Annotated in this window: 31 protein-coding genes (1 of these 31 cut by a window edge); 15 read left to right on the top strand and 16 right to left on the bottom strand. The window is 58.9% G+C overall.

Going from position 1 to position 41697, the window contains the following annotated elements:
- Nucleotides 1-272: 272 nt before the first annotated feature.
- Nucleotides 273-1664, bottom strand: a complete 1392-nt coding sequence (locus tag ACEN2J_RS03570; protein WP_442103331.1) for a Wzz/FepE/Etk N-terminal domain-containing protein — start codon at nt 1662-1664, stop codon at nt 273-275.
- 12 nt (nt 1665-1676) lie between these two features.
- Nucleotides 1677-2558 (bottom strand): CpsD/CapB family tyrosine-protein kinase, encoded by an 882-nt coding sequence (locus ACEN2J_RS03565; RefSeq protein ID WP_442103329.1) that lies wholly within the window; start codon nt 2556-2558, stop codon nt 1677-1679.
- A 337-nt stretch (nt 2559-2895) separates the two neighbouring features.
- On the opposite strand from ACEN2J_RS03565, the gene ACEN2J_RS03560 reads away from it, so the two are divergent.
- On the top strand, nt 2896-3879 hold the full coding sequence (locus ACEN2J_RS03560; RefSeq protein WP_442103328.1) for a glycosyltransferase: 984 nt from the start codon (nt 2896-2898) through the stop codon (nt 3877-3879).
- A gap of 34 nt (nt 3880-3913) precedes the next feature.
- Here ACEN2J_RS03560 and ACEN2J_RS03555 read toward each other — a convergent pair whose 3' ends face one another.
- A complete protein-coding gene (locus ACEN2J_RS03555; protein WP_442103327.1) occupies nt 3914-4660 on the bottom strand; it encodes a WecB/TagA/CpsF family glycosyltransferase in 747 nt (248 codons plus the stop codon).
- Nucleotides 4661-4998: 338 nt separating this feature from the next.
- Here ACEN2J_RS03555 and ACEN2J_RS03550 point away from each other — a divergent pair, with 338 nt between their 5' ends.
- The 14 genes from ACEN2J_RS03550 to rlmN all read left to right on the top strand — a co-directional run bounded on the left by ACEN2J_RS03550 (nt 4999) and on the right by rlmN (nt 29022).
- Nucleotides 4999-6411: a hypothetical protein gene (locus tag ACEN2J_RS03550; RefSeq protein ID WP_442103326.1), complete on the top strand. Its 1413-nt coding sequence runs from the start codon at nt 4999-5001 to the stop codon at nt 6409-6411.
- Nucleotides 6412-6741: 330 nt separating this feature from the next.
- On the top strand, nt 6742-13104 hold the full coding sequence (locus ACEN2J_RS03545) for a type I polyketide synthase (protein WP_442103325.1): 6363 nt from the start codon (nt 6742-6744) through the stop codon (nt 13102-13104).
- 3 nt (nt 13105-13107) lie between these two features.
- Nucleotides 13108-14130 carry a glycosyltransferase family 2 protein gene (locus ACEN2J_RS03540; protein WP_442103324.1) on the top strand — a complete coding sequence of 341 codons (1023 nt, stop codon included), beginning with the start codon at nt 13108-13110 and terminating at the stop codon, nt 14128-14130.
- A 28-nt stretch (nt 14131-14158) separates the two neighbouring features.
- Nucleotides 14159-18700, top strand: a complete 4542-nt coding sequence (locus ACEN2J_RS03535; protein ID WP_442103323.1) for a MupA/Atu3671 family FMN-dependent luciferase-like monooxygenase — start codon at nt 14159-14161, stop codon at nt 18698-18700.
- Nucleotides 18700-19359, top strand: coding sequence for a 4'-phosphopantetheinyl transferase family protein (locus ACEN2J_RS03530; protein ID WP_442103322.1), 660 nt, complete (start codon nt 18700-18702; stop codon nt 19357-19359). The genes ACEN2J_RS03535 and ACEN2J_RS03530 overlap by 1 nt, the downstream gene beginning before the upstream one ends.
- Nucleotides 19360-19528: 169 nt before the next feature.
- Nucleotides 19529-19789, top strand: a complete 261-nt coding sequence (locus ACEN2J_RS03525) for a hypothetical protein (protein WP_442103347.1) — start codon at nt 19529-19531, stop codon at nt 19787-19789.
- Between the two features lie 151 nt (nt 19790-19940).
- The gene (locus ACEN2J_RS03520; RefSeq protein ID WP_442103321.1) at nt 19941-21620 is read left to right on the top strand and encodes a peptidoglycan-binding domain-containing protein; all 1680 of its coding nucleotides are present in this window, start codon (nt 19941-19943) and stop codon (nt 21618-21620) included.
- A 130-nt stretch (nt 21621-21750) separates the two neighbouring features.
- Nucleotides 21751-22575: a S49 family peptidase gene (locus ACEN2J_RS03515; protein WP_442103319.1), complete on the top strand. Its 825-nt coding sequence runs from the start codon at nt 21751-21753 to the stop codon at nt 22573-22575.
- Nucleotides 22575-22769, top strand: a complete 195-nt coding sequence (locus ACEN2J_RS03510; RefSeq protein WP_442103317.1) for a hypothetical protein — start codon at nt 22575-22577, stop codon at nt 22767-22769. Before ACEN2J_RS03515 ends, ACEN2J_RS03510 begins: the two co-directional genes overlap by 1 nt.
- Before the next feature lie 11 nt (nt 22770-22780).
- Complete coding sequence (locus ACEN2J_RS03505; protein ID WP_442103345.1) at nt 22781-23719, top strand: calcium/sodium antiporter; 939 nt, start codon at nt 22781-22783, stop codon at nt 23717-23719.
- The gene (locus tag ACEN2J_RS03500; RefSeq protein WP_442103316.1) at nt 23720-24499 is read left to right on the top strand and encodes an SDR family oxidoreductase; all 780 of its coding nucleotides are present in this window, start codon (nt 23720-23722) and stop codon (nt 24497-24499) included. It begins immediately after the preceding gene.
- 310 nt (nt 24500-24809) lie between these two features.
- Nucleotides 24810-26675, top strand: coding sequence for an excinuclease ABC subunit UvrC (gene uvrC / locus ACEN2J_RS03495; protein ID WP_442103315.1), 1866 nt, complete (start codon nt 24810-24812; stop codon nt 26673-26675).
- Between the two features lie 532 nt (nt 26676-27207).
- Nucleotides 27208-27732 (top strand): invasion associated locus B family protein, encoded by a 525-nt coding sequence (locus ACEN2J_RS03490; RefSeq protein WP_442103313.1) that lies wholly within the window; start codon nt 27208-27210, stop codon nt 27730-27732.
- Between the two features lie 96 nt (nt 27733-27828).
- Nucleotides 27829-29022 (top strand): 23S rRNA (adenine(2503)-C(2))-methyltransferase RlmN, encoded by a 1194-nt coding sequence (gene rlmN / locus ACEN2J_RS03485; protein WP_442103311.1) that lies wholly within the window; start codon nt 27829-27831, stop codon nt 29020-29022.
- Between the two features lie 73 nt (nt 29023-29095).
- On the opposite strand, the gene ACEN2J_RS03480 is transcribed toward rlmN, so the two are convergent.
- The 13 genes from ACEN2J_RS03480 to leuC all read right to left on the bottom strand — a co-directional run.
- Complete coding sequence (locus tag ACEN2J_RS03480; RefSeq protein WP_442103310.1) at nt 29096-30010, bottom strand: ornithine cyclodeaminase family protein; 915 nt, start codon at nt 30008-30010, stop codon at nt 29096-29098.
- The gene (locus ACEN2J_RS03475) at nt 30007-30633 is read right to left on the bottom strand and encodes an HAD family hydrolase (protein ID WP_442103343.1); all 627 of its coding nucleotides are present in this window, start codon (nt 30631-30633) and stop codon (nt 30007-30009) included. Before ACEN2J_RS03475 ends, ACEN2J_RS03480 begins: the two co-directional genes overlap by 4 nt.
- Entirely contained in the window at nt 30620-31642 is a 1023-nt protein-coding gene (locus tag ACEN2J_RS03470; RefSeq protein WP_442103308.1) for a DMT family transporter, read from the bottom strand. Before ACEN2J_RS03470 ends, ACEN2J_RS03475 begins: the two co-directional genes overlap by 14 nt.
- 61 nt (nt 31643-31703) lie before the next feature.
- A complete protein-coding gene (locus ACEN2J_RS03465) occupies nt 31704-32156 on the bottom strand; it encodes a YaiI/YqxD family protein (protein ID WP_442103306.1) in 453 nt (150 codons plus the stop codon).
- Nucleotides 32157-32165: 9 nt separating this feature from the next.
- Entirely contained in the window at nt 32166-32996 is an 831-nt protein-coding gene (gene fghA, locus ACEN2J_RS03460) for an S-formylglutathione hydrolase (RefSeq protein ID WP_442103305.1), read from the bottom strand.
- Between the two features lie 11 nt (nt 32997-33007).
- Entirely contained in the window at nt 33008-33934 is a 927-nt protein-coding gene (locus ACEN2J_RS03455; protein WP_442103303.1) for an AEC family transporter, read from the bottom strand.
- A 152-nt stretch (nt 33935-34086) separates the two neighbouring features.
- Complete coding sequence (locus tag ACEN2J_RS03450; protein WP_442103301.1) at nt 34087-35289, bottom strand: winged helix-turn-helix domain-containing protein; 1203 nt, start codon at nt 35287-35289, stop codon at nt 34087-34089.
- 55 nt (nt 35290-35344) lie between these two features.
- Nucleotides 35345-36307, bottom strand: coding sequence for a DMT family transporter (locus tag ACEN2J_RS03445; RefSeq protein WP_442103300.1), 963 nt, complete (start codon nt 36305-36307; stop codon nt 35345-35347).
- Nucleotides 36308-36515: 208 nt separating this feature from the next.
- Nucleotides 36516-37625, bottom strand: coding sequence for a 3-isopropylmalate dehydrogenase (gene leuB, locus ACEN2J_RS03440; protein WP_442103298.1), 1110 nt, complete (start codon nt 37623-37625; stop codon nt 36516-36518).
- A gap of 75 nt (nt 37626-37700) precedes the next feature.
- A complete protein-coding gene (locus tag ACEN2J_RS03435; RefSeq protein ID WP_442103342.1) occupies nt 37701-38780 on the bottom strand; it encodes an endonuclease/exonuclease/phosphatase family protein in 1080 nt (359 codons plus the stop codon).
- The gene (locus ACEN2J_RS03430) at nt 38780-39589 is read right to left on the bottom strand and encodes a hypothetical protein (protein WP_442103296.1); all 810 of its coding nucleotides are present in this window, start codon (nt 39587-39589) and stop codon (nt 38780-38782) included. The genes ACEN2J_RS03435 and ACEN2J_RS03430 overlap by 1 nt, the downstream gene beginning before the upstream one ends.
- A 306-nt stretch (nt 39590-39895) precedes the next feature.
- Complete coding sequence (gene leuD, locus ACEN2J_RS03425) at nt 39896-40501, bottom strand: 3-isopropylmalate dehydratase small subunit (RefSeq protein WP_442103295.1); 606 nt, start codon at nt 40499-40501, stop codon at nt 39896-39898.
- Between the two features lie 11 nt (nt 40502-40512).
- Nucleotides 40513-41697 carry the 3' portion of a 3-isopropylmalate dehydratase large subunit gene (gene leuC, locus ACEN2J_RS03420; RefSeq protein ID WP_442103294.1) on the bottom strand. Its footprint extends 234 nt past the window's final position, so only the last 1185 of its 1419 coding nucleotides appear in the window; the start codon falls outside the window, past its right edge — the gene reads right to left on this strand; the stop codon is at nt 40513-40515.

The raw sequence follows: 41697 nt of genomic DNA, 5'->3' as shown, positions 1-41697 counted from the left end.
TCCAGCCATTGTTTAGTCCTCCTGAAAACGGGATAATCATATCCCAATTGGTGGACCACTTCAGTGGGGGCATTCCAACCGATCTTAAGGTTCTGTCACGGACCCTTGGCGTTGTTATGAAATGCACCGGCTATTAATCGATCTGTATTTGGCTTGGAGTATTTGATACGACCAAGCGTCTGACGTCAGACACGGTATAAAAAAGCCCACGCCATTTAATCTGGTGTGGGTTTTTTAATAGCGCAGGCTAGGCGGTGCAAAGCTGTCTGGTTTCAGGCCATCGTGGCGGCAATCGCCACGATTACAATGATCACAACACCGCCAATAATGGCGTGTGGGCGGCCCAGCGGGCCAATTCCTGTCCGCGCGCTAAGGGCTGGCAGGTTTTGGCCAAGCGTAAAGTTTGACAGCTTTGGCAAATCATCCTTAATCCATTCGCGCAGCGAGTGGTCAGAGCGTTTGACTTCGGGAATTGCCACGATGGGCCGCAGATCAAGCTCGCGCTCTAAATGGCTGCGGGTGCGCAAAACCGGGCGGATGTGATCCAGTATAAAGGCCGCGATTAATCCAACGACCAAGCTGGCAATGACTCCAGCCATTGCCAGCTTTCGCCGCCCGCCGCTGATGGGGTAATCAGGTTCCGCAGCGCGTTCCAGCATGGTAAAGGTTTCAGATTGCTGAAGATCTTGCAGCTTTGCATCCGTCTCGGCACTGGCGCTTTTGCGTGCTACCTCGGCATATTGGCTTTGCAGCTGGGTCAAGTTGCGCTGATAGGTGTCGATCGTGCGGTCGAAATCTTGTGCCTTGGCCAATGTTGCCAAAATCTCGGCCCGTCGCACTTCTAGGGCCTGTGCCTGTGCCGACTGGGTTTCGATTTGCGCGATCAAGCTGTCAAGCTGGCGGCTGTCTGTCACGCGCAGCACTTGTTTGCGGTCAATCACAGCGCGGTCATTGCGCGCGGCAACAAGCGATTGATCAAGTGAGCGCAGCTCGGTTTCTATGCCCGTCAGTTCGATCCGCAGGCTATCGCGTTGGGCGGGCAGGGCATCAAGGTTTTTGGTCTGATACTCGGCCAAAGTACTGCTGACCGTGTCGATCTGCGCTTTTAACCCAACCTCTTCCTGACGAAAAAAGCTAAGGGCTTGGCGAAGTTGCTCGGCTTGGCTATTGGCACCCGCGTCCAAAATCCCTTGGGCAAAATCATTCGCCACGCGGGCGGCTTGGGCGCGAGTGCCCGCCTGTGCGCTGATCAAGAGCGCCGAAACCTCGGACGGTTGACCAAAGCCGGCCGAGGCAGCGCTTGCAACCGTTTCAAACCGTAACCCAATGCGCAGCAGATGCACCTTTTCGTCATCGGTTAGCGCCGTGCCCGCGAACAGGCCATGCCGCGCGATCACGGCAAGCATGTTTTCGCGGGTTGTCAGCTGTTGCTGGATGGTTTGCAACCGCTGCGCCGAGTTTTCACGAGGGGTGGTTGTGGTCGTATCCGTGGTTGCCGCATTCGGGCTTTGCACCTGAATAACGGCGGTGCTTTCAAACACATCCGGCTTTGACATCACATAAAGCAAGGTCATTACGATGCCAAAAACTGCCACCACCCCGATAAGAAGGCGTCGGCGCACCAGCAACCCGATAAGTTCGTCGATGCTTTGAATCTGGCTCATACTATACTCATATCACGATTTATTATTTTGATAGCGGCGCAAGCTGCGGTCTTGGGCGCGATTCAAAACCACGCCCATCAAAGGGCAATGATCCGCAAACAGGCGTTCGCAGGCGCGTACATCTTCGGCGGTGGTTTTCGTGCCGTCAACCACCAGCAAAACCGCGTCAACCATCGGTAAAAGGGCCAGAGCATCATCACTGACCAAGGTTGGCGGCGCGTCTATAATCACCATTTCCGGGTCCAGTTGCGCCACCATCGCTGACAGTGACGTGGCAGTTGACGGTTCATGCAGAACCTCGGCGGCATCGGTCTGCGCTGTGTCATTCAGCCCCAGCGCCAATGTGCGGCCAACGCGTTTGAAGTGGCTTTCCAGCGGTTGATCGCCATTCAGAAAATCGCGGATCGTGCCCGCGTCGGTCAGGCCAAACAGCTTGGCCAATCCGGGATTGCGCAGCTCCATATCCAGCAGGACGGTTTTGCTGGATGGGCGGCGCGCAAGGCTAAACGCAAGGTTCGCCGCAATATAGGTTTTACCGCAGCCATGGGTGGGCGAGGTAACAGCGATCCGCTTCCATCCGCGCTCTTGCATGGCATGCAGCAAACGGGTGCGCAGAATATCAAAATAGTCGGTCGCATTCGATTGTTGCGTATTTGCGAACAGACCTTTTCCAATCAGCGCAGCCGCATCCAGCGTCACAGTGCTGAGTGATTCCCACACCCGTTCTGGGTTTGGCTGCGCCAGATTAAGGGCAGTACTGGCTGGCGCGGGCGCGCCTGCGGCCACGACAGCGGGCATTTGTGCAGGTGTCATTGTGCCACGAAATACCGAAACCGCCGATGACGGAGGCCGCTTTACCTCTTCTGCCATTTTACGGAAGCTTTTGTCATCCATTGGCGCTTGCCCTAAATCCTTCTGCCTATTGGCAGAAGACATCAAGATATCGTGGTCAGCCATACGAAATCAGGCTCCTGCTGCCCGGTGCGACGGTTGCCGACACGGGCGGTTACACAAATAGGTACCCGCTTTGCAGCAGGCGAGTTTTCAGGCCGTTTTACGGCAGCACCCAAATGATGCGCGCCAATCAGATTCGCCCGAGCCCCCGCTCAGAAACTTATGTCTAACAGATAATGCCTGAAAATAAAAGCCGTCAGGCCGTGCAAGGGTGGTCTAGGAAGGGTGTGGCAAATGCGGTTATAGTCGTGCCAAGTCCTTCAGGTAAAAGCAATCCATGCCCTCTAGCGCCCCCCTCGATCTATCGCCTCGTCCCCACCCGTGCAAAGGGGTGGATGCCGTTGTGATTGGCCGAAATGAGGGCGCGCGCTTGCAGGCATGCATTGCGTCTTTGATCCCGCAGGTTGATCGGGTGATCTATGTGGATAGCGGGTCAACGGATGGCAGTGTTGAACTGGCGCGGGCCTTGGGGGCAGAGGTTGTCCCGCTCGAGATGACCCAACCCTTTACCGCAGCACGGGCGCGCAATGCAGGTCTTGAACGGGTGCGGGGGGGCTATGTCCAATGCGTCGATGGCGATTGCGCGGTTGATGCCGATTGGGTGGCAACGGCTTTGGCCTTTGCGGCAAGCCAGCCGCAGGCCGTGGTCATTTGTGGTCGCCGTCGCGAACGGTTTCCCGATGCCTCGGTCTATAACCGGTTGATTGATGCCGAGTGGAACACCCCCGTTGGCCGCGCCCTGGCGTGTGGTGGTGATGCCTTGATGCAGGTCGCTGCGGTGCGCGCGGTAGGCGGTTTTGATGCCAGCCTTATCGCGGGCGAAGAGCCGGATCTGTGCTTGCGCTTGGCGCGAAATGGGGCCGAGATCTGGCGCATTGATGCCGAGATGACATTGCATGACGCAGCGATCACGCAGTTTTCCCAATGGTGGAAGCGCAGCCGCCGGGCGGGCCATGCCTTTGCTGAAGGAACCGCACGGCATGGGCGCGCGCCCGAGCGTCATTGGGTCGCTGAAGCCCGCCGCGCCGTGATCTGGGGGTTGGGGGTTCCTGCGGTGGCGCTGGTGGCTGGTGCGCTGCATCCTTTGGGTGTTGCGGTGCTGCTGGCTTGGCCTTTGCAAGTGCTGCGTCTGACCCCGCGCTTGGGCGGTGAGGCTGCGATCTTTACGGTGCTAGGAAAACTGCCCGAGGCACAGGGGGTGTTGGGGTATTGGTGGGGGCGGTTGCGGCGCAAACGCGCGGGCTTGATCGAGTATAAATAGGCCCTGCTTGGGCCAACCTCCGTTTAGGTCAATCTCAGCGCCGCCACCACGCTAACCATGCCTGTTCGGGCAATATCGCGGCACAGCTAACATAGCGCGGCACCATGCGTTTGGGTTCTTGCAACGTCCGCCACAGCCATTCCAGCGCAAATTGGCGTGCCCATTCGGGGGCGCGCTGCTGATACCCCGACAGAAAATCAACGCCAGCGCCCACCGAGGCAAACCCCGCTTGCGGCGCGATTTTGCGACCATAGGCGGCAAACTCTTCTTGCTTGGGCGCGCCAAGGGCGATCAGGCACAGGCAAGGGCCGTCCGTGGCAATCTGCTGCAAGGCGGTATTTGCGGCCTCACCCGTAGGATCAAACCCATAAGCAGGCGCGATTGTGCGTGACACAACGACCCCCGGCACGTCTTTGTACAGCGCGCGGGCCGCACCCTCTAACGCGGTTGGCGTGCTGCCAAACAGCACCACAGGCCGCCCCGCCGCTGCCGCCACGCGCACCAATGGCATAACCAAATCCGAACCGGGGACCAAGCCCACAGGGCGGCGCGCCAGCTTTGACAGCCAGACAATCGGGTTACCATCCGCCACAACCAAATCTTGCTGCGCATAGGCCGCGCGAAACTTTTTATCACGGCGCAGTTTTACAAGGTGGTCAAGGTTGATGGTGGCCAGAGCAAACCCCGTACCTGCGCGTAACCGCCGCGCCACTTCGGCCAAAATAGAGGCCGTATCTGTGTGGGTGATCACAATTTCCGTGCTGCCAAAAACAAACTTCATACCGATTATCCTAACCCAGAACGCACAGTTCCTTAGCATCAAGTCCACGCCAGAGCGTGATTTTGCGCGTGTCAAAACGGGCAGAGTGCGCAACACTTTGTTTCTGAAATACGGTGTGTTTGCAACGGCCTGACTGCAATCCCTAAAAAATAATTACTTTTTATGATTTATTGCCGCCGCAAAACACAGCTACCAACTGTGAAACCGTGTTGGTGGGCAACACTTGGTCTGCGCTGCGCAGGCATTGGATAGTTTGTCGGCATGTTGCGTGCTATTAAGGCGTCTGAAACACGCGGCAGGCACAGCGCCATTGCCGCCAAAGGATAAATGCGCCGGCGATGCCCAATGCACTTGCCTATATCATGTTGCTTGTCTGGCCCGTTATCGCAACGGTGCTGTTTCGACGTTTGCCGCGTGAAAAAGCGCTGATCTGGTCTATCCTTGCGGCCTATATGGTGCTGCCGCCACTGGCGAATATCAACCTGCCCGCTGTGCCGGATATGGATAAATTCACCATCGCGAACCTATGCGCCTTGGCGCTTACGATCTGGGTGCTGCACGAAAAGGTCAGCTTTTTTCCGCGCAGCTTGATCGGCCGTGTTTTAATCGTGGCTTATGTCGTCAGCCCTTTTGCCACGGCAATCACCAACCCTGACGTCATTCCAATCGTCGCCAAGGATGTGCCCGCATTGCGGTTGTATGATTCCGTGTCGACCATCAGCTATCAATTCATCGCGCTGATCCCGTTCTTTCTGGCGCGGCAGATATTGCGAACCGAAGCCGCGATGAAAGTGATGGTAGGTGCGCTGATCGCGGCGGGCTTGGTCTATTCTTTGCCGATGTTGCTTGAAACGCGGATTTCGCCGCAGCTGAACATCTGGATCTACGGCTTTTTTCAGCACGACTTTGCGCAAACTATACGGGCGGGCGGATTTCGCCCGATTGTGTTTATGCCACACGGGCTGTGGGTGGCTTTTTTTGCGCTGATGTCGGCGATGTCGGCGTTGATTGTTTTGCGCACCAGTAGCGCCAATGACAGGCCGCGCGATTTGGCGATATTTCTGTACCTGATGTTCTTGTTGTATTCCTGCAAAAGCGTGGGGCCGGTCGTCTATGCCTTGGGGCTTACCCCGATCATCTTGTTGGTTGGGCGACGTTGGCAACTGCTTTTGGCCGCAGCGCTGGGCGTGGTTGTCATCACCTATCCGTTGCTGCGCGGCGCGCATCTTATCCCGCTCGATACTCTTCTTGATTACGCCATGTCTATTAGCGCCGAGCGCCACCAGTCGCTGAATTATCGTATCGTGAACGAAGAACAGCTTTTGGCCCGCGCGATGGAAAAACCGTGGTTTGGTTGGGGCGGTTATGGGCGCAACCTGATCCTTGATCCCGTCACGGGCGGGATTTTAACCGTTCCAGACGGCCAGTGGGTTATCGTTTTGGGCACTTATGGGTGGCTTGGCTATATCTGTGAATTTGGCCTGCTGATCCTGCCGTTGATGTATCTGGCGCGCGAGGCTTTGTTCCAGCGGTCCGCGGCGTTTTCGCCCCTTGCCTGCACGATTGCCCTGATTTACGCGGCCAACCTTGCCGATTTACTGCCCAATGCCACGCTTATTCCGTTTACATGGCTGATGGCGGGGGCGTTGTTGGGCTATGCTGAAACCTTGGCAAAGCAGCGCAAGCGCGATGCAATGGCACAGCGCAAGGCCAGCTTTGTGACACGTGCCGGACCGCGCACGGTTTTGTGAGTCGCGCGGCCTGTGATTCGGGGTGGGCCGGTTCAATCGGCGTGCCTCACTGTTTCCATATGTGGGCCAATCATCGGGTTTCGTTCTTGTTAAAGGAACAGTTTGGGGCACCATTCGCCCTATTTTATGCGGCGCAGGGCGGTACCATGGCAGCAATGTGGCAGCACTGCGGCATTGTCGCCGCTGGTGCAATGATCGGCCTGTGCCACAGTAGCGGCTATTCAAATTGGGCAATTTACGGTAATTTAGTGCAATAGAATAAGTGGTTATCGTGGCGTCAGCGCAAGGCCCCGATGTGTAAGACGCAGTGAAAGGGCCAAGGTACGCATAATGGCAGACGTGGCAAACCAGACGGAACTGAGTGAAAACGATATCGCGATTGTTGGCATGGCCGCACATCTTCCGGGTGCGGGGTCTGTTTCGCAATATTGGACCAATCTGGCCGCTGGTGTTGAAAGCATCCGCCATCTAACCGAGGCCGAACTGCTGGCCGCTGGCGAAACCCCCGCCCGCATGCGCCACCGCAACTATGTACCCGCCGCCGCCCCCTTGGATAATTTCGATCATTTCGATGCGGAATTTTTTGGGTTTTCGCCCAAAGAGGCCGCGATCCTTGACCCGCAGCACCGCCAATTCCTAGAGGTGGCTTGGGAGGCCTTAGAAGACGCTGGCCACCCGCCTGAATCCTTTCCCGGTACGGTGGGCGTTTACGGCGGCTGCGGCATGGGCAGCTATTTCTATTTCAACCTGTGTTCCAATCTTGATCTGGTCGAAAACACCGGCATGTTTCTGCTGCGCCATACCGGCAATGACAAAGATTTTCTGTCCACCCGCGTCAGCCACATCTTTGACCTGAAAGGCCCGAGCATTAACGTGCAAACGGCCTGTTCTACGTCCTTGGTCGCCGTTCACTATGCCTCGCAGGCGTTGTTGACGGGTGAATGTGACATGGCGCTGGCCGGTGGCGTGACGATTGAGCTGCCGCAAGGGCGGGGTTATATCTTTAACGATGGGGAAATTCTGTCGCCCGATGGCCATTGCCACGCCTTTGACGCATCGGCGCAAGGCACGGTTTTCGGCTCGGGTGCGGGTGTGGTCGTGCTGCGTCGTGCGCTGGATGCGGTGCGCGATGGCGATCATATTTGGGCGATCATCAAAGGCTCGGCTGTTAATAATGACGGCTCGGCCAAGGCGGGCTATCTGGCCCCGTCGGTCGATGGCCAAGCCCGCGCGATTGCCGAAGCACAGGCAATTGCAGGTGTGACCGCCGACACCATCGACTATATTGAATGCCACGGCACGGGTACGTTTCTTGGCGACCCGATTGAGGTTGCCGCCCTGACCGAGGCCTTTGCTGAAACCACCGATGAGCTGGGCTTTTGCCGTATCGGTTCGGTGAAAACCAATATCGGCCACCTTGATACAGCCGCCGGTGTTGCCAGCCTGATCAAGACCAGCCTGTCGCTGCATCACGGCCAAATGCCGCCGAGCCTGAACTACACCACGCCAAACCCGTCGATTGATTTTGAATCCTCGCCTTTCCGCGTAAATGATCGGTTGACCGACTGGACCCGTCGTAAAGGCCCGCGCCGTGCGGGTGTCAACGCGTTGGGTGTGGGCGGAACTAATGCGCATGTTGTGGTGGAGGAGGCGCCCCTGCGTGCCCCTTCGGGCGAGAGCGATTGGCCGTTCCAACTGTTGGTTTTGTCGGCGAAATCCAAGGCGGCACTGGACGGGCAGGCCAAAAACCTTGCCGCCCATCTGCGCGCCCACCCCGAACAGCCGCTTGCCGATGTGGCGTGGACGTTGAAAGAGGGCCGCCGTGCCTTTGAAAAACGCCGTGTTGTTGTCGCTGACAGCCACACCGCTGCCGCCGATCTGCTAGAGGGCAAAGACCCGCGCCGTATCTTTAACCACGACCAGATGGATGCCCCCGATGTGGTGTTCATGTTCCCCGGTGGCGGCGCGCAATATGCGGGCATGGCGCGGGATTTGTACCAGACAGAACCCGAGTTTGCCGATTGGATGGATCGCGGTTTGGACATCCTGCAACCGAAGCTCTCCTATGATATCCGCGCGCTTTGGCTGCCCGAAAAGGGGGGTGAGGCCGCGGCGAATGAGGCGTTGAAAAAGCCGTCCGTGCAGCTGCCGCTGATTATGATCACCGAATATGCGCTGGCGAAACTGTACCAGTCTTGGGGTGTTCAACCACAGGCGCTGGTTGGTCATTCCATGGGCGAAAACACCGCTGCCTGTTTGGCAGGGGTGATGAGCTTTGAAGATTGCATCGGCTTGGTCCATCTGCGCGGTATGTTGTTTGATACGGTCCCTGCGGGCGGGATGTTGTCGATCCCGCTTGATGAGGCCGAGGTGCGCCCGCTGCTGACCGATGATCTGGATATGGCGAGCGTCAATGCACCGGGCCTGTGCGTCGTCTCTGGCCCCGATGCCGCGTTGAAAACGCTAGCCGAAACCTTTGCCGCGAGGGATGTTGAGACCCAGCGCATAGCAATTGATATCGCGGCCCATTCTAAAATGTTGGACCCAATCCTTGCGCGCTTTGGCGATTATCTGCGGACAATCGCGCTGCACGCCCCGCAATTGCCGATCATCTCGGACCGCACAGGGGGGGAACTGACCGTCGCACAGGCCACCGATCCCGAATATTGGGTCGCGCATCTGCGCAACACGGTCAATTTTGCCGCCTGCATGGAGGCGCTGAAAGCCACCAGCCGTGTGTATCTAGAAATGGGGCCGGGGCGTGCGATGTCGTCGCTGGCCCAAGCCAATGGCGTGCCTGCGGGCCAGGTGATTGCGGCCTTGCGCCACCCTGAACAGACCATCCCCGATGATCAATGGCATATCGCCACAATCGGGCGGCTTTGGGCCTGTGGTGTTGATGCCGATTGGACGCCGATTTGGGGCGATGCCGCGCGTCACCGTGTGCCGCTGCCCACCTATGCTTTTCAACGCAAACAGTATTTTATCGAACCTGGGCAGGTGGCGGCAACTGCCCCCGACCTGCCGATGCGGGTTGAAGATGTGGCAAAATGGGGCTGGCAAACCCATTGGCGGCCCCGTGCGGTTGAAACGGATGTGGATATTGAGGCGGGTCTTGATGGGGTCGCCCCGCAAACCTGGCTGGTGTTTATGGATGCCGCAGGGCTGGCCGAGGCGGCCTTTGCGCCGTTAATCGCCGCAGGTCACAGGGTTATCCCCGTGCGGCCGGGCGATGCGTTTGGCGCTGATGGCAAGGGCGGCTACCGGCTGGCCCCTGAACGCGGCCGCGAAGACTATGACGCGCTGCTGAAAGACCTGATCGCGCATGGGAACACGCCCAGCCGTATCGCGCATTTCTGGCTGGTGACCGACGGGGAAACCTTCCGTCCCGGCTCCAGCTTTTTCCATCGCAATATCGAACAGGGGTTTTATTCGCTGATGTTCTTGGGCCAAGCCTTGGCCGAGGAAAATCTTGCGCAACTACTGCATATCACGGTGTTTTCCAACGGTGCCGCGCAGGTGCGCGACGAAGGGCTGGCCAATCCTGAAAAGGCCACCATCGCAGGCCCTGCCATGGTTATCCCGCGCGAAGTTCCGGGGGTGACGTGCAGCACGCTTGACCTGCAGCTGCCGGTGCGGGCGCGGCGCGGTAAGGCAGATTATTCGGGGTTGGCCTTGCAGGTGCTAGACGAACTGCTGGCACTGCCTGCCAATCATGCTGCGGCCTTGCGCGGGGCAAAACGGCTGGAACGTGGGGTAAAGCCCGCGGCGCTGCCCGATACCCCGCTTGCCATGCCGCAAGGCGCGCCTGTGCTGCTGACGGGTGGTTTTGGCGGCATCGGCCTGACACTGGCGGAAAAGCTGATCACCGATCATGGCGCGAAAATTGCGCTGATCGCGCGGCGGGTTTTGCCTGCACGCAGCGCTTGGCCAGCCTATTTGGCAAAACACAGCCCCTCGGATGGCACCAGCCGCCGTATTCTTGCGCTGCAACGGTTGGAAGGGTTGGGCGGGGACGTGATGGTGCTGACCGCCGATGTGACCAACGCGCAAGATATGCGTGCCGCGGTGGCTGAGGCGACCAAGCATTTTGGCCCTATTCACACCGTTATCCACGCAGCGGGCGTGATTGATGACGGCCCGCTGCTGGCAAAATCACCGGCTGCTGTAGAAGAGGTCTTTGCGCCCAAGCTGCACGGGACACGCGTGCTGGAAGGGCTGTTCCCCGATGGCGCGATTGAACGGCTGGTGCTATTTTCATCGACGTCAACCGTGACCGGACCTGCGGGGCAGGTCGACTATATCGCGGCGAATGAATACCTTAACGCCTATGCCCAATCGCGCAAGGGTGGCAAAACCCATGTTACCGCGCTGAATTGGGGCATTTGGGCCGATGTTGGCATGGCCGCCGAAGCGCTGGCCGATCGCACGGGAATACGGCCGCCTGCGCCCCGGCTGCCCATAGATCAGCCGATGTTGGATGAGGCGACGTTTGATGACAAAGGGCATCGGCTGTTCACGGCGCATCTGGGCCCTGACCGTTGGGTTTTGGACGGCCACCGCACCAAAGCGGGCCACGCGCTGATCCCCGGCACAGGCTATCTGGAAATTGCCGCCGAGGCGATGGCGCAGGAAGGGATGACGGCATTCGAGATCCGCGATCTCTATTTCTTCCGCCCGCTGGATGTGCCCGATATCCGCGCGGTTTTGACCCCAACGGATGAGGGTTATAATTTTGAGCTACGCTCTGGCGTGACCGCGAAAGGCCGTGCCGGCTGGCAGTTGAACGCCCAAGCGCGGCTGCTGCCGCTTAGCGGCGCTGCGCCGCAGATTGATGCCGGCATCGCCGCGCGCTGTGCTGCGCCCGAGCGCGGCCATGGCTTGCCATCGCCACAAGAGGCGCATCTGAATTTTGGCCCGCGTTGGCGGGTGCTGAACGCCTTCGCCTATGGCAAGGGCGAAGGCATTGCCGAGCTGGCCTTGCCTGCCAAATACCAATCCGAGGCGGGGCCGTGGCGGCTGCACCCGGCATTGATGGATTTGGCAACAGGCTGGGCTATGGGGTTGATTGAGGGCTACTGCCCCGACCACCTTTGGGTGCCAATGTCCTATGCAACTGTGCGGGTTTTTGCGCCTCTGCCTGCCACCATTACCTCTTGGGTGCGCAATGCAGCCCCCAACCGCGCCAATGATGCGACTGCGGTGTTTGATGTGACTTTGGCCGATGCCACCGGCAAGGTGTGTGTTGAAATCACGGGCTTTACCATTCGCAAGCTAGAGGGCGCGCTGTCGTTCACCGCCCCCGATCCGCGCGAGTTGACCTTTGACAATACCAGCGACAAGCAGTTGTCGCCTGCCGAGGAACGGCTTGCGCATACCCTGTCGCAAGGCATCCAACCCGCCCAAGGGGCCGAGGCGTTTACCCGTGCGCTGGCGCTGAATGCGCCGCAAATCATCGTCTCCTCGCTGGACCTGCCTGCCCTGATCGCGCAAACTGCACGGACCGAGGCCGCGCCGAAACAAGGCCAGAGCTTTGAGCGCCCCGACCTCGACAGCGACTATATCGCGCCGCGCAATGATATTGAGCGCACCCTGACCGGGTTTTGGCAAGACCTGCTGGGCGTGGGCCAAGTCGGTGTTATGGATGACTTTTTCGCGTTGGGCGGCCACTCACTGATCGCTGTGCGCCTGTTTGCCATGGTGCGCAAAACCTACCGCACCGACTTCCCGATCTCGGTACTGTTTGAGGCCCCGACTATCGCCGCCTGTGCGGCCTTGATCGAGGATCGCATCGGTCCACAACACACCGCCGAGGCACCCAAAACGCCGAAACGCCGCTTTACCCATCTGGTCGCGATGCATGAACGCGAAGGCGGGCCGAAAACGCCGTTCTTCCTTGTTGCGGGCATGTTTGGCAACGTCTTGAACCTGCGCCACCTTGCACAGCTTATCGGCGGCGACCGGCCGTTTTATGGCCTGCAAGCGCGTGGCCTCTATGGCGACCAGCCGCCGCACACCAGCATCCCCGAGGCTGCGGCCGATTACATCGCCGAACTGCGCCAAGTGCAGCCGCATGGCCCCTACCTGCTTGGTGGCTTTTCGGGTGGCGGGCTGACGGCATGGGAAATGGCGGCACAGCTGGAACAGGCGGGCGAAGAGGTGGCGCTGTTGGCCTTGCTGGATACACCTTTGCCGCTGCGCCCTGGCCTGTCACGCCCTGACAAGGCCCTGATAAAGCTGGCCGAGCTGCGCAAAGGCGGCCCAGCCTATCTGATCGATTGGGCCAAGTCGCGGTGGGAGTGGGAGCGCACAAAGCGCAACGCCGCGCCCGTCGATACCGAAGGCGCGTTCCACAATGGCGCGATCGAGGCTGCCTTTCGTGCCGCCTTGCCGCTGTACAGCTTGCCCTTGCGCCACGGCACCACGGCGCTGTTTCGCCCACCGCTGGATCGGCACTGGCAGGTTGGAAACGGTAACTGGGTCAGTGCTGCCAAGGAATATGTGTTCCCCGACAACGACCTAACCCGTTTTGCCCCCGCGCTGCGGGTGGTCGAGGTGCCGGGTGATCACGATTCCATGGTGCTGGAACCGAATGTCCGCGTGTTGGCTGGTGCCCTGCGCCATGCCATTGCGGATGCCGAACCTGATGCCCAACCTGATACGGGGTCAATTTTGGCCACGGCGGCGGAATAACCTATGAAAACCCTTTTGACCGTCATTCTAAACTGGCGCACGGCCGCCATGACCCTGCAATCCGCCGAGGCGGCGCTGCGTGAAATGCAAGATCTCCCCAGCGCTTTGACCATCGTTGACAACAACAGTGGCGATGGCTCATTCGAGACGCTGACCGCCGAGGTTGCCGCGCGGGGCTGGGACACAGGGCAAACGCCGGTGCGGGTTATCCAGTCGGGGCATAACGGCGGCTTTGGTGCGGGCAATAACGTGGGCATCCGTGCGGGGCTGCCAAACGGGGCGCGGCCCGATTACGTCTATATCCTGAACTCGGATGCTTTTCCCGATGCGGGGGCCATCCGCGCGCTCTATGACCACCTGAACGCCCACCCGGGCACAGGGTTTGCTGGCAGCTTTATCCACGGCGATGACGGCGCACCGCACCGAACTGCCTTTCGGTTTCCGTCTATCTTGGCCGAGTTTGAGGCCTCGGTGCGGTTCGGCCCCGTCAGTCGCCTGTTGCGCCGCTATATCGTCGCCCAGCCTATCCCGACAGTCACCACGCGGGTGGATTGGCTTGCCGGTGCCAGCCTGATGATGCGACAAGATGTGCTGGATGACATCGGCCTGTTTGACGAAACCTTCTTTCTGTATTTTGAGGAAACCGAGCTGTGCCACCGCTTGGCCGTTGCAGGCCATGCTGTCGATTATGTGCGCGACAGCCATGTCACCCATATCGGTTCGGTTTCGACCGGAATGCGCACATGGGCGCGGATGCCTGCCTATTGGTTTGACAGCCGCCAGTATTATTTCACCAAAACCCATGGCAGCGTCTACGCCATTTTCGCCACAATATCGCTTATATTCGGATCTATGTTGTGGCGGCTGCGGCTGTTGGTCCAACGCAAAGACCGGGGCGATCCGCCGCGCTTTCTGCGTGATCTGATAGCCCATGCCGCGCGTTGGTTTGCCCGCGGTGCACAACATAAAATGCCCCCCGTGCAAGCGCCCGTGACGGGGCCCGCAACGGGAACGGTCACCGAGTAACCCCGCACCTGCGGGGAAGGAGAGTACGATGTCTAACGCCCTGATTATTGGCAACGAATCCCTAACCATCCAGTGCGCACAGGCGCTGTTGGCACGCGGCCATTCCATCGCGGCACTGGTCACACGCAACGCGGACGTGCGGGCGTGGGGGCTGGCCCAAGGGCTGCGGGTTGAGGCGCAAGATACAGGGCTGGCCGCCCGTTTGGCAGGCCTGCGGGTCGATTGGCTGCTATCCATCGCCGACTTGAATGTGGTTCCCGCATCGGTGTTGGCGCTGGCGGATCAGGCTGTGAACTTTCACGATGGCCCCTTGCCGCGCTATGCGGGCCTGAACGCCCCCGTTTGGGCTATATTGAACGGCGAATCCCAGCATGGCATCACATGGCACCGCATGGTTGCGAGCGTTGATGAAGGCGCTATCCTTGCCCAAACTCTGTTTGACATTGCCGCAAATGAGACTGCACTGACGCTGAACACCAAGTGTTTTGCGGCGGCGATCGACAGCTTTCCCGCTGTTATGGATGCGCTCGAATCTAACGCCGCAGGCACGGCCCAAGACCTTAGCCAACGCAACGAGTATCGCCGCGCCGACAGGCCCGCCGCCGCCGCGCGTCTGAATTTCAACCAAAGTGCCGATCAGGTTTCTGATTTGGTGCGTGGCCTCGATCATGGCAGCTACCTCAATCCGGTCGCCATGCCAAAAATCGAAATTGCAGGCCGCATTTTGCTGGCCACCAAGGCCGAGGCCTTGCCTGCAGGCGATGGCATCCCCGGCACCGTGACCGAGGCAAATGAGTCCGGCCTGATCGTTACTTGCACCACTGGTGCCTTGCATCTTGCAGGCTTGCTGGATTTGAACGGTGCTGCGGTTTGCCCGAAATCCTTGGGCGTTACCTATCTGGCCAGCCCCGATGATGCCGCCCCGATCACAGCCGCCATTGCCGCCGCGGCCCCGCATGAGGGCGCAATGCGCCGCGCGTTGGCTGCGCTGATACCGCTCGATTTGCCACAAGGCGCATCGACTTCGCCCGATTGGCAAAGCCTGCCGCTGACCTCCTCTGCCTTTGCGAATGCGTTGGGCGTGGCGCGGGCTTTGGGTCAAGGCGCGCTTGATCTGGCTGTGCAATCGCCGCAGCAATCGCCGTATCTGTCGGGGTGGTCGCCACTACATCTTGATGCAAACGGCACGTTGGAACAGGCGAAAACCGCTTTTATCACGGCGTTGACTGCTGCCCAATCGGCCCCCGGTTTCGCCATAGACCTGCCGCACCGTGACCCTGCGCTTGCCACGCTGCAAACCCCTGCCATTGGTCTTTCCGATGCAGACCCCGTTCGCGGAACAGCCATGACCCTGACCGACGATGCCCTGCATTTTGATGCGTCCAAAATTACCGCCGCCGATGCTGCCGGTTTTGCCGCCCGCATTGAAACACTGGCGGCGGCGCTGCAAACCGCCAGCCCGCAAACCCTTTGCGCCGATCTGCCGATCTTGCCGCAGGCCGAGCGTGACCTGATCCTGAACCAATACAACGACACCGCCAAAGACTATGACCACAGCCTAACCGTGCATCAGGCATTTGAGGCGCAGGTGCTGAAAACCCCCGATGCCCCCGCCGTGGTGTTTGAGGCCAAAACCCTAACTTATGCCCAGCTGAACATCCGCGCCAATCGCGCCGCGCATGTGCTGGCGGGTATGGGTGTGGCCCCCGGCACGCTGGTTGGCCTGTGCGCCACACGCTCGCTGGATATGCTGATCGGTGCGCTGGCCATTCAAAAGGCCGGTGGCGCCTATGTTCCGATGGACCCCGCCTATCCCGCCGACCGTATCGCGCTGTTTATTGAAGATAGCGCTGCGCCTGTGATTGTGACCCAAAGCGCACTGGTGGATGGTCTGCCAACCGGTGACGCGCAAACGCTGTGCATCGACAGTGATCCCCGCATCGCTGACGCCCCCGACACCAACCCAAACAGCGGCGTCACCAGCGCCGATCTTGCCTATATGATCTATACATCCGGCTCGACCGGCAGGCCCAAAGGCGTGATGGTTGAACATCGCAACGTTGCCAATTTCTTTGCAGGCATGGATGACCGGATCGACCACGCCGCAGGTTCGGTTTGGCTGGCTGTCACCTCGCTGTCGTTCGATATTTCGGTGCTGGAGCTGTTTTGGACGCTGGCGCGCGGGTTTAAGCTGGTGCTGTCGTCGGATGAAAACCGCGCTTTGGTATCGTCTGGCACCATCACGTCCGCACGCGGGATGGAGTTTTCCATCTACTACTGGGGCAATGATGATGGCGCGGGCCCCAAGAAATATGAGATGCTGCTGGAAGGTGCGAAATTCGCCGATGCCCACGGGTTTTGCGCGGTTTGGACACCCGAGCGTCACTTTCACGCGTTTGGCGGCCCTTATCCGAACCCCTCGGTCACAGGTGCAGCCGTGGCGGCGGTCACCAAAAACATCGGCGTGCGGGCTGGGTCTTGCGTGGCCCCCTTGCACCATCCGGCGCGGATCGCCGAGGAATGGGGCGTCATTGACAACCTGACCAACGGCCGCGCGGGCCTTGCGATTGCCAGCGGGTGGCACCCCGATGATTTCGTGCTGCGCCCCGAAAACACGCCGCCCAACAACCGCGATGCGATGTTTAAATCCATCGATCAAGTCCGCCGTTTGTGGCGGGGTGAGGTGGTCGATTTTCCAACCGCATCGGGTGGTACATTCGGCGTGGCCACCCAGCCGCGCCCCGTGTCCAAGGAGCTGCCCATTTGGGTCACCACCGCCGGAAACCCCGCCACTTGGCGTGAGGCGGGCGAGATTGGCGCAAACGTGTTGACCCACCTTCTTGGCCAGTCGGTTGAGGAAGTCGGCGATAAAATCAAGCTCTACCACGATGCCCTGCGCGGCGCGGGCCATGATCCTGCTAATTTCAGCGTCACCCTGATGCTGCACACCTATATCGCCCGTGATCGTGAGCTTTCCCGTGACATCGCCCGTGAACCGATGAAGGATTATCTGCGCTCGGCGGCGGGGCTGATCAAGCAATACGCTTGGGCCTTTCCTGCGTTCAAGAAACCAGCAGGTGTTGAAAGCCCGATGCAGATTGACTTGCAATCGCTGTCGGATGAGGAAAACGAGGCCATCCTCGACTTTGCCTTTAGACGGTATTTTGAGGAGTCCGGTCTGTTTGGCACGGTCGACGATTGCCTTGCCCGCGTTGAGGGCCTGAAGAAAATCGGTGTGACCGAGGTGGCCTGTCTGATCGATTACGGTATTGCGACGGAAACGGTGATGGAGGGGCTTTATCCGCTGGCCGAGGTGCTGCGGCGGTCCAATCAATCGGGGCCGGAAGCGCATGACTTTTCCATCGCCGCACAGCTTGTGCGCCACAAGGTGACCCACCTGCAATGTACGCCGTCAATGGCGCGGATGATCGCGATGAACGATGACAGCCGCGCAGCCCTATCAGGCGTGAAAACCCTGATGCTGGGCGGCGAGGCGCTGCCCTCGGCGCTGGTTGAGGATTTGGGCCGCGCCACCAACGCTCATATTGAAAACATGTACGGGCCGACCGAAACCACCATTTGGTCCACGACTGAATCTGCACGTGCAGGGCAGGGGGTGGTTAATATCGGCACACCCATAGCCAACACGCAGGTCTATGTGCTGGATGATGCGCAATCGCCTGTGCCACTGGGTGTGGCTGGTGAGCTGTGGATCGGCGGCGACGGTGTGACGCGCGGCTATTGGCAACGCGATGACCTGACGGCCGAGCGTTTCTTGCCCAATCTGTTTCATGCGGGCCGGATGTACCGCACTGGTGACCTTGTGCGCTGGCGCAGCGATGGCAAGCTCGATTTCCTTGGACGCGCTGACCATCAGGTCAAACTGCGCGGGTATCGGATAGAATTGGGCGAGATTGAAACCGTGCTAGAAGGCCAGCTCGGCGTGGATCAAGCCGTTGTTATGGCACGCGAAGATACCCCCGGCGATCTGCGGCTTGTCGCCTATTTGCGCGGCACGGCCCATGAGGCGGCCCTGCGCCCCGCGCTGGCTGCGGTAATGCCGGCCCATATGGTGCCGCAGCATTTCGTGACGCTGCAAAGCTTTCCACTGACACCAAATCGCAAGGTTGACCGCAAAGCACTGCCGGCCCCCTCGGCAGCTTTGGCGCCTGTTACGGAAACCTATGTTGCCCCGATTGGTGTGGCCGAGGCACTGGCGGCCATTTGGTCGCGGGTTTTGGGCGTGCCAAAAGTCGGTGCCAAGGATAACTTTTTTGCCATCGGCGGGCATTCGCTTTTGGCCGTCCAAGCCCACCGCGAAATCCGCGCCGAGCTGGGCGTGGCCAAGCTGTCGATCACCGACATCTTCCGCTTTCCTGTGCTGGAGGCGCTTGCCGCACATATCGGAAAAGCCACAGGACCCGTGGCTAAACCCGCACTTCAACCAACGTCGGTGCAGGACGCGGCCCCCACAATGACCGCACCTAACACAGGTGCGGAGACACGGGCGAATACACGGGCTGATGCGATGGCCCGCCGTCGCGCGATGCGCCAGCGGGCAAATAGCTGATGCCCGATCTTGCGGCCCCCGACCTTGCGGCCCTTGCGGCGGCAGCGCGGGGCCTGTTGCCGGGAACCGCAGCCGTCGCTGCAACCGACCCAACCCAACCCGCGCCAGCCCTTTGGCGCGGCGAGGCGCTGCCCAACGCCATAGACGCCCGCCAGCGTGAATTTGCAGCGGGCCGTCACGCTGCACGGCAGGCGATGGAGCAGCTGGGCTGCCCCGCACAGGCCATCCCAATCGGTGCCGACCGCGCGCCGATTTGGCCCACCGGCCTGAACGGTTCGATCACCCATAGTGCCGCGCTTTGCCTTGCTGTGGTCACGCAGGCCCCGCGCTTTATTGGCATTGATCTGGAACCGGCAACACCGTTGCCGCCCGACCTATGGGATACGATCTTGCTGCCAGACGAATGCGCCACCCTTGCCCGCGCGCCCGATGCGCCGCTTATGGCCAAGCTTGTCTTTTCCGCCAAAGAGGCGGCCTATAAGGCGCAATATGCGCGCTCCAAAACCCTGTTCGGGTTTGAGGTCATCCATATCACCCTTGGCGCCACGCATTTTACCGCCCAGTTTACCCAAGATGTTCCGGGCTTTGCGGCTGGCAGCACCCTCGGCGGCCGATACACCCAAACTCAAGGCCATTTCTTAACAGTGGTTACCGCCTAAGGCCGTTTGCACAGGGTTCATTTGTCATTTGATCTGCTAGGGCCAAACGCTTTCACACGCCCATAATCAGATTCTTCTATGTGTTGGCCAAAACATCCCCTATCCTTAGGCCAAAGCAAAAGCGTGCCACGCTTTTTGTAAAAGGGAGGTTAAAATGTCATCATCCACTGTGAAAAAGGTTATCGCCACCACCAACGTTATCGCTTGGGCCGGGTTTTGGGCCTTTGGCTATCTGGCGCTGTCGGCGGATTGGACCAACACGGCGCAAGTAACTGTCGCCTTTATTCTCGCGGCCGTTGGTGGCGGCTTGGGGATGTGGGCCTATTTGCGGCTTGTGCGTTTCAGCGAAGACAGCGGCTATGCACCGGCCCCACCGCGCGCCGACCGTTCGCACCTTGAACAAGAGTATCAGGCCTCGACCAAGCACTAACCCAGACAGTGGCAGCTTTGGCGAAATCTCGCCCATGTTTGAAACCCAAACCGTCACGCTTGCGTTAACCCTTTGAACCTTGCGCGAAACCGCTAAGCTTTGTGGTAGGGTGCAGTTAGTTATCCGCAATCGGGCCAAGGGAGTAGGTGTTATGCGCAAAGCGTCAGTCGCAATTTTGATGGGTCTTGCCTTTGGGGCGGGCCCGATTTGGGCCGAGGACCGCTCATTCATTACCGGGAATGATCCGGCTGATCCCGTCAGCACTGTGGCGGTGGCAAGCGAGGTGTTTCGCATCTCGCGCGCGCTGGGCGCTGCCGGTTTCACCACCCTCGACGGCAGCAACCTTGGCGCCGACGCTCTGCGTGGTCGCTTGGATCAGGTTCTGCGCGAACTGGGGCCAACCGATACGCTAGTGATTTTGCTGGCCGGTGATTTCGCGCATTCCGACCGCCAAACCTGGTACCTGCCGCCCAATCCTGCCGATCCATTGACGCTGGCCAATATTGGCGCTTCGGCCATTAACCTTGCGACGGTGCTGGATATTGCCGCCCTTGCGCCGGGGCGGGCGCTGGTAATGCTGGGCACCGATGGCAACCGCTTGTCGCTGGGGCGCGGGATAGCCGCTGGCCTTGGGGATCTGGAAATTCCACAAGGTGTGGCGGTGGTGCAGGGAGGCACCGCCGATCTGTCGCGCTTTGTCCAATCGGGTCTTACCACACGCGGCCAAAGCCTTGCGCAAATGCTGCGCGGTGCGCGTGATCTGACGGGCAGCGGCTATTTGCCCCAAGGCATCGCCTTTCGCGATATGCTGACAGTGACAACGCCCACCAAAACCGTTGATGCCGAAAAAGGCCGCGCCGAAGAGGCCGCGGCTTGGGCCGCCGCGCAAAAGGCAGGTACAATTGCCGCCTATCAGGCCTTTGTGCAAACCTATCCCGCCAGCCCCAACTATCGCACCGCGATGACCGAGCTGACCCGCCTGCGCAACGACCCCATGCTTTTGGCGCAACAAGCCGAAGAGGCGCTGAACCTGAGCCGCGACCAACGCCGTGCCATTCAGCGTCAGCTTACGCTGCTGGGGTTCGATACGCGCGGGATTGATGGCATCTTGGGCAGGGGCAGCCGTGCTGCGATAACCGCGTGGCAAAAGGCGCAAAGAGCCCCCGCCACGGGGTACCTTTCGGCGCTGGAACTTGACCGCCTTGCCGCCGCCGCCGACCGTCGCGCCGCCGAGTTAGAGGCCGAAGCCGCCGCCCGCCAAGCCCAGCTTGACGTCGAGGACCGCAGCTTTTGGTCGCGCAGCGGGGCAGGCGGAGATGAGGATGGTTTGCGCACCTATCTGCGCCAATACCCTGACGGGCTCTATGCCGATATCGCCACCAACCGCCTTGCCGCCTTTGATCTTGCCCGCCAAAACCAAGCCGCCGCTGCCGACCGCGCGGCATGGCAGCAGGCCGAACAGACCAATACCAGCGACAGCTATGGCACCTACCTGAACCAATTTCCCAAAGGGGCCTTTGTCGCCGAGGCGCAAACCCGCATTGATGCCGCACAAGAGGCCGATGGGGTTGGCGATCGTGGCGAGGCCCGCGCCGCAGCCCAAGCTGCCGAGGATGCGTTGGGCCTGAACTCTCTGACCCGCCGTCTGATCGAGCAACGGCTGGCAAGCCTCGGCTTTGATCCGGGCACAGCGGATGGTATCTTTGACGAAAAAACCCGTCGCGCCATCCGCCGCTTTCAAAAGGCGCGCGGCCAAGAGGTGACAGGCTATGTCAACCAAACCGCAATCGTTGCCTTGCTGGCAGGCGCAGTGATCGGCATTGGGAATTAAAATCTGACAGGCCCGCGCATTGGGTGGGGCCGCACCGAAAGCTGCCCCAAACGTACGAAAAATGCAACGGCGCATAAGAATCCGCAGCTGCCTTCTTGTCGGGCGGCCCTGTGCAGCTTACATGACGCCCATGCGCAAATTTGTCCCCTTCACGAAAAAACCGCCCTTCGTTCCCGTCATCCGGCTGTCTGGCAGCATCGGAGCTGGCAGTCGTTTCAGCCCTGCGCTGTCAGATGCAAGCCTTGCCCAGCAGGTTGACCGCGCCTTTACCCGTGGCAAACCGGCGGCAGTGGCCCTTATCATCAACTCGCCCGGCGGCTCGCCGGTGCAATCCAGCCTGATCGCCGCCCGCATCCGGCGGTTGGCCGATGAAAAGGGCATCCCTGTCCACGCGTTTGTTGAGGATGTCGCGGCATCGGGCGGGTACTGGCTGGCCTGCGCTGCCGATAATATCTGGGTTGATAACAGTTCAATCGTGGGGTCTATCGGCGTGATCTTTGCCAGCTTTGGCTTTCCGGGCCTAATGGCGAAACACGGGGTTGAACGCCGCGTGCATACGGCAGGCACCTCAAAATCGCTGGCCGACCCGTTTCTGCCCGAAAAGCCCGAAGACGTGGCGCGGCTAAAGGCGTTGCAAGAGCCGATCCATAACGCGTTTATCAACCATGTCACATCACAGCGCGGGCAGCGGCTGTCGACCACAACCGACCTGTTTAACGCCGATGTTTGGGTAGGGCAGGGCGCGGTTGATGTTGGGCTGGCCGACGGCGTGGCGCATCTGGTCCCCAAGATGAAATCGCTTTATGGCGACAAAGTTAAGCTGAACATCGTGGGCGAGCGGAAATCTATGCTCCAACGCCTAGGGATTAGTTTCGGCGGGATGGGTGCCTCTCTCGCCTCGGGTGCTATGGCCGAGGTTGAAGACCGCTCACTCTGGGCGCGTTACGGGCTGTAATGATAAAAGTCGTCACAATTTTCCTGATCGTGATCGTCACCTTGGCGATGTTTGGCAAGCTGGGCTGGCTGGGTAAAATCGCGCCCAAGGGCCTGAAGCGCGCAAATAAGCCCAAGCTTTGCAAAAAATGCGGCCGCCATATCATTGGGTCCAAAGGTTGCGATTGCCGCTTGCCCCCTGCTAACAAAGGATAATCCGGTCGATGATGATGGATATTGCGTATGTGGTGGCGGGGCTTATCCTGCTTGTTTTGGCTGGCGATGCGCTGGTGCGTGGTGCGGTCAACCTTAGCCTGCGTTTGGGCATTCCACCGTTAATCGTTGGCCTGACCGTCGTCGCCTTTGGCACTTCGGCGCCCGAGCTGTTGGTGTCGGTCAAGGCCGTTACCGATGGCGCGCCGGGCATCGCGCTGGGCAATGTGGTTGGGTCTAACATCGCCAATATCCTGCTGGTTTTGGGCATTCCTGCGATCATTTCCACCATACATTCCAGCGACCTTGGCGTATCGCGCGGCTTTATCACCATGCTAGCCGCCACGGCGCTGTTCATTGCGCTGTGCTTTGTTGGCCCGATCACTTGGTGGCATGGGCTTATTCTTTTGGTCGGCCTCGGATTTATGCTGTTCGACAACATCCGTACCGCCCGCAGCACCCGTGCCGTTGCGTCAGAGGATGATCTTGAGGGCGCAGACCCCTCGGCCCCGTGGTGGAAAATCATCGCCTTTCTGGTTGTCGGCCTGATCGGTCTGCCACTTGGCGCGAACTTTCTGGTTGAAGGGGCTGCCAGTATCGCTCGCGTCTTTGGCATATCTGAAACCGTGATCGGCCTAACTCTGGTCGCCATTGGCACCTCATTGCCTGAACTGGCCACCTCGATCATCGCCGCGTTTAAAAAACAGGCCGATGTGGCGATGGGCAATGTCATCGGCTCTAACGTGTTTAACTTGCTGGGTATTATCGGCGTTGCGGGCTTTGTCGGCGACATCGCTGTGCCTGCGTCCATGCTGAACTATGACCTTTGGGTCATGGCGGCGGCGTCCCTGCTGCTGATCCCGTTTATCCTGATGCGCCATCACATCACCCGCGCGGTGGGCATCGCTTTTGTCGCGGCCTATGTCGCTTATACTGTCTCATTGGTGGCTTGAATGGCGCGCGCACTTATCACCGGGGCTGGTCGCCGCTTGGGCCGCGCAATGGCGCTGTATTTGGCGGGGCGCGGCTATGACATAGCAGTCCATTACGCCAGCTCTGAAGCCGAGGCCGATAGCCTTGTGGCTGAAATTACTGCCATGGGCCGCCATGCTGTGGCTGTGCAAGCCGACCTGCTGGATGAGGCGCAGACCGAGGCGCTGATCCCCCGCGCCACAGCAGCCCTGGGGGGCCCGCTGACGGTGCTGGTCAATAACGCCTCTATCTTTGAGCATGACACTGTCGCCACTGCCACCCGCACCAGCTGGGACAGGCACATCGGCTCCAACCTCCGTGCTCCGTTTCAGCTGACCCAGGCCTTTGCAGCCCAAGCCTTGCCCGCGATCATTGATGAAAATGGCGAAGCACTGGCCCCTTCGCTGATCATTAACATGGTCGATCAGCGCGTCCTCAAGCTGACGCCCGAATTCATAACCTACTCGTTGGCCAAAATGGGCCTTTGGGCGCTGACCCAAACCACCGCCCAAGCGCTGGCACCTGCCATTCGGGTCAACGCCATCGGCCCCGGCCCGACGATGAAAGGCGCGCGCCAATCGGTCCAGCACTTTGCCGGACAGCGCGCCAATACCATCCTGAAACGTGGTGCAAACCCCGAGGATGTTACCGCAGCGCTTGGCTATTTCCTTGATGCGCCCTCGGTGACAGGCCAGCTTTTATGCGTTGATGGTGGCCAGCATTTGGCGTGGCAAACCCCCGATATCCTTGGGGTAGAATAGCCCCGCAGCTTTACCCTGCGACAAGTTGTGCACTGCCCGCAGGATTGTTACAAAACCTTAATGATTTCTCCTTTCATATCAGTCGCTTGCCAGTGTTTTAAAATAATAACGTTTAAAAGCAATGACTTGAATATGTGCCTATTTTTTGGGCAAACCCTCGAAGAGGGCTGAAAACAAGGGGAAATCTAGGCTGCCAGAATAGTTTCAACAGAGTTATCCACAGAAAATGGGGATAGGTTTGCTCTTGCCCTTGGCCCTGTATCATTGCAGCACCAAGGGAATCGATGAACCGCATAAGGGATGATCTAGCGTGACGGAAAACGCACCAAGCATTGCCACCGGGCATGAGGTGATACAGGCCTACCTGAAAACGCTTGACGGGTCGCCGGGCGTTTACCGGATGCTGAACACTGCATCCGAGGTGCTTTATGTTGGCAAAGCCCGCAACCTGCGCAACCGTGTGTCAAACTATGCCCGCATCACCGGCCATTCGGCACGCATCCAGCGGATGATTACCGAAACCGCGACGATGATGTTTCTGACCACCCGCACCGAAACCGAGGCGCTGCTGCTTGAACAAAACCTGATCAAGCAGCTGAAGCCGCGCTACAACGTGCTGCTGCGTGACGATAAATCTTTTCCCAATATTCTGATCCCTACCGACCATCCCTTTCCGATGATCAAAAAGCATCGCGGCAAGCGCTCGGAAAAGGGTCATTACTTTGGCCCCTTCGCCAGTGCCGGTGCCGTAAACCGCACCCTGAACCAGCTTCAGCGCGTGTTCTTGCTGCGCAACTGCACGGATGCGATGTTTGCGGGCCGCACCCGTCCCTGTCTGCAATATCAAATCAAACGCTGTGCCGGCCCCTGCGTTGATAAAATAAGCGCCGAGGATTATGGCCGCCTCGTCGCGGATTCCAAGCGCTTTCTTGATGGCAAAACCACGGATGTTCAGGCCAACCTTGCCGCTGAAATGGCCCGCGCCTCGGACGCGATGGAATTTGAGCGCGCCGCAGCCCTGCGCGACCGGATCAAGGCGCTGACCCAAGTGCAATCGGCCCAAGGCATCAACCCCGCAACGGTGCCCGAGGCCGATGTGATCGCCCTGCATTTGGAAAAGGGGCAGGCCTGCGTGCAGCTTTTCTTTATCCGTGCGAACCAATCTTGGGGTAACCGCGATTTCTATCCTCGTATCCCCGCCGGTGCCGAGGAACCCGAGATTTTGGAGGCCTTTATCACCCAATTCTACGATGACAAAGAGCCACCGCGCATGTTGCTGCTGTCGCATGCTGTTGATAACGAAGATCTGGTCGCGCAGGCGCTGTCCGAACGCGCTGGCCGCCGCGTTGAGGTGATCGTGCCCCAACGCGGCGAAAAGGCCGAGCTTGTTGAGAATGCCGCCCGCAACGCCCGCGAAAGCCTTGCGCGCAAGATGTCGGAATCGGCCACGCAAAACAAACTGCTGGGTGGGCTGGCCGAGGCATTTGAGCTCGATGCCCCGCCCAAACGCATTGAGGTGTACGACAACTCGCATATTCAGGGCACCAATGCCGTGGGTGGCATGATCGTGGCCGGTGCCGATGGGTTCCTGAAATCGCAGTACCGCAAGTTTAACATCAAATCCGCAGCCGGCGCCAACTCGGATGACTTTGGGATGATGAAAGAGGTGCTGACCCGCCGCTTTGAGCGCCTGCTGAAAGATGACCCCGAGCGTAAATCCGACGCATGGCCAGATCTGCTGTTAATCGATGGCGGGGCAGGGCAGGTGTCGGTCGTGGCCGAGATTATGGCCGAGTTGGGCGTTGACGATATCGCCATGATCGGCGTCGCCAAAGGCGTAGACCGCGATCACGGCAAAGAGGAATTCCACCGTGCAGGCCAGCGCCCGTTTGCGCTGCGTATGAACGACCCTGTCCTTTACTTCGTGCAGCGCCTGCGCGATGAGGCGCACCGCTGGGCCATCGGCGCCCACCGCGCCAAACGGGCCAAGGCGGTTTCGGCCACCCCGCTTGATGACATCCCCGGCGTCGGCGCTGCCCGCAAACGCGCGCTCTTGGCGCATTTCGGCTCGGCCAAGGCCGTGTCACGCGCAGCTATCCCAGACCTGATGGCCGTGGGGGGCATTTCCGAACCGCTTGCGCAAAAGATCTCGGATTTCTTCAACGCAAAAGGCTAGGTCCGCCCCGTCACCACAGCAAAAGGCAAACGTTTTGCAGGATCTTCGCAGTCTTGCCCTATAGCCGCCCAGTTCTTGCCACGAATCCCCGTCATACAGGTGACAGTAGCGATTTAGATTGGTTCGGTGGTTCGGACTTATTGCCCCCACTCAGGCCGGATCACTGGGCCAATCCGTTACGCCGAAAAGAACGCCGTCAGCGCCGATTAAGGGGCTGGCGGCGTTTCTTTATGTCGGCCGCCTTAGGAATGCCGTCAGGTCTGGTATGCCGCTTGCCATCGGTGCCCGCCATTCATTGTCCTTCGGCCCCAAAGTGCTGTAACAGCCATCCGAATTGCCGTTTTCCTAGGCCGCTTCACAGTTTCATTACCGCAGATGCGCGATTTTCTGCGCATAGGGCTTTTACGGACTGCCCTTTTTGCGTTATGCATGAAATATCGAGTTGAAACGACCCGCGCCGCAGCAAAAGCTTAAAACAATAGGCTAAGTGGCTAGGGATAGAGGCATCAAACAGCTGGAGGCTGTGAACGACATGAAATCACACATCATCGGCGCGCTTATCGGCGCATCGCTCGGGATGGGGGCCTCCGCCGCCTTCGCACAGTCCGAAACCGAGTGCGTATCGGCGAAAACGGATTGGAGCGTCTGCGTCTGGCAACAACCCAAAGAATGCTGGGGCGTATCCAAACCCAAAGAAACCGTTAACACCAGCGGCGGCAAGCCCGTCTCGGTGCGGCGCGGCGATATCTTGATGTTCGTTACCTTCCGCCCCGGTTCGGGTGCCAAGGGCGAAATCTCGTTCACCGGCGGCTATCCGTTTGCGCCCGGCTCAACAGTGAACGTCGATATCAATGGTAAATCGTTTGATTTGTTCAGCGATGGCGAATGGGCTTGGCCGGCAAGCACCTCGGATGACGCGGGCCTGTTGGCTGCGATGAAGGCCGGGTCTTCGGCCATCGTTACCGCGCGGTCCGCCCGTGGCACACAAACCAAAGACACCTTCTCGCTTAGTGGCTTTACCGCCGCTATGGGCGAGGCCGAGCAGCGCTGCAAATAAGCATCTCTACTCCGTATCAAGACGCCTCGGTGCCGCGTGCGCTGGGGCGTTTTCTTTTGCCTGCGAATCCGCTATAGACGCCTCTTGCCTCATAGGATGCCTGCCATGACCGCGCCCATCACCCAAGACGTCCACACCATCCCGCGCAAGCTGCCCGAGGGCGGCAAGACCAATATCATCGGTCTGACGCGCGATCAGCTGCGCGAGGCGCTTATCACCGCCGGTTGCCCCGAAAAGCAGGCGAAAATGCGGGTTGGGCAAATCTGGCAATGGGTCTATTTCTTTGGCCTGCGCGATTTTAACGAGATGACAAACCTGTCCAAAGATTTTCGCGCCTTGCTGGCCGAGAAGTTTGAGCTGGTCTTGCCCGAGGTGGTGACCAAGCAAGTGTCTGAGGATGGTACCCGCAAATACCTTGTCCGCATTCAAGGCGGGCATGAGGTAGAGGTGGTCTACATCCCCGAAACCGATCGCGGGACATTGTGTATTTCCAGCCAAGTCGGCTGCACCCTGACCTGTTCCTTTTGCCATACCGGCACGCAAAAGCTGGTCCGCAACCTGACGGCAGGCGAAATTGTCGGCCAAGTGATGCTGGCCCGTGATGATCTGAACGAATGGCCGGTCAAGGGCGCGTCGAACGCCGACCCCGCCGCGCGCCTTGTGTCAAACGTGGTGCTGATGGGCATGGGCGAGCCGCTGTATAACTTCGAAAACGTCCGCGACGCGATGAATATCGTGATGGACGGCGAAGGCATCGCGCTTGGCCGCCGCCGCATCACCCTGTCGACCAGCGGCGTTGTGCCCGAAATCGCCCGCACTGCGCAGGAAATTGGCTGCCTGTTGGCGGTATCCTTCCACGCCACAACGGATGAGGTCCGCGACCAACTGGTGCCGATCAATAAAAAGTGGAACATAGCCGCCCTGCTGGATTCCCTGCGCGACTATCCCGGCCTGACCAATTCCGAGCGGATTACCTTTGAATATGTGATGCTCGACGGCGTGAATGACAGCAAAGAAGACGCGTATCGTTTGGTTGAGCTGATCCGTGGCATTCCGGCCAAAATCAACTTGATCCCGTTCAACGAATGGCCGGGCGCGCCGTATAAACGCTCATCCGGCAACCGCATCCACGCCTTTGCCGATATTATTCATGAGGCAGGCTATGCCTCGCCCATCCGCAAACCGCGCGGCGAAGATATTATGGCCGCCTGTGGCCAGTTGAAATCGGCGACCGAACGCGCACGTAAGTCGAAAAAGCAGATCGAGGCCGAGGCAGGGCTGGGCGAGTAAGCCGAGCCCTATAGATGCAAAAAAGCATAAGTCGGGGGTGATCCCCGACTTGTCAGGTGCCCGCGTTTGCCGCCTACCGTGCCCGCCACGCATTCAAAATATAGGTGGCAGTCATCAAATCCAGATGCGCCCCACCGCCATTTTTTGCAATCGTGATTTCGTCATCTGAGCGGCGGTCATAATTGCCTTTGGACAGGTCATAGAAATCGGCCGCGATATCGCCCTCGGAAATCGCCCCGCTGGCAATCGGCATCATAATCTCGCCAATATGATGCACCGTGGTCGCCCGCGAATCCACAAACAGCCGCCCGCGTGTCATCGCCCCGTCATCGACCTCGCGCATGTCGGGGCGGTAGGCGCCGATCAGGTCCAAATGCTGGCCCGGTTGCAGCCATTCCCCCATCACTAGCGGCTCTTTTGACATCGTGGCCGTGCAGATGATATCCGCGTCGCGCACGGCGGTTTCAAGGTCGGTTGCAGCCGTAATCCCATGCGCATCGGCAAAGGCTTTGCTGGCCACCGGATTGCGGCCCCAGACCGTGAACTCTGCGCCAGCAAAGGCACTGGAATAGGCCTCAATCATCGTGCCCGCCACTGTGCCCGCACCAACCAATAGTATCTTGCGGCTGTCTTTGCGGGCCAGCTTTTTCGCCGCCAACAGGCTATCGCCCGCCGTTTTCCATTTCGTCACCAAATGAAAATCAACCAAAGCTTCTAGCACCCCGGTTTGATCGGCAAACAGCGTCACCGCCCCGTTGACCGAGGCCAATCCATGCGCGCCATTGCCCGGAAAAATCGTTGCTGTTTTCACCAACTGCCCCAATCCGTCAATCCATGCGGCACGGTTTAGCAGCGTGTCAGTGCCGCGATAGAGAAAGCTATCGGCCACCTCGGCACGTGGCAGGCGGTGGCCAGCCTCTAAGGCTTCGGTCAGGGTGTGCCAGTTCAAAACGGCTTCTGCCGCAAAGGGGACGGTTTCAATAGTCATGGCATGGCCTCCTGTTTGGTCAATAATCCGGCTGCAACCAGCCGGTCAGCCCAGCCTTGCGGGCCGGTGAAATGATGGGTTTGCCAGCCGCGCGCGGCGGCGGTCTGAATGTTGTCGGCGCGGTCATCGGCGAACAGCAGCGCCTCGGGGGCAATCGCGCAATCCGCCTCAACCGCCGCGTATATCATCGGGTCCGGCTTTGTCACCTGCATCCGCCCCGACACATAGGCGCGGTCGAATTCGTTCAAAAACTCATACTGCGTCTGCGCATAGGAAAAGGCATCATCGCCGAAATTCGTCAGTGCAAAGACGGGCACGCCCTTGGCCCGCAACCGTCGCAGCAGGGTGATCGAATGCTCAATCCGGGGCGAGGCAAGGCCGATCCAATGGTCATACCACCAGCGAATTTCGGTTGCCCAATCGGGGTTGGCCGCTGCGCAATCATAGACGGTATCGCGAAACAAGCCGCCAGCATCAATGCGTTCATTCATCGCGTGCAGATCAATCGCCGCAAATAATTCGCGGCGCCGCGCCTCACCTATCCGGCCATCGTAATAGCGCTCAGGTTGCCATTCGATCAGCACATTGCCGATATCAAAAACCACCGCCTCAACTGTCCGCATCGTCATTCTCCACTGCACCTAAAGCCGAAGATCGCAGGTTTCCGGGGGCCGATGCAAGGGGTGGTGCGGCGGGGTTCGCTCGTGTTTCGCGCCACACCGTATACAGCCCCGCGCCGCAAATCAGCGCAATGCCCACCCACGCCAGTGCGTCCGGCCATTCACCGAAAATCACCAGCCCGAACACAATCGCCAACGGCATCGAGATATATTCAAACGGCGCCACCAAAGCCGCCTCGCACGACCGATAGGCATGGGTTATCAAAAAGCCCCCCGCCGTTGACGCACAGCCGATCAGCACCAGCACAGGCCAATCCGACAGCGCGGGCCAGGTCCAGGCCCGTGTTAAAAATGCAATCGACAGGTTATCCTCACTGGCAAAATTGCCATGCCCCAAGGCCAAGCCGCTGATCACGCTAACCACGACAAACGTTAGCTGGATATAGACTGTCAGGGTCAGCGCGCTTTCCGTGGCCCCCATCCGCCGTGTCAGCATGTGCAGCATCGCATAGCAAAACGCGGCAAACAGCGGCAGCAGCATCGCAGGGTGAAAAATACCCGCCCCCGGCCGCAACATCACAATCACCCCCAGCAGCCCAACCCCGACCGCTGCCCAGCGGCGTGGCCCGACTTTCTCGCCCAACATCGGCACCGAAAGGGCTGTAATCAACAGCGGCGCGATAAAGAACAGCGCCACCGCATCTGCCATTGGCATCGCCGCCAGCCCTAGGAAGAAGCAAAAATTTGAAACAACAACAAAGCCGCCCCGCACCAAATGCAGCCCCAGCCGCCGCGTGCGAAACACCGCCAACCCGCCGCGCGACGGCAGCACAATGGCCAGCATCAGGGCCATGCCGATGGCCGATCGGATCAGCACAATCTGATGTAACGCATAGCCGCCGCTTAGAAATTTAATCGAACTGTCGTTGATTGAGAAAAATACAGATGCGCCCATGGCCGAGGCTATGCCCAGCAAAAGAACGCGGCGATCAAGGGGGTGGGTATTGCTCATCGGCACAGTTGGCCTGCCAAAGCCCATGCTGTCTGTTCCGACGGCGACATGTTGGCCCCCGTCACAGGCGCTTGGCCGCTTGCAAAACCCGCTCTAGCGCATCGAGAAACCGCGAGCGGTCGGCCTTGGAAAACGGTTTGCCGCCGCCTTGCCGAAACGGGTCGGCGCTGCGCAAATCTTGCATCAGGTCGCGGGTGGCCAGCACTTGCCCGATATTGCGCGTGTGCAGCTCCTCGCCGTTGTGTTTCAGCACCTTTGCCCCCGCCTCGACGCATTTTGCGGCTAGCGGAATGTCACTTGTCACCACCACATCGCCCGCCCCCGCGCGTTCGGCGATCCACATATCCGCCACGTCCGGCCCATCGGCCACAAATACGCTTTCGATCAGCGGGTTGGCTGAGGGGCGTATGCCCCCGTTAGACACCAGTACCATCCGCACCCCGTGCCGCGTGGCCACCTTTTCGGCCTCGGCCTTTACGGGGCAGGCATCGGCATCGATGTAAATCGCAGTCATAACAGGGCCTTACGCATAAAGTGCGTCCGCATGAAAGGCGATGTGATCTTCCATAAACGTGGCCACAAAGAAATAGCTGTGGTCATAGCCCTTTTGCATCCGCACCATCGCGTTTTGCCGACCCGCCATCATCGCCTCGGCCAAAACCTCGGGCATCAGCTTATCCAAAAACTGGTCTGACGCACCTTGATCGATCAATATCGGCCCGTCAAAACCGCGCTTTTTCATCAGCAGGGTCGCGTCATGGGCGGCCCATTTCGTCTCATCTTTGCCCAGATAGGCGGTGAATTGTTTGCGGCCCCATTCGCTGGCGGTCGGGTTGGCAATTGGGGCAAAGGCCGAAACTGACCGGAACCTGCCGGGGAACGACATCGCAATCGTCAGCGCGCCGTGCCCGCCCATAGAATGGCCGGTAATCGCTTGGCGCCCCTCATCCAGCGGATAGGCGCTGAACAGCAGATGCGGTAGCTCTTCGGTCAGGTAATCCCACATCTTGTAGTTATCGGCCCAAGGTGCCTCGGTCGCGTTGACATAGAAACCGGCACCTTGCCCCAGATCATAGGCCTCATCATTGGCAATACCTGCGCCGCGCGGGCTTGTATCGGGGAAAATCAGCGCCACACCATGTTCTGCCGCCCAAGCCTGCGCACCGGCCTTTACCATCGCGTTTTCATGCGTGCAGGTCAGGCCCGACAGGTACCAAATCACGGGCACCGCTTCATGCTCGGCCTCGGCGGGCAAGAACAGACCAAAGGTCATATCGCAGCCGCAAATCACAGAGGGGTGGCTGTAAACGCCTTGTACGCCGCCAAAAGCGCGGTTCTCAGAAATCGTCTTCATCTTGTTTCCCTTCAGCCCGTCACAAGGGCCATAACAATCGTCACGGTTAGAATGCTCAGCGCGGTTGAAATCAGGATCGAGGCCGAAACCCGATGCGGCGCCACGCCGAAATGCTGCGCCAGAATGTAGACATTGCCCGCCACAGGCAAGGCCGCCGCCGCAATCATGACCGACGCAGGGCCAGGGTCAACGCGGAACAAATAGATCGCGGCAAACGCCACGGCACTGGGGTGCAAAACCAACTTGCAAAACGAAAGCCAACCCGCAATCTCCACCCGTTCGGCCGATTTTGTTGCCAGTGATGCGCCAATGGCAAACAGCGCGCCGGGTGTCGCCGCCCCGCCCAAAAGCGCCATGAAATCATTGATCGGCGTAGGCACTGCAAAGCCGGTCGCAGACCATGCCAGCCCCAGCGCCATGGAAACGATCATCGGGTTTTTCAACAGCCCAATCGCCAAGGCTTTGATGATCCCAAGGCTCATGCGGCCTTGGCGAACGCCCGTAATGATCAGCGTCACAACCGTCGAAAACACAATTAAATCAATGGATAGCACCATCAATATTGGCCCCGCCGCCTGTGGCCCCATCAACACCACCAGCATCGGCACACCCAGAAAGCCAGTGTTGCCGATCACCGCACATTGCGCCTCAATCGCGGCCTCTTCAACCGAGATCCCGCGCCAAAATGCGGCCCCCATGGCAATGGCATACACCACGCCGCAGCCCCAAAGATAGGCCGCCACAAAGCGCCCATCCCAAATTTCGGCCAGCGACAGGTTCGACGCAAAGCGAAACAGCATTGCCGATAGCGCAAAGTAAAACACGAATTTGGTCAGCCAACCCGTCGCCTCAGGCGTAAAAAAGCGCACCCGCCCGGCCCAATAGCCCAACCCGATTAGGGCAAAGAACGGCAGGGTTTTTAACAGGATCGCAATCATCGAGGCATGGCTTCCAAAGGGGCTTGACCCTTGGTTCCACGCCACCGCACAAGATGCAAGCCGTGCGCGTTAAACCAATCCGTTGCTTGCTTTCTTTTCGGCAAAAATATCCTGGGGGGTCCGGGTAGCTAGCCCCCCGGCGCGTGGCAGTTTTAGCACCGTAGCCAGCCATCACCCCACGCCACCACATCGCAGTCCGCAAATCGTGCGAGCCGCTGCAAAGCGTCCTCCAGCCGTGCCATCCGGCCTTTGCCCATAGTCACGCCGGTTTCGGGCCAAAACCCTTGGACGCGCAAACAGTTTTCATCCCGAAACGCCTTGGCATCAATGCGTCCGATGACCTTTTCGCCTTCCAAAACCGGAAAGACATAATAGCCATATTGGCGTTTTGCTTGCGGCACAAACACCTCGATGCGGTAGAAAAAGCCAAACAAACGCTCGGCACGGGCCCTGTCGCGCAAGGCCGGATCAAAGGGTGATAGAATGCGGATACGCGGCGGGGCTGGGGGCAAATCTTGCGCGGCCTTCATCACGTCTGGCCAGGCAAAGCTCGGGCGTAAATTCCCATCTGCACCCGCAACAGCCAGCTGGATAATGCGCCCTTCGCGCAGGGCGCGCTCACACCACGCGCGGGCATCTGTAATCGAAACGGCGGCCCAAAACGCCGACAATTCAGCTGCCGTTGCAAACCCCAGCCTGTTCATCGCCTGCGTACAGGCCCAGTCCAGATGCGCGGCTTGTGTCGGTACATCGCCACGGTAGGCGTCAGGAATAACCCGCTCGGTTAAATCATAAATTTTTTGGAAATTGTTGCGCCCCGATATCGAAAGCTGCCCCGTCCGCCACAACCACTCCAACGCGGTCTTTGAGGGATGCCAATCCCACCATCCACCTTTGCTGCGTGGCTCATCCTGCCCCACATCCGAGCAGGTCACCGGGCCGCCATCACGAATATGCGTCAAAATCGTTTCAAACTGGTCCTCATATCCAATGCGAAACCAGCGCTGCCAGTCCTTGCCCAACGTGTCAGCGTCGCGGTTAAACCGATGCCGCCAATGCGGAAAAAACTGTGCGGGAATGATTGAGGCATCATGCGTCCAATGCTCAAACATCAAGCGGTCTTTTTCCAGCAGATTTTTCAGCGCGGGCGGGCGGTAATTTTGCCGCCGCGCGAATAAAATAAGGTCATGCGCGCGGGCAACTGTGCGGATGCTGTCAACCTGAACAAAGCCGATCTGCTCGATCAACCCTGCCAGATCGGCGCCTTTTCCGGTACCGCTCGGGGCTGTGCCCAAGGCGTGCTTATGCAAAAACAGACGGCGGGCAAGCGGGTTTGACAGGGTGTTCATGGTCATCCTTGCACCTTATCAGACGCGTAGATCGAAACCTAGCCTGACGCAAACGCGCCGCTTATTTCCCGCCGTTTTCGCGCCGTAACAACAGGCTGATGCGCGGCAGCATACCGGTTTCAGGGCGGCTGCGCGATTCCAAAACCGGGCTGTTTTTCGAAACCTTACCGCGGCTTTCGCGCATCACAATATAGAATCCGCTGGCCATAATGACGCCAGCGCCGACAAGCGTTAGCCGGTCTGGCGTCTCGTTGAAAATTAAGAAGCCATAGATCGCGGCCCAGATCATCTGGCTGTATTGCATCGGCGCCACGATCACGGCTTCGGCCGATCTGTAGGCGCTGATGATAAACAGGCTGGCCACAAAGCCAAAAGCCGCAATGATAACGATCATGCCTAGGTGTTCGATGGGCATCGGTTTGTAGAAAAACGGCATTGCAGCGCCCATGACGATAAAGTTCGCGATCATCGGAAACAGCAGTAGCACCACCGAGCGTTCATCTTGCCCGATTTTGCGCACGATCACCGACGATAGGGACGAACACACCGCCGCCGCCAGCGCCGCCAGATGGCCAAGCCCAAGCTCTGCCCCAGTTGGGCGCAACACGATCATCACGCCGGCAAGGCCCACGATAATCGCCAGCCCCCGACGAACACCGACTTTTTCGCCCAGAATCGGAATGGCCAGCAGGGTAATCAACAAAGGGGCCGCGAATAAAATCGCATAGGTTTGGGCCAGCGGCAGAACCGAGAACGCATAAAAGGCCGAAACGGCCGTAATCATCGTTGAAATCGTACGCGTCAGCGACCACCACGGATGCTTGGGCCGTAAATTGCCATCGTTGCGATCCCCGATTAGCATAATCGCGACCAGTGGAAAGCTGAACAAAACCGAAAAGAATACGATCTGAAATGCCGAGTATTGCCCGCCAAGAAATTTGACAAAAACGTCATGCGTTGAATAAATTGCAAAGGCGATCAGCGCCATAAGAGCGCCGCGCAGGTTGGATTTCACAATCGGCATCTTTGATCTCGGTTCATTCTGGATTGCGAAAGTAGTGCGCCTGTTAGCGCTAATGCGCAAGGGCGGCAGGGCGATAACCTTGCATGCAAGTCGTTTTTCACATCATCGCAGTAATGGGTTAATCCAGTGTTTAAAACACTGCGGCCTGTGACGGCACAAAAAAGGGGCGCGTCAGCACCCCTTTTCAGCCGTATTTTAAACGCTGGTTTTACAGCGAGGCATCCAGTGCCGCGATGATCACGTCACCCATTTGGGTCGTGCTGATCGGGGTACCGCCGTCTTTGTCCATCAAATCGGCGGTGCGGGCGCCATCAGCCAGCACTTTTTCCACGGCATTTTCAACGCGCGTTGCCTCATCGCCCATGTCAAAGGAATAGCGCAGCGCCATTGCAAAGCTAAGGATACAGGCGATCGGGTTCGCCTTGCCTTGGCCTGCGATGTCAGGAGCCGAGCCGTGAACCGGCTCATACAGCGCCTTTGGGCGGCCATTTTCTTGCGGCGCGCCAAGGCTTGCCGAAGGAAGCATCCCAAGCGAGCCTGTCAGCATTGCCGCCGTATCGGACAGAACATCGCCAAACAGGTTGTCGGTGACAATCACGTCAAACTGTTTGGGCCAGCGAACCAACTGCATCGCGCCGTTATCGGCATACATATGGTGAAGTTCTACTTCGGGGTATTCATTGTCATGCACCCACTGAACCTCTTCGCGCCACAGAATGCCGGATTCCATAACGTTTGCTTTTTCCATCGAGTGAACTTTGTTATTGCGGCGTTTTGCCAGCTCAAACGCCGAGCGCGCAACGCGGCGGATTTCATTCGTGGTGTAGCGTTGGGTGTTGATGCCCACACGGCCGCCTTCGTTATCAGGGAAAATCCCGCGCGGCTCGCCGAAATACACGCCCGAGGTCAGCTCGCGGACGATCATGATATCCAGACCAGAGACGATCTCTTTTTTCAGGCTGGAAAAATCGGCTAGCGCGTCAAAGCATTGAGCAGGGCGCAGGTTGGAAAACAGGTCCATTTCCTTGCGCAGGCGCAGCAGGCCGCGCTCGGGCTTTACGCTGAAATCAAGTGTGTCGTATTTTGGGCCACCCACGGCGCCCAGCAGTACGGCGTCAACTTCCATCGCGCGGGCCATGGTTTTGTCATGCAGGGGGGTGCCGTGCTGATCATAGGCGCAACCGCCGACCAAATCTTCGGACACATCGAAATGCACGCCGCGTTTGTCACCGAACCACGCGATGATCTTTTTGACCTCGGTCATGACTTCGGGGCCGATGCCGTCACCGGCGAGGATAAGAAGGGAAGGATTGGCCAAGGAACGCTCCTGCATTTTAAGGAAAATGATTGAGGTTTGCGTAGCGTTTCGGGCCGCGATGGTCAAGGCGGCGGGTTAAGGCAAAGCAATATCAACCCACACGGGCCGGTGGCGCGAGGCCGCGGCAATGGTTTCGGCGTTTTGTGCCGACGCGGCGGGCCACATGACGCCTGCATCCAGCACACGCAGGCCTGCCGAGGGCAGAACAAAATCGGTGCGCAACCCGCCGAAATCATAGAGCACGGTATCGAGCGCGGGGTCGCCTTTGTGTTCAGGCTCGGTGCGGTTGTGAGTGCCCTTGGGGGCTGGGTCCTGAAGGCGCGGATCGGCCAGAAGGGCCTGTATTGCGCCTGCGCGCCCCTCGCTATCCAATGGGTCAAGTTTGGAGTCGCCCAACAGGATGAACGGGCCAGTTGGCGCAGGCATTGGCAGGCTATCATTCAATAAGGCCAGCCAGAATGCGGCCTCATCATGGTTGCGGCGGCCATTGCGGTCTTTGGTATCATCGAATACGGGCGGCGTGGCGTGCCAGATTAACAGGTGAAGCGCGGAGCCGTCGGGCAAGGTGACCGGCACATCCCAATGGGCATTGCTCGATAGCCGCAGGATAGATATCGCGGCTGGGGACAGGCTGTCGGCGATCAGGTTATCTGGCAAATCTTGCCACAAAAAGCCGCTGAAATCACGAAAGCCATCGGTATCAATTGGCAAACGAGACAGCACGGCCAGCCCGCCTTGGCCCGAGAACATCCCAAACCCTTGGGCATCGGCCGGGCCGCCCAAAAGGTCATCCCCATCCAGATCAAGCCCTGTCGGCATACCGGTATTAGGGAGGGTGGCGAACCGGTAGGGGTAGGGCGCGCCCGCCAGGGCCAAGGAATCGGAAAGCGCCGTTAGTGCTATCAGATCATAATCATAATCAAATGAGGTCAGTACCAGAACATCGGCGTTCAGATCGGCCAATGTGGCCACCACTGCCGCAACCTGCCCGTCTTTGCCGGATAGAATGTCGCGCAACAGCAGGCCCGGCCCTTTGCGGCTAAGATCGGGGTTATAGGTGGCAACACGCAGGGAATCGGGGCGCCCACTATCAGGTTGTTGGGCAAAGCAAGGTAAGGCTAGCCCAAGCCATACAGCAAGGGCCAAGCGCAGCATCACGCGGGGAAGTACCCCGGCACGGCTTGCTCGGCGTTGCGGTCGCGTTTGTTGCGTATCATGCCTGCGATGCGTGTCATCGCAATGCCGCGCATGAACAAAGAGGCTGGCAGGAACGCCCACATCGCGACCAACCAAACCAAGGTTGGCGGGTAATGCATGTCAATCGCGCCCAAACCCATGCCGCTGAATTTGACTATCGCCGGAATAAGAAACGGCAGCAAAAAGCCCAAGGCCAGATTGAACCGTGCGTCCCGTTCCAGCCGTGCCACCACATCACCACCTACAGTCGGGTCAAACATCGGCAGGTTGGTCCACACGTTAAAGGCGCCGTTTTTCGACGGCCAATCATAAATGCGCAACAAAAGCGAAAACATAGCCAGCGCCAGCACCGAGATCAAATAGGCCACGCCTGCCGCCGAACGCACGGCTTGCATGTGGCCATGGTCATTGGCATCGGCCAAGGTCAAGGTGAGCAACCGCACAGGCGAGTAAGGAAAATCAAGCGCTTGGCCGATCAAGATGCCGACGGCCTCAAACAACCTAGCAAGGGTTGATGGGGCGATTTCACTGCGTGCCATCACCGACAGGAAGAATACGATGACCAGCAGCATCAAAAACCGTGTGCGGTTATAGGGTGGCGCATCGCGAAACTCGATCAGACCGGGGTAGGTGGCGTTGTATTCTACAAAGGTTAGAATGCCTGCAAAGAGAGCGACAAGGGCGACCATTTGCTTGCCATCAGCTGTCACGCCCGGCAGCAATACCGAAGGCGTGGTGATCAGCACCATAATCATGAAGGCACGCATAAGCGCACCTGTGAACTTTGAAAGCACTGCTGCTCTACCTTCATTTAGGGCAGGAACGATACGGCGCCGTTCCTTTATCCCCGTTATTTCCCGCACTTTGTGGCGGACTGCCTTAATCTTGCCCAAATTGTGCCTTCTTTCTGATTCCCTAGCAACCATTGGATTGAGATAACCAAGTATTTGTGGCGGATTAGCGGAAAATGTGTCGCTAGATTGCATCAAATTGTAGTTTAAAGGTGGGCCGACTTGTGGCAAAAAAAAGGGCCGCCTGTGGGGCGACCCTATATCTTGTGTATTTACGGGGGGTTAGACCCAAGGGCGCGATGTTGCGGCCTTTGCCTCATAGCTGTCGATGTTCGCTGCCTTTTCCATGGTCAGGCCGATATCGTCCAAGCCGTTCAACAAACAATGCTTTTTGAACGCGTCCACCTCGAACGGAAAGCTTTGGCCATCAGATGTGGTGATGGTTTGGTTTTCCAGATCAACGGTCATGCGGGCATTTTCGCCGCGCCGCGCGTCTTCCATCAGGATGTTGACGACATCTTCGGGCATCACAATCGGCAAGATGCCGTTCTTGAAGCAGTTGTTATAGAAGATGTCGGCAAAGCTTGTGGCGATGACCGAGCGGATGCCGAAATCCAGCAGCGCCCAAGGCGCATGTTCGCGCGACGAGCCGCAGCCAAAGTTGTCGCCAGCGACGATCACTTCGGCTTTGCGATACGCTGGTTGGTTCAGCACAAAGCTCTCAATCTCGGTGCCGTCCAGATTGAACCGCATTTCATCAAACAGGTTCGCGCCAAGGCCAGACCGCTTGATGGTTTTCAAAAACTGCTTTGGGATGATCATATCGGTGTCGATATTGACCAGTGGCATAGGGGCCGCAACCCCGGTGATTTTGGTGAACTTATCCATATGCCCAGTCCTTATGCGTTTTCGACCGCGAAGTCGCGGATGTCGGTCAAGTGGCCGGTGATTGCCGCTGCGGCTGCCATTGCGGGCGACAGCAGGTGTGTGCGGCCACCACGGCCTTGGCGGCCTTCAAAGTTGCGGTTCGATGTGGCGGCGCAACGTTCGCCCGGTGCCAACTGGTCGGGGTTCATCGCCAGACACATGGAACAGCCTGCAAGACGCCATTCAAAACCGGCATCTAGGAAAATCTGGGCCAGCCCCTCTTCCTCGGCTTGCGCACGCACAAGGCCAGAACCGGGAACGACCATCGCGCGCATCCCGTCCTTGATCTTTTTGCCTTTCAGCACGGCAGCAGCGGCGCGCAAGTCTTCGATCCGGCCATTGGTGCAAGAGCCAATAAAGACGGTGTCGATCTTGATGTCGGTCAGCTTCATGCCCGGTGTCAGGCCCATATAGTCAAGCGAACGCTGTGCCGCCTCAACCTTGCCGCCTTTGAAATCAGATGCGGCTGGAACAGTTGCGGTGATTGGCAGCACGTCTTCGGGCGAGGTGCCCCAAGTCACAACCGGCGCGATATCTTCGCCTTTGATCGTGATGACCTTATCGAAATGCGCGCCTTCATCGGTGAACAAAGTCTTCCAATAGGTCAGCGCAGCCTCCCATGCGGCACCTTTTGGTGCGTGCGGGCGGCCCATGCAGTATTCGAAGGTTTTCTCGTCCGGCGCGATCAGGCCTGCGCGTGCGCCGCCCTCAATCGCCATGTTGCAGACGGTCATCCGGCCTTCCATCGACAATTCGCGAATGGCTTGGCCACAATATTCGATCACATAGCCAGTGCCGCCAGCGGTGCCGGTTTGGCCGATCACCGACAGGGTGATATCCTTGGCTGTGACGCCGGGCATCAGCGAGCCAGTGATTTCGACCTTAAAGTTCTTGGCCTTACGCTGAATCAGCGTTTGGGTTGCCAGAACGTGTTCAACCTCGGACGTCCCAATCCCATGGGCGAGTGAGCCGAACGCGCCGTGGGTGGCGGTGTGGCTGTCGCCGCAAACAACGGTCATGCCGGGCAATGTCCAGCCCTGCTCGGGGCCGACGATATGCACGATGCCTTGGCGAACGTCCGACACAGGATAGTAGTGCAGGCCGAATTCGCGTGCGTTCTTGTCCAAAGCTTCAACCTGAATGCGGCTGTCTTCGGT

It is taken from the genome of Pseudorhodobacter sp. W20_MBD10_FR17 (assembly GCF_052119765.1).
GTDB lineage: Bacteria > Pseudomonadota > Alphaproteobacteria > Rhodobacterales > Rhodobacteraceae > Pseudorhodobacter.
Note: the sequence above shows the minus strand (reverse complement) of the source record. Positions and strands in the feature narration are given on the sequence as shown.

Excerpts from the sequence above, each read along its gene's own strand:
- ACEN2J_RS03570 (WP_442103331.1), bottom strand. The coding sequence starts at position 1,664 with ATGAGCCAGATTCAAAGCATCGACGAACTTATCGGGTTGCTGGTGCGC.
- ACEN2J_RS03565 (WP_442103329.1), bottom strand. The coding sequence starts at position 2,558 with ATGGATGACAAAAGCTTCCGTAAAATGGCAGAAGAGGTAAAGCGGCCT.
- ACEN2J_RS03560 (WP_442103328.1), top strand. The coding sequence starts at position 2,896 with ATGCCCTCTAGCGCCCCCCTCGATCTATCGCCTCGTCCCCACCCGTGC.
- ACEN2J_RS03555 (WP_442103327.1), bottom strand. The coding sequence starts at position 4,660 with ATGAAGTTTGTTTTTGGCAGCACGGAAATTGTGATCACCCACACAGAT.
- ACEN2J_RS03550 (WP_442103326.1), top strand. The coding sequence starts at position 4,999 with ATGCCCAATGCACTTGCCTATATCATGTTGCTTGTCTGGCCCGTTATC.
- ACEN2J_RS03545 (WP_442103325.1), top strand. The coding sequence starts at position 6,742 with ATGGCAGACGTGGCAAACCAGACGGAACTGAGTGAAAACGATATCGCG.
- ACEN2J_RS03540 (WP_442103324.1), top strand. The coding sequence starts at position 13,108 with ATGAAAACCCTTTTGACCGTCATTCTAAACTGGCGCACGGCCGCCATG.
- ACEN2J_RS03535 (WP_442103323.1), top strand. The coding sequence starts at position 14,159 with ATGTCTAACGCCCTGATTATTGGCAACGAATCCCTAACCATCCAGTGC.
- ACEN2J_RS03530 (WP_442103322.1), top strand. The coding sequence starts at position 18,700 with ATGCCCGATCTTGCGGCCCCCGACCTTGCGGCCCTTGCGGCGGCAGCG.
- ACEN2J_RS03520 (WP_442103321.1), top strand. The coding sequence starts at position 19,941 with ATGCGCAAAGCGTCAGTCGCAATTTTGATGGGTCTTGCCTTTGGGGCG.
- ACEN2J_RS03515 (WP_442103319.1), top strand. The coding sequence starts at position 21,751 with ATGCGCAAATTTGTCCCCTTCACGAAAAAACCGCCCTTCGTTCCCGTC.
- ACEN2J_RS03510 (WP_442103317.1), top strand. The coding sequence starts at position 22,575 with ATGATAAAAGTCGTCACAATTTTCCTGATCGTGATCGTCACCTTGGCG.
- ACEN2J_RS03505 (WP_442103345.1), top strand. The coding sequence starts at position 22,781 with ATGATGGATATTGCGTATGTGGTGGCGGGGCTTATCCTGCTTGTTTTG.
- ACEN2J_RS03500 (WP_442103316.1), top strand. The coding sequence starts at position 23,720 with ATGGCGCGCGCACTTATCACCGGGGCTGGTCGCCGCTTGGGCCGCGCA.
- ACEN2J_RS03490 (WP_442103313.1), top strand. The coding sequence starts at position 27,208 with ATGAAATCACACATCATCGGCGCGCTTATCGGCGCATCGCTCGGGATG.
- rlmN (WP_442103311.1), top strand. The coding sequence starts at position 27,829 with ATGCCTGCCATGACCGCGCCCATCACCCAAGACGTCCACACCATCCCG.
- ACEN2J_RS03480 (WP_442103310.1), bottom strand. The coding sequence starts at position 30,010 with ATGACTATTGAAACCGTCCCCTTTGCGGCAGAAGCCGTTTTGAACTGG.
- ACEN2J_RS03475 (WP_442103343.1), bottom strand. The coding sequence starts at position 30,633 with ATGCGGACAGTTGAGGCGGTGGTTTTTGATATCGGCAATGTGCTGATC.
- ACEN2J_RS03470 (WP_442103308.1), bottom strand. The coding sequence starts at position 31,642 with ATGAGCAATACCCACCCCCTTGATCGCCGCGTTCTTTTGCTGGGCATA.
- ACEN2J_RS03465 (WP_442103306.1), bottom strand. The coding sequence starts at position 32,156 with ATGACTGCGATTTACATCGATGCCGATGCCTGCCCCGTAAAGGCCGAG.
- fghA (WP_442103305.1), bottom strand. The coding sequence starts at position 32,996 with ATGAAGACGATTTCTGAGAACCGCGCTTTTGGCGGCGTACAAGGCGTT.
- ACEN2J_RS03455 (WP_442103303.1), bottom strand. The coding sequence starts at position 33,934 with ATGATTGCGATCCTGTTAAAAACCCTGCCGTTCTTTGCCCTAATCGGG.
- ACEN2J_RS03450 (WP_442103301.1), bottom strand. The coding sequence starts at position 35,289 with ATGACCATGAACACCCTGTCAAACCCGCTTGCCCGCCGTCTGTTTTTG.
- ACEN2J_RS03445 (WP_442103300.1), bottom strand. The coding sequence starts at position 36,307 with ATGCCGATTGTGAAATCCAACCTGCGCGGCGCTCTTATGGCGCTGATC.
- ACEN2J_RS03435 (WP_442103342.1), bottom strand. The coding sequence starts at position 38,780 with ATGCTGCGCTTGGCCCTTGCTGTATGGCTTGGGCTAGCCTTACCTTGC.
- ACEN2J_RS03430 (WP_442103296.1), bottom strand. The coding sequence starts at position 39,589 with ATGCGTGCCTTCATGATTATGGTGCTGATCACCACGCCTTCGGTATTG.
- leuD (WP_442103295.1), bottom strand. The coding sequence starts at position 40,501 with ATGGATAAGTTCACCAAAATCACCGGGGTTGCGGCCCCTATGCCACTG.